At 63.8% G+C, this 57,671-nt stretch carries 46 protein-coding genes and 2 pseudogenes (2 of these 48 running past the window's edge); 34 read left to right on the top strand and 14 right to left on the bottom strand.

The genetic code is table 11. From position 1 onward, the window contains the following. Positions 1-33: the end of a nitrate reductase gene (locus tag ACVJGD_RS43925; protein WP_456639909.1), read on the top strand. Its footprint begins 2,667 nt before the window's first position; the window shows 33 of its 2,700 coding nt (coding positions 2,668-2,700); its start codon lies beyond the left edge, outside the window; its stop codon occupies positions 31-33. A gap of 327 nt (positions 34-360) precedes the next feature. After that, complete coding sequence (locus ACVJGD_RS43930) at positions 361-1,263, top strand: SMP-30/gluconolactonase/LRE family protein (RefSeq protein ID WP_456639910.1); 903 nt, start codon at positions 361-363, stop codon at positions 1,261-1,263. Positions 1,264-1,405: 142 nt separating this feature from the next. Here ACVJGD_RS43930 and ACVJGD_RS43935 read toward each other — a convergent pair whose 3' ends face one another. Then, positions 1,406-2,335 carry a response regulator gene (locus ACVJGD_RS43935; RefSeq protein ID WP_456639911.1) on the bottom strand — a complete coding sequence of 310 codons (930 nt, stop codon included), beginning with the start codon at positions 2,333-2,335 and terminating at the stop codon, positions 1,406-1,408. Further along, on the bottom strand, positions 2,325-5,693 hold the full coding sequence (locus ACVJGD_RS43940) for a hybrid sensor histidine kinase/response regulator (RefSeq protein ID WP_456639912.1): 3,369 nt from the start codon (positions 5,691-5,693) through the stop codon (positions 2,325-2,327). Before ACVJGD_RS43940 ends, ACVJGD_RS43935 begins: the two co-directional genes overlap by 11 nt. Before the next feature lie 186 nt (positions 5,694-5,879). On the opposite strand from ACVJGD_RS43940, the gene urtA reads away from it, so the two are divergent. From urtA to ACVJGD_RS43975, 7 genes are all read left to right on the top strand, one after another. Next, positions 5,880-7,142, top strand: coding sequence for an urea ABC transporter substrate-binding protein (gene urtA / locus ACVJGD_RS43945; RefSeq protein WP_456639913.1), 1,263 nt, complete (start codon positions 5,880-5,882; stop codon positions 7,140-7,142). A gap of 114 nt (positions 7,143-7,256) precedes the next feature. Beyond that, entirely contained in the window at positions 7,257-8,183 is a 927-nt protein-coding gene (gene urtB, locus ACVJGD_RS43950) for an urea ABC transporter permease subunit UrtB (protein WP_456639914.1), read from the top strand. Positions 8,184-8,202: 19 nt separating this feature from the next. Next, positions 8,203-9,342, top strand: coding sequence for an urea ABC transporter permease subunit UrtC (urtC, locus tag ACVJGD_RS43955; protein WP_456639915.1), 1,140 nt, complete (start codon positions 8,203-8,205; stop codon positions 9,340-9,342). Between the two features lie 10 nt (positions 9,343-9,352). Continuing rightward, complete coding sequence (gene urtD, locus ACVJGD_RS43960; RefSeq protein WP_454630536.1) at positions 9,353-10,108, top strand: urea ABC transporter ATP-binding protein UrtD; 756 nt, start codon at positions 9,353-9,355, stop codon at positions 10,106-10,108. A gap of 200 nt (positions 10,109-10,308) precedes the next feature. Further along, the gene (gene urtE, locus ACVJGD_RS43965; protein WP_456639916.1) at positions 10,309-10,998 is read left to right on the top strand and encodes an urea ABC transporter ATP-binding subunit UrtE; all 690 of its coding nucleotides are present in this window, start codon (positions 10,309-10,311) and stop codon (positions 10,996-10,998) included. A gap of 28 nt (positions 10,999-11,026) precedes the next feature. Beyond that, positions 11,027-12,256 carry a formamidase gene (fmdA, locus tag ACVJGD_RS43970; RefSeq protein ID WP_456639917.1) on the top strand — a complete coding sequence of 410 codons (1,230 nt, stop codon included), beginning with the start codon at positions 11,027-11,029 and terminating at the stop codon, positions 12,254-12,256. A 268-nt stretch (positions 12,257-12,524) separates the two neighbouring features. Next, the gene (locus ACVJGD_RS43975; protein WP_208820804.1) at positions 12,525-12,866 is read left to right on the top strand and encodes an FmdB family zinc ribbon protein; all 342 of its coding nucleotides are present in this window, start codon (positions 12,525-12,527) and stop codon (positions 12,864-12,866) included. 483 nt (positions 12,867-13,349) lie between these two features. Here ACVJGD_RS43975 and ACVJGD_RS43980 read toward each other — a convergent pair whose 3' ends face one another. Genes ACVJGD_RS43980 through ACVJGD_RS43990 form a run of 3 tightly spaced genes read right to left on the bottom strand, consistent with a single transcriptional unit; the run spans position 13,350 to position 17,118 of the window. Further along, positions 13,350-14,597 carry a c-type cytochrome gene (locus tag ACVJGD_RS43980; protein WP_456639918.1) on the bottom strand — a complete coding sequence of 416 codons (1,248 nt, stop codon included), beginning with the start codon at positions 14,595-14,597 and terminating at the stop codon, positions 13,350-13,352. After that, complete coding sequence (locus ACVJGD_RS43985) at positions 14,590-16,368, bottom strand: GMC family oxidoreductase (RefSeq protein WP_456639919.1); 1,779 nt, start codon at positions 16,366-16,368, stop codon at positions 14,590-14,592. Before ACVJGD_RS43985 ends, ACVJGD_RS43980 begins: the two co-directional genes overlap by 8 nt. 3 nt (positions 16,369-16,371) lie before the next feature. Beyond that, positions 16,372-17,118 (bottom strand): gluconate 2-dehydrogenase subunit 3 family protein, encoded by a 747-nt coding sequence (locus tag ACVJGD_RS43990; protein WP_456639920.1) that lies wholly within the window; start codon positions 17,116-17,118, stop codon positions 16,372-16,374. Positions 17,119-17,553: 435 nt separating this feature from the next. Between ACVJGD_RS43990 and ACVJGD_RS43995 the strand changes: the two genes are divergently transcribed. Beyond that, positions 17,554-18,408 (top strand): DUF2066 domain-containing protein, encoded by an 855-nt coding sequence (locus ACVJGD_RS43995; RefSeq protein ID WP_456639921.1) that lies wholly within the window; start codon positions 17,554-17,556, stop codon positions 18,406-18,408. A gap of 16 nt (positions 18,409-18,424) precedes the next feature. On the opposite strand, the gene ACVJGD_RS44000 is transcribed toward ACVJGD_RS43995, so the two are convergent. Then, positions 18,425-19,510: a substrate-binding domain-containing protein gene (locus tag ACVJGD_RS44000; protein WP_456639922.1), complete on the bottom strand. Its 1,086-nt coding sequence runs from the start codon at positions 19,508-19,510 to the stop codon at positions 18,425-18,427. Between the two features lie 113 nt (positions 19,511-19,623). Between ACVJGD_RS44000 and ACVJGD_RS44005 the strand changes: the two genes are divergently transcribed. The 3 genes from ACVJGD_RS44005 to ACVJGD_RS44015 all read left to right on the top strand — a co-directional run bounded on the left by ACVJGD_RS44005 (position 19,624) and on the right by ACVJGD_RS44015 (position 23,211). Continuing rightward, positions 19,624-21,108 carry an aldehyde dehydrogenase family protein gene (locus tag ACVJGD_RS44005; RefSeq protein WP_456640578.1) on the top strand — a complete coding sequence of 495 codons (1,485 nt, stop codon included), beginning with the start codon at positions 19,624-19,626 and terminating at the stop codon, positions 21,106-21,108. A 111-nt stretch (positions 21,109-21,219) separates the two neighbouring features. Continuing rightward, positions 21,220-22,059 carry an aldo/keto reductase gene (locus ACVJGD_RS44010; RefSeq protein WP_456639923.1) on the top strand — a complete coding sequence of 280 codons (840 nt, stop codon included), beginning with the start codon at positions 21,220-21,222 and terminating at the stop codon, positions 22,057-22,059. A gap of 207 nt (positions 22,060-22,266) precedes the next feature. Continuing rightward, entirely contained in the window at positions 22,267-23,211 is a 945-nt protein-coding gene (locus ACVJGD_RS44015; protein ID WP_456640579.1) for a DMT family transporter, read from the top strand. A gap of 292 nt (positions 23,212-23,503) precedes the next feature. On the opposite strand, the gene ppk2 is transcribed toward ACVJGD_RS44015, so the two are convergent. Beyond that, positions 23,504-24,424 (bottom strand): polyphosphate kinase 2, encoded by a 921-nt coding sequence (gene ppk2, locus ACVJGD_RS44020; protein WP_456639924.1) that lies wholly within the window; start codon positions 24,422-24,424, stop codon positions 23,504-23,506. Between the two features lie 309 nt (positions 24,425-24,733). On the opposite strand from ppk2, the gene ACVJGD_RS44025 reads away from it, so the two are divergent. Then, positions 24,734-25,903, top strand: a complete 1,170-nt coding sequence (locus ACVJGD_RS44025) for a fumarylacetoacetate hydrolase family protein (RefSeq protein WP_456639925.1) — start codon at positions 24,734-24,736, stop codon at positions 25,901-25,903. 1,114 nt (positions 25,904-27,017) lie between these two features. Here the strand turns inward: ACVJGD_RS44025 and ACVJGD_RS44030 are convergent. Continuing rightward, positions 27,018-27,479 carry an Lrp/AsnC family transcriptional regulator gene (locus ACVJGD_RS44030; RefSeq protein WP_028165031.1) on the bottom strand — a complete coding sequence of 154 codons (462 nt, stop codon included), beginning with the start codon at positions 27,477-27,479 and terminating at the stop codon, positions 27,018-27,020. A gap of 138 nt (positions 27,480-27,617) precedes the next feature. Here ACVJGD_RS44030 and ACVJGD_RS44035 point away from each other — a divergent pair, with 138 nt between their 5' ends. Then, complete coding sequence (locus ACVJGD_RS44035) at positions 27,618-29,984, top strand: transketolase (RefSeq protein WP_456639926.1); 2,367 nt, start codon at positions 27,618-27,620, stop codon at positions 29,982-29,984. Positions 29,985-30,177: 193 nt separating this feature from the next. Next, the gene (locus ACVJGD_RS44040) at positions 30,178-31,608 is read left to right on the top strand and encodes an aldehyde dehydrogenase family protein (protein WP_456639927.1); all 1,431 of its coding nucleotides are present in this window, start codon (positions 30,178-30,180) and stop codon (positions 31,606-31,608) included. Positions 31,609-31,717: 109 nt separating this feature from the next. Here ACVJGD_RS44040 and ACVJGD_RS44045 read toward each other — a convergent pair whose 3' ends face one another. After that, positions 31,718-32,680 (bottom strand): SMP-30/gluconolactonase/LRE family protein, encoded by a 963-nt coding sequence (locus ACVJGD_RS44045; protein ID WP_456639928.1) that lies wholly within the window; start codon positions 32,678-32,680, stop codon positions 31,718-31,720. A gap of 103 nt (positions 32,681-32,783) precedes the next feature. Between ACVJGD_RS44045 and ACVJGD_RS44050 the strand changes: the two are divergent. Continuing rightward, positions 32,784-33,603: pseudogene (locus ACVJGD_RS44050) on the top strand (NAD-dependent epimerase/dehydratase family protein). 64 nt (positions 33,604-33,667) lie between these two features. Beyond that, positions 33,668-35,371 carry an IlvD/Edd family dehydratase gene (locus ACVJGD_RS44055; protein ID WP_456639929.1) on the top strand — a complete coding sequence of 568 codons (1,704 nt, stop codon included), beginning with the start codon at positions 33,668-33,670 and terminating at the stop codon, positions 35,369-35,371. Between the two features lie 12 nt (positions 35,372-35,383). On the opposite strand, the gene ACVJGD_RS44060 is transcribed toward ACVJGD_RS44055, so the two are convergent. Beyond that, positions 35,384-36,178, bottom strand: coding sequence for an enoyl-CoA hydratase/isomerase family protein (locus tag ACVJGD_RS44060; protein WP_456639930.1), 795 nt, complete (start codon positions 36,176-36,178; stop codon positions 35,384-35,386). 261 nt (positions 36,179-36,439) lie between these two features. Between ACVJGD_RS44060 and ACVJGD_RS44065 the strand changes: the two genes are divergently transcribed. Further along, positions 36,440-37,660: an NAD(P)/FAD-dependent oxidoreductase gene (locus ACVJGD_RS44065; protein ID WP_456639931.1), complete on the top strand. Its 1,221-nt coding sequence runs from the start codon at positions 36,440-36,442 to the stop codon at positions 37,658-37,660. Positions 37,661-37,739: 79 nt separating this feature from the next. Next, complete coding sequence (locus tag ACVJGD_RS44070; RefSeq protein ID WP_456632918.1) at positions 37,740-38,915, top strand: IS110 family RNA-guided transposase; 1,176 nt, start codon at positions 37,740-37,742, stop codon at positions 38,913-38,915. 416 nt (positions 38,916-39,331) lie between these two features. Here the strand turns inward: ACVJGD_RS44070 and rbsK are convergent, their stop codons facing one another. Together rbsK and ACVJGD_RS44080 are read right to left on the bottom strand one after the other, a co-directional pair. Continuing rightward, entirely contained in the window at positions 39,332-40,243 is a 912-nt protein-coding gene (rbsK, locus tag ACVJGD_RS44075; RefSeq protein WP_456639932.1) for a ribokinase, read from the bottom strand. A gap of 29 nt (positions 40,244-40,272) precedes the next feature. Then, positions 40,273-41,166 carry a sugar kinase gene (locus ACVJGD_RS44080; RefSeq protein ID WP_456639933.1) on the bottom strand — a complete coding sequence of 298 codons (894 nt, stop codon included), beginning with the start codon at positions 41,164-41,166 and terminating at the stop codon, positions 40,273-40,275. 215 nt (positions 41,167-41,381) lie between these two features. Between ACVJGD_RS44080 and ACVJGD_RS44085 the strand changes: the two genes are divergently transcribed. The 10 genes and pseudogenes from ACVJGD_RS44085 to ACVJGD_RS44130 all read left to right on the top strand — a co-directional run bounded on the left by ACVJGD_RS44085 (position 41,382) and on the right by ACVJGD_RS44130 (position 52,490). Beyond that, a complete protein-coding gene (locus tag ACVJGD_RS44085; RefSeq protein ID WP_456639934.1) occupies positions 41,382-42,641 on the top strand; it encodes a Glu/Leu/Phe/Val family dehydrogenase in 1,260 nt (419 codons plus the stop codon). After that, the gene (locus ACVJGD_RS44090; protein WP_456639935.1) at positions 42,638-43,489 is read left to right on the top strand and encodes a VOC family protein; all 852 of its coding nucleotides are present in this window, start codon (positions 42,638-42,640) and stop codon (positions 43,487-43,489) included. The genes ACVJGD_RS44085 and ACVJGD_RS44090 overlap by 4 nt, the downstream gene beginning before the upstream one ends. Positions 43,490-43,780: 291 nt before the next feature. Continuing rightward, positions 43,781-44,521, top strand: coding sequence for a TetR/AcrR family transcriptional regulator (locus ACVJGD_RS44095; protein WP_456639936.1), 741 nt, complete (start codon positions 43,781-43,783; stop codon positions 44,519-44,521). A gap of 212 nt (positions 44,522-44,733) precedes the next feature. Further along, a complete protein-coding gene (locus ACVJGD_RS44100) occupies positions 44,734-45,543 on the top strand; it encodes an ABC transporter permease (RefSeq protein ID WP_456639937.1) in 810 nt (269 codons plus the stop codon). Positions 45,544-45,673: 130 nt separating this feature from the next. Continuing rightward, a complete protein-coding gene (locus ACVJGD_RS44105; RefSeq protein WP_456639938.1) occupies positions 45,674-46,669 on the top strand; it encodes an ABC transporter substrate-binding protein in 996 nt (331 codons plus the stop codon). Between the two features lie 130 nt (positions 46,670-46,799). Then, the gene (locus ACVJGD_RS44110; protein ID WP_456639939.1) at positions 46,800-47,645 is read left to right on the top strand and encodes an ABC transporter ATP-binding protein; all 846 of its coding nucleotides are present in this window, start codon (positions 46,800-46,802) and stop codon (positions 47,643-47,645) included. Between the two features lie 228 nt (positions 47,646-47,873). After that, positions 47,874-49,274 (top strand): hypothetical protein, encoded by a 1,401-nt coding sequence (locus tag ACVJGD_RS44115; protein ID WP_456639940.1) that lies wholly within the window; start codon positions 47,874-47,876, stop codon positions 49,272-49,274. Then, on the top strand, positions 49,271-50,422 hold the full coding sequence (locus ACVJGD_RS44120; RefSeq protein WP_456639941.1) for a Gfo/Idh/MocA family protein: 1,152 nt from the start codon (positions 49,271-49,273) through the stop codon (positions 50,420-50,422). Before ACVJGD_RS44115 ends, ACVJGD_RS44120 begins: the two co-directional genes overlap by 4 nt. A gap of 10 nt (positions 50,423-50,432) precedes the next feature. Continuing rightward, a pseudogene (locus tag ACVJGD_RS44125) lies at positions 50,433-51,627 on the top strand (dihydrodipicolinate synthase family protein). Continuing rightward, entirely contained in the window at positions 51,627-52,490 is an 864-nt protein-coding gene (locus ACVJGD_RS44130; protein ID WP_456639942.1) for a sugar phosphate isomerase/epimerase family protein, read from the top strand. Before ACVJGD_RS44125 ends, ACVJGD_RS44130 begins: the two are co-directional and overlap by 1 nt. Positions 52,491-52,521: 31 nt before the next feature. On the opposite strand, the gene ACVJGD_RS44135 is transcribed toward ACVJGD_RS44130, so the two are convergent. Then, positions 52,522-54,063 carry a Spy/CpxP family protein refolding chaperone gene (locus ACVJGD_RS44135; RefSeq protein WP_456639943.1) on the bottom strand — a complete coding sequence of 514 codons (1,542 nt, stop codon included), beginning with the start codon at positions 54,061-54,063 and terminating at the stop codon, positions 52,522-52,524. A gap of 227 nt (positions 54,064-54,290) precedes the next feature. Between ACVJGD_RS44135 and ACVJGD_RS44140 the strand changes: the two genes are divergently transcribed. After that, a complete protein-coding gene (locus ACVJGD_RS44140) occupies positions 54,291-54,611 on the top strand; it encodes a hypothetical protein (protein WP_456639944.1) in 321 nt (106 codons plus the stop codon). A 164-nt stretch (positions 54,612-54,775) separates the two neighbouring features. Here ACVJGD_RS44140 and ACVJGD_RS44145 read toward each other — a convergent pair whose 3' ends face one another. Beyond that, entirely contained in the window at positions 54,776-55,999 is a 1,224-nt protein-coding gene (locus ACVJGD_RS44145) for a cytochrome P450 (RefSeq protein ID WP_456639945.1), read from the bottom strand. 103 nt (positions 56,000-56,102) lie between these two features. Between ACVJGD_RS44145 and ACVJGD_RS44150 the strand changes: the two genes are divergently transcribed. From ACVJGD_RS44150 to ACVJGD_RS44160, 3 genes are all read left to right on the top strand, one after another. After that, complete coding sequence (locus ACVJGD_RS44150; protein WP_456639946.1) at positions 56,103-56,648, top strand: phosphonopyruvate decarboxylase; 546 nt, start codon at positions 56,103-56,105, stop codon at positions 56,646-56,648. Then, positions 56,645-57,235, top strand: coding sequence for a thiamine pyrophosphate-dependent enzyme (locus ACVJGD_RS44155; protein ID WP_456639947.1), 591 nt, complete (start codon positions 56,645-56,647; stop codon positions 57,233-57,235). The genes ACVJGD_RS44150 and ACVJGD_RS44155 overlap by 4 nt, the downstream gene beginning before the upstream one ends. A 196-nt stretch (positions 57,236-57,431) precedes the next feature. After that, on the top strand, positions 57,432-57,671 hold the 5' end (the start) of the coding sequence (locus ACVJGD_RS44160; protein ID WP_456639948.1) for a TetR/AcrR family transcriptional regulator. The gene runs 462 nt beyond the window's last position; 240 of the gene's 702 nt are visible here — the first part of the coding sequence; the start codon lies at positions 57,432-57,434; its stop codon lies beyond the right edge, outside the window.

Consider the following 57,671-nt stretch of genomic DNA (forward strand, 5'->3'; position numbering starts at 1 on the left):
GATGAGCCGCCCCGCCTGACAGCAACGAACTGAGTAGCCAACCCCTCATGGTGAGGAGCGCGTAGCGCGTCTCGAACCATGAGGCCCCGATCTCGCCCGCGGCCCATCCTTCGAGACGCCGCTGCGCGGCTCCTCAGGATGAGGTCGGAAAACGGGGTTGGCAGGCTATCCCTCATGGTGAGGAGCGCGTAGCGCGTCTCGAACCATGAGGCCCCGCTGGCGCCCGCGGCCCATCCTTCGAGACGACCGCTGCGCGGTCTCCTCAGGATGAGGTCTGAGTGCGATGCAGGTGTGAGGGGAGACACCGGTGCGCAGGTCCTCTATGGTGCCGCCCGTTCCGTCAACGGGTGAACCAAGAAAATGATGTACCTGGAAACGCCGCCAAAACTGATCGAGACCACGATCTTCTCCGCCATGCCGGACGAATTCCGGCGTGGGCAGTCGACCGAATGGGCCGATGCCAATCGCCCGGGTCAACCAACCGATTGCTTCATCGAAGGCCCGTCCTTCGATGCCGACGGCAATCTCTACATCGTCGACATTCCCTTCGGCCGCATCTTCAAGATTTCGCCAGACAAGAAATGGTCGCTTGCCGTCGAATATCAGGGATGGCCGAACGGGTTGAAGATCGATTCCAGGGGGCGGATCTTCGTCGCCGATTACCGGCACGGCATCATGGAGTTTGATACGCGAGCAGGGCGGATGTATCAGGTGCTGACCTCGCGCAATTCGGAGTCGTTCCGCGGCTGTAACGATCTGCACATCGCCACGAGCGGCGACATCTATTTCACCGACCAGGGCCAGACCGGCCTGCACGATCCGAGCGGACGGGTCTATCGCCTGCGCGCGAGCGGCCAGCTCGACTGCCTGATCCATACCGGCGTCAGCCCCAACGGGCTGGTGCTCGATCCGCACGAGGCGGTGCTGTTCGTCGCGATGACGCGCGACAACGCGGTGTGGCGCGCGCCGTTCATGAGGGACGGCAGCGTGTCGAAGGTCGGCCGCTTCTGCTCGATGTTCGGCCCCGGCGGTCCGGACGGGATCACGATGGACAAGGCCGGCCGTCTGTTCGTCGCCCATGTCTCGCTCGGCCACGTCTTCGTGTTCGCGCCGTCAGGCGAACTGATCGCCCGCATCAAGTCCTGCGCCGGGAATGCCGTCACCAACGTCGCAATCGGCGGCGAGAACCGCGACCGGCTCTACATCACGGAGTCCGCGACGGGCAGCGTTCTCGTGGCTGATATCAGTGTACTCGATCGTTGATACACCCGGGCTGCATCCTTCGAGACGCCGCTGTGCGGCTCCTCAGGATGAGGTCTGACAAAGGACAATGCTGTTAGACCCTCATGGTGAGGAGCGCGCAGCGCGTCTCGAACCATGAGGCCGGGACAGCGACAAGAGCGCCTCACGACTTCCTGTTCTTCGCATTCACCGCGATCGCCGCCGCGGCGGTGCGGTTCTCCACCCCGAGCTTGGAATAGATCTGCTCCAGGTGCTTGTCGACCGTGCGTGGGCTGAGGCCAAGGATCTGCGCGATGTCGCGGTTGGTCTTGCCCTTGGAGAGCCATGACAGCACCTCGCCCTCGCGCGTGGTGAGGCCGAGCTCGCTGGAGAACTCCGCGGGCATGTCGGCGCTGGTGTCTTTGGCGAGCCGCAGCAGGAATTCGTTGGTGCCAAGCTTGCCCATATATTGCAGCCGCAATTGCTCGTTGCCGGGAAACGACGCCATGGTCGTGGTCTTCGCGGCTGTCTTGCCGTTCTGCGCCTGCGCCAGCCATTGCGGGATCGGCTCAGGCAGCACGACGTCGTCATCGCCGTCTGCCGCCAGCGTGTCCGAGAGCAGCTTTTGCGCCTGTGGCGTCGCCCACAGGATCTTGCCGTGGTCGTTGACCGCGAGCAGGTAGCGGCCGGAGACGTCGAGTGCGGCGCGCGCGCTCTGCGTCAGCCGCGCATTGGCAAGATGGACGCGGATGCGCGCCAGCATTTCCTCCACCACGATCGGCTTCGTCACATAGTCCACGCCGCCGGCCTCCAATCCGCGCACGATGTGCTCGGTCTCGGCGAGACCCGTCATGAAGATGATCGGCACATTGTCGAGCCCGGCATCGCGCTTCAGCCGGCGGCAGGTCTCGAAGCCGTCGATGCCGGGCATGACGGCGTCGAGCAGCACGATGTCAGGCGTGATCTGGTCGACGATCCGCATCGCGGACGCGCCGTCGAGCGCCACCATCACCGTCATGCCGGCGCCGTCGAGCGCGTCGGTCAGGAGCCGCAGCGTCTCCGGCGAGTCGTCGACGACGAGCGCGACATCGCGCTTTTTGCTTTCAATGGTCATAACTGTACAGCGTCTTCAGGGTCGCCATGTACTGGTCGAGGTCGAAGCGATCGACCAGCGAGCGCATCTGTGAGACGAAATCCGCATGCTCGGGAAATTCAGTTCCGATCTCATCGAGCTTGAGCTGGATCGCCCTGATGTAGCCCAGTTGCCCGAGGCCGATCAGTTCCTCGATATATTTTACCGGCGGCCGCGAGCCGCTCTCCGGCCGCCACTGCGGCGCGGGCACCTCGTCGGCATCGTGCTGCCATTCGAGCTTGAGCAGCAGGCGGATGGTCTCTAACAGGCGCGGAATATCGATCGGCTTCATCAGGTAGCCGTCATGGAACGGTTGCGCGAGCGGGGCACCATGCGCCTCCAGCGCGCTCGCCGAGATCATCAGGATGCGCGCCTGGTGATGGCCGGTCGAGCGCAGCGCCTCCGCCACGGTCCAGCCGTCCATGCCCGGCATGGAGATGTCGAGCAGGAACAGGTCAGGCCGGCAGTGCTGCGCGAGCGCCAGACAGCCGGGACCATCGGGCGCGCTGAGCAGGATGAAGCCGAGCGGCGCGAGCACTTCGCGCAGCAGGTCGCGATGCGTCGGATCGTCGTCGGTGATCAGGATCGTCTTGCGCGGTCCATGATAGCCATAGACCGGCGCATCGCTCGGCGCGCTCCGCCGCGGGTTGGTGACCTCGGACAGCAATATCTTGACGCGGAACGTGCTGCCGTTGCCGACGGTGCTGATCACCTTGATGTCGCCGCCCATCACGCCCGCCAGCAGCCGGCTGATGGTCAGGCCAAGGCCGGTGCCGGTCTGCGGCTGGGATACGCCGAGCGCGCCGCGCTCAAACGGCGCGAAGATGCGCTCGAGATCGTCAGGCTGGATGCCGGGGCCGGTGTCGATCACCTCGAATTCGGCGACCGGGCTGCGATAGTGCACCACGAATTGCACGTGGCCGGCTTGCGTGAACTTGATCGCGTTCGACAGCAGGTTGATCAGGATCTGCCGCAGCCGCTTCTCGTCGGCATAGACCACGACCGGCAGCACGGCCGGCCGCTTGAACACGAAGTCGATGCCTTTCGCGGCCGCCTGCAGGCGGAACATGCCGACGAGCTGGTCTAGGAAGTCGTTGAGGCGGACCTCGTCGCGCGAGAGATACAGCCGGCCGGCCTCGATCTTGGAAATATCGAGGATGCCGTCGATCAGTCCGGAGAGATGGTCGGCGCTGCGGCGGACCACGCGCACCTGTTCGCGCGGGCGCGTGTTCAGGCTGTTGTCCTGCTCCAGCAGTTGCGCATAGCCGGAGATCGCGTTCAGCGGCGAGCGCAATTCGTGGCTCAGGCCGACGACATAGCGGCTCTTGGCGAGATTGGCGGATTCGGCGACTTCCTTGGCGCGCTGCAGTTCGGCGTCGGTGCGCTTGTGGGCGTCGATCTCCTGGATCAGCAGCGCGGTCTGCCGCCTGGTCTCTTCCTCCGCCGCGCGCCGGCTCTGCTGCGCCAGCACGAACAGCCAAGCGACCACGCCGATGATGATGGTCAGCGCGAAGAAGACTTTCCACAGCACGTCCGACAACAGGTCGCCGGCTTGCACGGTCGCCGAGGTCTGCAGATAGATCAGGCCGAGCACCAGCCCGACCAGGCCCGCGGAGACCGCGAACACGCCGAGATAATGCCCGAGCTGCGAATTGATGCGGGCATAGATCGGCTGCGGCAGCAATTTGCCCAGCGTCTCCGACACCTGCGCCTGGATCCGCGCATGCGGCTTGCACAGGTCATGGCAGCGCGCGTCGAGCGAGCAGCACAGGGAGCAGATCGGGCCGGCATAGGCAGGGCAGGCGGCCATGTCTTCAGGTTCAAAGCAATGCTCGCAGATGCAACACTGGATCTGCTCGAGGTTCTGCCAGCTCCGCTTCGGCTTGCGCGCAATGTAGTATTTGCCGCCCGTTCCCCAGGCGATCAGGGGAGCCGCAACAAAGGCCACCGCGAGCGCGACGAAGGCGGAGAGTGCTTTCGCTGTCGGACCGAACACGCCGTAGAAGGCGCTGATCGAGACGATGGTCGCGATCAGCATTGCCCCGACGCCGACCGGATTGATGTCGCAGAGATGCGCGCGCTTGAACTCGATGTGCTGCGGGCGCAAGCCGAGCGGCTTGTTGATGACGAGATCGGCGACCAGCGCACCGACCCAGGCGATCGCGACGTTGGAATAGAGCGCGAGCGTCTGTTCCAGCGCCTTGTAGACGCCGATCTCCATCAACAGCAGCGCGACGATCACGTTGAAGACCAGCCAGACCACGCGGCCGGGATGGCTGTGGGTGAGGCGGGAGAAGAAGTTCGACCACGCGATCGAGCCGGCATAGGCGTTGGTGACGTTGATCTTCACCTGCGACAGGATCACGAACGTTCCCGTCAGCGCCAGCGCCAGATCCGGCTGCGACAGCACATAACGATAGGCTTCCAGATACATGTTCGCAGGCTCGGCGGCGTGCTCGGTGGAGACGCCGTGGCTCAGTGCGAAGAAGGCGAGGAACGATCCCGCCAGCAGCTTCAGCGCGCCCAGCACGATCCAGCCCGGCCCTGCGCTGAGCAGCGCGATCCACCACGCCCGCCGCGAGGTGCGCCGGTCGCGCGGCAGGAAGCGGAGGAAGTCGACCTGCTCGCCGATCTGCGCCACCAGCGAGAACACGACCGACGCGGCGGTGCCGAACAGCAGAAGATCGATCTGGCCGGACGGGTCGCCATGCTCGCCGGCGAAGTTGCGCCACTCGATGAAGGACCGCGGATGGGCATAGGCGATCGCGGCAAAGGGCAGGATGTGCAGCACGATCCACAGCGGCTGCGTCCACAATTGGAAGCGGCTGATCAGGGTGATGCCGTAGACCACCAGCGGGATGATCACGACGGCTGAGATGAGATAGCCGATCGGCCGTGGGATGCCGAAGCACATTTCGAGCGCGGTCGCCAGGATCACCGCCTCGATCGCAAAGAAGATGAAGGTGAAGGAGGCGTAGATCAGCGAGGTGATGGTGGAGCCGATATAGCCGAAGCCGGCGCCGCGGGTGAGCAGGTCGATGTCGATCCCGAACTTGGCGGCGTTATAGGCGATCGGCAGCCCGCAGCAGAAGATGATGGCGCTGACCACGAGGATGGCGGCGGTCGCGTTCATCGCGCCATAGTTCAGCGTGATGGTGCCGCCGATCGCTTCCAATGCCAGGAACGAGATCGCACCGAGCGCGGTGTTGGCGACTCGGGCGGCAGACCAGCGGCGCGCGCTCTTGGCTGTGAAGCGCAGCGCGTAATCTTCCAGCGTCTGGTTGGCAACCCACTGATTATACTGGCGCCTGACGCGGTCTATGCGCTGCCGCCCTGCCAATTCCCCACCTCCTGAGCCGACGGCGATCTCGCCCGGTAGTCCCGCTCGGTCCGCTCGCAAATCCCGTACCAGAACCTACGTCGCTATTTTGCGGTGCAGTATACGCAATCTTGCGTATCAGTGCGCTGCACAAAACTGGGCAATCCTCGCCTGACCAATAGGCGTTCTCGAACCAGTGGGGTGCTCATGTCAGACGAACAGAAACCGGGCCTGCGGTCGCCGCTTCGGCGCAAGCTACTGATGGGAATGGCGGCGCTGCCGGCCATCTCGATGCTTCCACGCGCCGCGTTCGCGGAGGCGCCGACAACCTCCGCGGTCAACACCACCGGGCTCGCCGTCACCGACAGCGAAGTGACCGTCGGCATCCTGCACTCCGTCACCGGCACCATGGCGATCTCGGAGACCGGATCGGTCGAAGCGGAAAAACTGGCAATCGAGCAGATCAATGCCGCCGGCGGCGTGCTCGGCCGCAAGATCAAGTTCATCCAGGAGGACGGCGCCAGCGACTGGCCGACCTTCGCCGAGAAGGCCAAGAAGCTCCTTGTCAACGACAAATGCGCTGCCGTGATGGGCTGCTGGACTTCCGCCTCGCGCAAGGCGGTGCTGCCGGTGTTCGAGCAGTATAACGGCATGCTCTACTATCCGACCTTCTACGAAGGCCTCGAGCAGTCCAAGAACGTGATCTATACCGGCCAGGAGGCGACGCAGCAGATCATCGCCGGCCTCGACTGGGTCAACAAGACCAAGGGTGCAAAGACCTTCTACCTGCTCGGCTCCGACTACATCTGGCCGCGCACCTCCAACAAGATCGCGCGCAAGCACATCGAGGGCCATCTGCAGAGCGCCAAGGTCGTCGGCGAGGAATACTTCCCGCTCGGCCACACCCAGTTCAACTCGGTCATCAACAAGATCAAGCTGACAAAACCCGACGTGATCTACGCCATCATCGTCGGCGGCTCCAACGTTGCCTTCTATAAGCAGCTCAAGGCGGCCGGCATCGACCTCTCCAAGCAGACGCTGCTGACGATCTCGGTCACCGAAGACGAGATCGACGGCATCGGCGGTGAGAACATCGCGGGCGCCTATGCCTGCATGAAATATTTCCAGTCGCTCGACAATCCCAACAACAAGGCCTTCGTCACAGCCTTCAAGAAGATGTGGGGCGAGAAGACCGTGATCGGCGACGTCACGCAGGCCGCCTATCTCGGCCCGTGGCTGTGGAAGCTGACCGTGGAGAAGGCCGGCTCCTTCGACATCGACAAGGTCGCGGCGGCATCTCCAGGCGTCGAGTTCAAGGGCGCGCCGGAAGGCTATGTCCGCATCCACGAGAACCATCACCTCTGGTCGAAGACGCGCGTCGGCCGCGCCAAGGCGGACGGTCAGTATGAATTGATCTACGAGACCGCCGATCTCGTCGAGCCCGATCCGTTCCCGAAGGGCTACCAGTGAGGACACGCCTCGGCTGAGGCCGCTTCTCAACTCTCATGACATCGGCGTGGGCCGTGGCCCGCGCCATCCAAGACGCACGCGCCACGCGCAGGCGCAGACTGCAGAGGACGGATCATGTTCGGTGACTATTCGCTTAGCGATCTCGGCGCCATCTTCGCCATGCAAGGCTTTGCCGGGCTGATCCTGTTCTCGGTCTATGTGCTGATGGCGCTGGGGCTCGCCATCATCTTCGGCCAGATGGGCGTCATCAACATGGCCCATGGCGAGTTCATGATCCTGGGCGCCTACGTCACCTGGATGACATCGAGCGCCTTCCAGCAATATCTGCCCTCGCTGTTTCCCGGCTATTTCTTCATCGCGATGTCGCTGGCGTTCATCGCCTCTGGCGCGCTCGGCATGCTGGTCGAATGGGCGCTGATACGCCATCTCTACAAGCGCCCGCTGGATACGCTGCTCGCGACCTGGGGGCTGAGCCTGATCCTGCAGCAGGCCTATCGCTCGGTATTCGGCGCGCGCGAGGTCGGCGTCGAACTGCCGGAATGGATGATGGGCTCCTGGCAGGCGACGGACGCGATCCAGATCCCGATCAACGGCATGTTCGTGATGGGGCTCACCGTGCTCATCACCATTGTGGTCGCCTATGTGCTGTTCTGGTCGCGCTGGGGCCGGCAGGTCCGCGCCGTCGTGCAGAACCGTGTGATGGCGGGCGCAGTCGGCATCAACACCGAGAAGGTCGACCGCTACACCTTCGGCCTCGGCTGCGGCATCGCCGGCATCGCAGGTTCTGCCTTCACCATGATCGGCTCCACCGGTCCGACCGCCGGCCAACTCTACATCGTCGATACCTTCCTGGTCGTTGTGTTCGGCGGCGCCGCTTCGCTGGTCGGCACCATCGCGTCCGCCTTCACCATCTCGCAGGCGCAGTCGACGATGGAGTTCTTCCTGTCAGGCTCGATGGCGAAGGTGCTGACGCTGCTTGCAATCGTCGCGATCCTGATGATGCGGCCGCAGGGACTGTTTGCACTCAAGGTCCGCAAATAAGAACAAGCAGGCAAAGGTCATGATCATCAACTCGCGCTTTTTCAATCGCTCCGAGCTGATCGGCTTCCTCGCGCTCGCGCTACTCCTCTTCGTCATCCTGCCGCTGTCGCTCGATATCTTCCGTCTCAACCTGGTCGCAAAATATCTCACCTATGCCTTCGTCGGGATCGGGCTGGTGCTGTGCTGGGGCTATGGCGGCATCCTGAGCCTCGGGCAGGGCGTGTTCTTCGGCCTCGGCGGCTATTGCATGGCGATGTACCTGAAGCTGGAGGCCTCCAGCGTCGAGAATACCAAGATCCAGTCGACGCCGGGCATTCCCGATTTCATGGACTGGAACCAGCTCACGCAGCTTCCCTTCTTCTGGAAGCCGTTCCACAGCTTTCCGATCACGCTGATCGCCATCATCCTGGTGCCGGGCATCTTCGCTTTCATCATCGGCGCGGCGATGTTCAAGCGGCGCGTCGGCGGCGTCTACTTCGCCATCATCACCCAGGCGATCGCCGCGATCATGACCATCCTGATCGTCGGCCAGCAGGGCTACACCGGCGGCATCAACGGGATCACCGATCTGCGCACGCTGCACGGCTGGGACATCCGCACCGACCACGCCAAGTTCATCCTCTATTTCGTCGAGGTCGTGCTGCTGTTCGCCTGCATCGTCGCGGCGCAGTTCATCCGGCTGACCAAGCTCGGCCGCATCCTGGTGGCGATGCGCGAGCAGGAGGACCGCGTCCGCTTCTCCGGCTACAGCGTTGCCAATTTCAAGATCTTCGCCTTCTGCGCTGCAGCGATCTTCGCGGCGATCGGCGGCGCCATGTTCACACTCGAGGTCGGCTTCATGTCGCCATCTTTCGTCGGCATCGTGCCGTCGATCGAGATGGTGATCTACACCGCGGTCGGCGGCCGGATGTCGATCTTTGGCGCGGTCTGGGGTTCGCTGCTGGTCAATTTCGCCAAGACCAGCCTGTCCGAATCCTTCCCGCAGCTCTGGCTGTTCGGCTTAGGCGCGCTCTTCATCGCGGTCGTACTGGCATTCCCGAACGGGCTCTCCGGCATCTGGCAGGATCATGTGCAGCCGCACATCGACCGCTTGCTGGCTGCGCGGAAATCCAAACCCGGCAACGGCTACTCCGTCGCCGACGGCGCACCTGCGGAGTAGGGGAGAGGTCATGCTCATCGGTCATCAGCCCAAGGATTTCCTGCTCGCGGTCTCCGGCCTCACCGTTTCCTTCGACGGCTTCAAGGCAGTCAACGATCTCTCCTTCTATGTCGAGGACAACGAGATCCGTGTCATCATCGGCCCCAACGGCGCCGGCAAGACCACCGTGCTCGACCTGATCTGCGGCAAGACCAAAGCCACCTCAGGCTCGATCCAGTTCCGCGGCCAGGAGCTGACGAAATTGCGCGAGAACGAGATCGTGCAGGCCGGCGTCGGCCGCAAATTCCAGACGCCGTCGGTGTTCGAGGACTTAACCGTGTTCGAGAACCTCGAAATCTCCTTCCCGCGCGGCCGCACCGTGTTCGGCTCGCTCACCTTCCAGCGCGACGCCACGGTGAAAGAGCGCGTCGAGGAAGTCGCCGAGATGATCTTCCTGAAGGATCGCCTCGATACCTATGCGGATCAATTGAGCCACGGCCAGAAGCAATGGCTCGAGATCGGCATGCTGCTGATCCAGGATCCGGACCTCCTGATGCTCGATGAGCCCGTCGCCGGCATGAGCGTCTCCGAGCGCGCCAAGACCGCCGAACTGCTCAACCGCATCATCAAGGGCCGCTCGGTGCTGGTGATCGAACACGACATGAAATTCGTCGAGGACATCGCCCACAAGGTCACCGTGCTGCATCAAGGCCAGATCCTGTCCGAGGGGACGATGGAGCACGTCAAGAACGACCCGAAGGTCATCGAAGTCTATCTGGGCCACTGAGTATAATGACGTTTAGCACAGCCGCCGCCACGCGCACCGTACACCTCTCCCAAGCGGGGAGAGGTCGGATCGCATCGCCAGATGCGATCCGGGTGAGGGGGGACGCTCTCTCGTGGGACCGGATCCCCTCACCCGGCGCTGCGCGCCGACCTCTCCCTGTGGGAGAGGTAAAGAAACGCACCGCGCTCTAGGAGACGATCATGCTCGCAATCTCCGATCTTCACGTCGCCTATGGCCAGAGCGAGGTGCTGCACGGCCTCAACGTCTCCGTCGCGGCCAACGAGATCGTGGCCATCATGGGCCGCAACGGCATGGGCAAGACCACGCTGATGAAGTCGCTGATGGGCATCCTGCCCACCAAAAGCGGCTCGGTGACCATGGACGGCACCTCACTCAACAAGCTCGAAAGCTATGAGCGCGTGGCCAAGGGCCTGGCCTATGTGCCGCAGGGCCGCATGATCTTCTCCACCATGACGGTGAGAGAGAACATCGAGACCGGCCTGGTCGTGCACGGCGAATCCGAGGTGCCCGGTGACATATACGAGCTGTTCCCGGTGCTGCTGGAGATGAAGAGCCGCCGCGGCGGCAATCTGTCCGGCGGCCAGCAGCAGCAGCTCGCGATCGCCCGCGCGCTCGCGACCAAACCGAAAGTGCTGCTCTTGGACGAGCCGACCGAAGGCATCCAGCCCTCGATCATCAAGGAGATGGCGCGCACCTTGAAGCGCATCCGCGACGAGCGGGGATTATCGATCGTCGTCTCCGAGCAGGTGCTGAGCTTCGCGCTCGATATCGCCGACCGCGTGCTCGTCATCGAGAACGGCGAGATCGTGCGCGACGATCCACGCGACAGCGTCGATGCCGCGCAGATCTCGAAATATCTGTCCGTCTAACCAAGGCTAGTAAAAAGGGGAGCTTTTGATGCCAGAGACACTCATCAAGGTCGATCTCACCAAATCGGCTTATGACAACGACATGGTGCATAACCGCTGGCACCCGGACATCCCGATCGTGGCGTGGGTCAATCCCGGCGACGACTTCATCATCGAGACCTACGACTGGACCGGCGGCTTCATCAAGAACAATGATTCCGCCGACGACGTGCGCGACATCGACCTGTCGATCGTGCATTTTCTGTCCGGCCCGATCGGCGTCAAGGGCGCCGAGCCCGGCGACCTCCTGGTCGTCGATCTGCTCGATGTCGGTCCGCTCAAGGAGAGCCTGTGGGGCTTCAATGGCTTCTTCTCCAAGCAGAACGGCGGCGGCTTCCTCACCGATCATTTCCCGCTGGCGCAGAAGTCGATCTGGGACATCAAGGGTCTCTACACCTCGTCACGCCACGTGCCGGGCGTGAACTTTGCCGGTCTGATCCATCCCGGCCTGATCGGCTGCCTGCCCGACCCGAAGATGCTCGCGACCTGGAACGCGCGCGAGGCCGAGTTGATCGCGACCAATCCGACCCGCGTCCCCGGGCTTGCCAACCCGCCGTTCGCGCCGACCGCGCATGGCGGCCGCGCCAAGGGCGATGTGAAAGCCAAGATCGGCGCCGAAGGCGCTCGCACCGTGCCGCCGCGCGAGCACGGCGGCAACTGCGACATCAAGGATCTCTCGCGCGGCTCGAAGATCTACTTCCCGGTCTATGTGCCCGGCGGCGGCCTGTCGATGGGCGATCTGCACTTCAGCCAGGGCGATGGCGAGATCACCTTCTGCGGCGCGATCGAGATGGCCGGCTGGCTGCACATCAAGGTCGACGTCATCAAGGACGGGGTGGCAAAATACGGCATCAAGAATCCGATCTTCAAGCCGTCGCCGATCACGCCGAACTACAAGGACTTCCTGATCTTCGAAGGCATCTCGGTCGACGAGGCCGGCAAGCAGTATTACCTCGACGTCCATATCGCCTATCGCCAGGCCTGCCTGAACGCGATCGAATATTTGAAGAAGTTCGGCTATTCCGGCGCGCAGGCCTATTCGATCCTGGGCACCGCGCCGTGCCAGGGCCACATCTCCGGCGTCGTCGACGTGCCCAACGCCTGCGCCACGCTATGGCTGCCGACGGAGATTTTTGACTTCGACGTGATGCCCTCGTCGGCCGGTCCGATCAAGCACATCAAGGGCGACATCCAGATGCCGATCTCGCCGGACAAGTAGCTCCCTGCGCGACGGGTGCGGGACGGCGCGTATTGGCCGTCCCGCACCCGCCCCGAGTTTTTCAAGCCTGATCGCGCTAGAGCAATCGCCGATCAGATCGAAAGGTAGCCCCGGTGAAGCTGCGCTCCCTCTCCCGCTTGCGGGGGAGGGCTGGGGTGGGGGGCCTCCACATCGGGATTCCCCGAGTGGAGAGAGCCCTCTCCCGGCCTCTCCCGCAAGCGGGAGAGGTGAAGATTTAGCCTGATCGGATCATGCGCGAGGAGGAAAAATGCCTGTCTACGAATATCTCTGCAACGAATGCGGTCCGTTCAAGGACATGCGGCCGATGTCCGAATGCGACCTGCCGCAAGGCTGCCCGCAATGCGAAGCGGAATCGCCACGCGTCATCCTGACGGCGCCGAGCTTCTTCTGCATGCCTTCCGACAAGCGCAAGGCCCACGCCGTCAACGAGCGCAGCGCGCACGCGCCGAAAACACTCGACCAGTACAAGGCCTCACACGGCCCCGGCTGCGGCTGCTGCTCCGGCAAGAAGCCGGCACGCCTGATGACCAAGAGCAAGACCGGCGCCAAGGGTTTTCCAACGGCGCGTCCCTGGATGATCAGCCATTAGAGCATGATTGGATCGGGTCGAATCGTATCCGCGATGGATGCTGCACTCCCTCTCCCGCTTGCGGGCAGGGCTATCGCATATGAAAATAGAACTTGGTGGGCGGTCCCTTCGCGGCCCATCCTTCGAGACGCCGCTGCGCGGCTCCTCAGGATGAGGTCTGATTTCGCGGCGGAATCTTAGACCCTCATGGTGAGGAGCGCCGCTTGCGGCGCGTCTCGAACCATGAGGCCCGCCTCGTTCACGGCCACCAAACAGCCATATGCGATAGCCCTGCGCTTGCGGGGGAGGGCCGGGGTGGGGGTGCCTCCGCGATGGGACCATCCGTGGGGAGAGAGCCCTCACCCGGCGCTGCGCGCCGACCTCTCCCGCAAGCGGGAGAGGTGAAGTGAACTCGCCGCCGATTCAACCAAATCGCATCACGCCATAGAGGCCGTGCTGGCGCGTGCACTCCTGCCGCGCGGCATCGGCATTCTTATCCTGACCTCAGTCTCCGCGCGCTGCGGTCTCGGTCCGAACGCGGCTGACGTCCTTTGCCTCAATCGGCGGCGCAGCCCCGCCCCAGGAGTTCCTGATGTAATTGAGGACGTCCGCGACCTCGGTGTCGTCGAGTTGCCAACCATAGGACGGCATACCGGGCGATGTCGGTTCGCGAGCGGTCGCCACGCTTCGGGCGCCGCGCAATACTATTCGTATCGCCGTCGTTGGATCGTTCGATCTGGCGCCGGAGGCATCGGCGATCGCAGGAAAAAGATTTGCAACGCCGCGGCCATCGAGCGCGTGGCACGCGGAGCACTGGTCGCGATAGATCGCGCTGCCCGAGATCATCGTCGCGGAGTTCTTTGGCAACGGCGCTACACTTTCCGTTTTCCCTGGCAGGGACTTGAGATACGTCGCGATCGCCTTGGTGTCCTCGTCCGTCATATGCGACGTCGACAATGACACGGCTTCCGCCATCGGCCCGGTTGCGGCCGTGATCCGGTTGTGGCCTGTCTTCAGATAGGTGGCGATATCTTCGACAGTCCAGTTCCCCAAACCAGTGCGTTTATCATTCGTGATATTGGGCGCAAACCAACCCTGAAGATATGATCCCTGCAGGTATTGATCGGTCTTGTCACCACCCAGAAAGGTCTTGGGGGTGTGGCAAGCCGCGCAATGGGCAGGACCCTCGACGAGATACGCGCCTCGATTCCACTCGGCAGATTTGGACGGATCGCGTTTGAATTCGGACCGATCGAAATAAAGAGCATTCCACAGACGCATGGCGGAGCGGATGTTGAAGGGGAAGGGCAGGCTCGTGGGCGAGACCTTGTTTCGGACCGGCTCGATGCTGCCGAGATAGGCACGTATCGCCAGCACGTCGTCTCGCGATAGCTTGGCATAGGCGGTGTATGGCATCGCCGGATAGAGGAATCCTCCGTGCCGCCCGATACCCTTTCTGACAGCGCTGTCGAAAGCCTCGTCACTCCATGCACCAATGCCCGTCTCGAGATCCGGCGTGAGGTTGGCTGAAACGATATTGCCGAACGGTGTTTCGATCGCTCGGCCGCCCGCGAAAGCTTTGCCGCCGGGAATCGTGTGGCAACTGATACAGTCGGAAGCCGTCGCGAGGTAGCGGCCGCGTTCGATTTGCGCGAATTCCTGCAGGTCCGGTTCGCCAGCGAACGCCGGCGAACCGGTGAGCAGGGAAAGCAGAATGGCAGCCAGAAAGACAGGCTTGCGGGAGTTAGGCATCGACCAGCCTCCCCGGATTCTTGAGATACTTGCCGCGGATGGCGGCCGCCGCCCAGTAGGCCAGTGCTCCGACCGTCAATGTGGGATTGTAGCCGGCGTTCTGCGGAAAGGCGCTTGCGCCGAGCACGAACAGGTTCGGCACGTCCCAGCTCTGCAGATATCTATTGATGACGCTGGTGTTCGGATCGGCGCCCATGACAGCGCCGCCGTTGAGGTGCGTCGTCTGGTAAGTGGTGATGTCGTAGGGCCCCTTGCGATACTGCACGGCAAGCTTCTCGGCGCCCATCGCCCTGATGATGTCGGCGAACTTGTCGGTCAGGAATTTGTTCTGCTTGATCTCGTTCTCCTTGAGATCCATCGTGATCCGCATCAGCGGTCGCCCGAAACGGTCGGTATAGGTGGGATCGAGGTCGAGATAGACGTCTCGATATGAATAGAAGCTGCCGTGCACGCCGGTGCCGGGCTTCACCGTGCTGAGGTAGTTGTCCTTGACCGCCTTCTTCCAGTCCGCGCCCCACTTGGGCGTACCAGGCGGCACCAGCGTGCTTTCGATCGGCCGGGCGCCGGTCTGCACCTGCCCCATATAACCGCCGCCGACGAAGCCATGGGGTCCGTGGTCGAAATTGTCGCCGTTGAACTCGTCGATACACATTCCGATCGAACCCGATCCGATGAACGGGTTGAAGTTGAACTTCTTGTTGTCGAAGAAGCCGTTCACCGTCGAGATCGTCTGATGCGTGTAGTTGCGTCCGACCACGCCGGTATTGGCAACCGGGTCGTATGGCTTTCCAATTCTGGAATGCAGAAGCAGTTGAACATTGAACAGTGCAAACGCCGACAGGATGACGAGATCGGCTTGCTGCTCCCATTCCTCTCCACTGGAGTCGACGAACGTCACGCCCGTCGCGTGCGTTCCGGATCGGTCGAGGTTGATCCTGATCACCTCGGAATTGTCGCGCGCCGTGAAGTTCGGTTTGCGGATCAGGTAAGGGATCAATGTCGTTTGCGGACTGGCCTTGGAATAGTTGCTGCAGCCGAACCACTCGCAGAACCCGCAATAGGTGCATGGCCCGAGGCGCAATCCGAGGGGATTCGTGTAGGCTTGAGAGAGGTTTCCGGATGGCTGCGGGAACGGCTTATAGCCCAACTCGCGCGCCGCTTTCCCGAACAGCGTGTGGCTGAAGGGCTGGGCTTGCGGCGGCGTTGGATAGGGCCGCGAGCGCGGCCCTTCGAACGGATTGCCGCCTTCCAGGATATTACCTTTCAGGTTTCCCGCCTGGCCCGACGTTCCACAAAGATACTCGAAGCGATCGTAATGCGGCTCGAGTTCGTCGTAGGTGATGCCCCAGTCCTGGATGGTCATATCGGCGGGCAGAAAAGACGCGCCATAGCGCTCCGTGAGGTGTGTCTTCAAGACGAAATCAGACGGCAGGAATCGCCACATCTCGGCGTTCCAATGTGTGCCGCCACCGCCAACGCCGTTGGGCGGCATGAAAGCTCCCCAACTTCGTATCGGCAGAGCCGTCTGGCTCATCGTGTTCCGGAATGTGAACGTGAGCTGGTCGGGTCTTAAGAAAAGCTCATGACGAATGCGATAGCGCAATTCATCCTGCATGTAGGTCGGTGGAAAGTCGGTCGGTGCATCCCGCCACGGGCCGCGTTCTATCGCGATGACGTCGAGCCCCTCGTCGGTAAGCTCGTTGGCCATGACGGCGCCAGTCCAGCCGAAACCAATGATCACAACGTCCTTTTTCGGGAGTCTGCGCGCCATCTCTCACCTCGTCCATTGAGCGCTGCCGGTGATGCCGACGGGCGGCAATGGAAAGCGCTCGTTATGCCGGCTGACCCAATCCAGGTAATTGTAACGCGCGCCGGGATAGCCGATCATCTTCCATGCGATCATGTCGCGATTGCCGCCGTAAATCGGGTCCGCGAAGAATCCCATCTGTACATCCTTGACGGCTTGCTCGAAGAACGACTTGCCATCGACGCCTTCCAGCTTGAACCCGCCCAACTCCAGTCCCTTGAGGACCTCGTCCTTGTCGTCGCCGGGCAGGTCTGCAAACGGCTTTCCGCCGTATGTCGCCTTGCAGGCGCGATCAAGCGCGGCGAGAGCGTCGCGATAGGCTTGCGCCGGTCCCTTGTCCGATTGAGGTCCCTGACTCCTGGTGCCGACCTGGAAGGGAGGACGGACGTAGAGACCCTCCTGCCTGCCGTAAGGCCCCGCCAACTGGCGGTCGACGAATACGGCGCAGCCGGCATCCTTGCCGCCCGGTGTCTCCGCATCAGGCGGAATGATGCAGTCAGCCAGCGCTTCCATGGCCCGCCCCTCGTCTCCAGTGAAAAACTCCCACGGCCCGAGCTTTGCTCGCGAAGGCGGTTCTCCTGCGTTCGGCATCCAGGGCAGTTGCCCGGCGATGGTAGCAGCGCGCACGCGCGTCGCACCGAACAGCAACATCGCAGTGCCCGCAAGAAATTCCCTGCGCCGAATGACCAGCCGAGTTGGGTTGGATGATCTCATCTTCGTTTCCTCTTCGATCCAACGCACAGTGATTTCGCTCCACGGTGCCGCGGGCATTTCCTGTTGGCGGGGCTGTTATGACGTAGGGGTCTCTAGCTTCGGACCAAACATCGATGGAAGTGAAATCCCTGCGATTTTGAAATGAAGAATATTCATCGGCGAAACCAACCGGCGCTGCGCGAGGATTCGGTCATCCGGCTTCGCGTCTGCCAAAAGCGCGACACTGACGCCGACCAGCGTTCCAAGGTCGTGGAACCCGGAGCGGCCGGCAGGAAACGCCCGATGCGCGCGATATTGCACTGCGCAATGCACCCATCGCGCTTTCGAGCCTCCGACCTCTCGACATTGTTAGAAGGTTTAAGCAGTACTTTTGATCGCGGGGCCAAGCGAACAACGCCTGATCCTCGTTGACCCCGGACCATCAGGAGGATGAGCGTGCTTGCTCGGCATCTGACCAGGCGATGTCCAGATGTGGTCGCTGTCATCATCAAGGCATCGCTGATTGTTGCTTTGGCGAACTGGTCCAGCACATTTGCAGCCGCGGCCGAGACTCTCTATCGCGCACAGACCATCGTCACTGGACAAGGCGAAGCCAATCGCTTCGTCGGCTTCGCCACTTGTCTCGAAGACGTTCTCGTCAAGGTTTCCGGAGCTCTCAAGCTCGAGAGCGATCCTCGACTAGACGCATACAAATCGCGCTCGGCTGATTTCGTCAGCGCCTATAGCTACCACGACCAGATGGCTGGCAGACCGAAGCGCGATGAGCAGGGCACCCGCGATCGGCCGTACGATTTGATCGTTGATTTCGATGACAAGAAGATCAACGACGTTCTTGACTCGCTCGGCGTCGAGCCCTGGCTTTCGCGCCGCCCGATCCTTGGCGCTTTTGTCCAGATGGAGCAAGGCTCAAGACGATATATCGCCACATCGGATGCAAAGCAGTCCGACCTGCAACGTGACTCACTCCTCGCCGCGGCCTCAAAGCGGGGCATGATGATCGTGCTGCCTGACGTCGCGGCGTTGGCGAAAGCGAACATCAATGCCGCAGAGCTGTTGACGACACCATCCTCGACATTGGCGTCTGTGGCGGCCGAACGGGGTGGCGAGGTCGTCTTGGTTGGACGGCTAAAGTGGGAGGATTCGGATCTCGGGTGGGCGACGGAGTGGCGGATGGACTGGAACGGCCGGACCTACCGATGGCAGCTCCGCGGCGTCACGTTCGATGAAGCGTTCCGCCGCGGCATCGGCGGGGCAGCTCAAATCCTCTCAGGCAACGGCGAACCGGGATAGGCAACTGGGTTGTGCGTCAGCGATCGCTGTGCATCCGTTCCAGGAAATCCTTCACGCCGCTGACCTTGCCGGTTTCGGAGGCAACGTAGCCGGGCAGGGCGTCGATGGCCTTGTGGAAAGCGCCGCCCTTCATGATCTCGAGCACGCGCCGCATCGGTTCGGTTTCGAGGAATGCGCGCTTGCAGACAAAGAAATAGTCCTCCGTGAGCAGCCGGATGAAGTCGAGCCCGAATTGACGCGCCGCCGCCTCCACGCCGAAGCTCGCATCCGCCATGCCGCTGGCGACATAGGCGGCAACGGCGGCATGCGTGAATTCGATCTGCTGCGCGCCGTTGATCCTGCTTTCCGGAATCCGGTGCAGCGCCAGGAGCTGATCGAAGAGCTGCCTTGTGCCTGAATCGTGATCGCGGTTGACGAAGCGCGCCTTGCGATCGACCAGATCCTTCAGTGAGCTGATCTTGAGCGGATTGCCGCGCTTGACCATCAGTCCCATTTCGCGCGTGACAAAACTGATCACGCGGTGCTCGCGCGGATCGAGCCACTCGCGGCAGGCCTTGATGCCTTGAGGGCGCAATTCGCCGCGCGGCAGATGCACGCCGGAGAGATCGCAGGCGCCCTGCGCCAGCGAGACCAGCGAGTTCTGGTTGCTGACATAGCGAAGGTCGACGCCCATGCCGGTCTCGCGATCGAGGAATTCACGCAGCTTTGACACCGCAAAGCCGTGGCTGGCATGGACGCGGATCACCGAGGGACGCTGATGCAGGAACGGCTTGATCTCTGTGACCAGCTCCTGCGCGAGGTTTTCCAGTTGCGGGCCGAGCCGCGCCTGCATCCGCTCGCCGGCCCAGACCAGCTTCTCGCCGAACGGCGTCAACTTCGAGCCCTTGCCGCGCTGGGTCTCCACCAGCGGCACGCCGAAGAACTCCGACCATTGGTCGATCAGGTTCCAGACATGGCGGTAGGAGAGATGCGCGTCAGTGGCCGCGCTGGAGATTTTCCCGGTTTTGCGGATCTGGTTGAGGATGCCGAGCATCACCACCGCGGTCTGCGGGCTGCCTTCGCGGTGAAATCGCCAGATGGTTTCGATCTCGATCTGCAGCATCGGTGTATCTTATGAAATGAAGTTCATATTCTTGGCATCCATAGGCAGAACATATCATATTTACTGCGGACGATCTGCTCCTAGGTTTGGTATACCAACCAGGAGGAAATATGATGTCGATTGCATATGACTATACGCGGGAGGCGCCCAGCCGTTCTGCCGTCCGGGAGGAGTTGCTGCTGATCGACGGCGCCCGCGTCCCGGCCATCTCGGGCCGTACATTCAAGTCCCTCAACCCGGCGACCGAAGACGTGATCGCGACGATCGCCGAAGGCGGAGCGGCGGATGTCGACCGCGCGGTTGCCGCCGCGCGCCGCGCGTTTGAGGGACCATGGCGCACCATGCGCGCCGCCGAGCGTGGCCACATCCTGCTGAAATGGGCCGAGCTGTTGAAGCAGCATGCCGACGAGATCGTCGAGCTCGAAAGCCTCGATGCCGGCAAGCCGATCGCGGCTGTGCTGCGGCAGGATTTTCCGGCGGCGATCGATACGCTCATCTATTACGCCGGATGGGCCGACAAGATCGGCGGCGACGTGGTGACCACCCGCGATGATGCGCTGACCTACACCGTCCGCGAGCCGGTCGGCGTGGTCGCTGCGATCGTGCCCTGGAATTTTCCGCTGATGATCGGCATGTGGAAGCTCGCGCCGGCGCTGGCGTGCGGCTGCACCGTCGTGATGAAGCCGGCCGAGCTGACCCCGCTGTCGGCGCTCCGCATCGGCGAGCTCGCGCTCGAAGCCGGTCTTCCGCGCGGCGTGCTCAACATCGTGCCGGGGCCCGGCCGCATTGCCGGCGAGGCGCTGGTCAATCATCCTGATGTCGACAAGGTCACGTTCACGGGCTCGCCCGGTGTGGGACGCGGCATCATGCGCGGCGCCGCCGGCAATTTCAAACGCGTGTCGCTGGAGCTCGGCGGCAAGTCGGCCAACGTCATCTTCGAGGACGCGAACCTCGATGCCGCAGCGAAGGCCGCGGCCGCCGGCATCTTCTTCAACGCCGGACAGGTCTGCTCGGCCGGTTCGCGCGTGCTGGTGCAGGAGAGCGTCTATGACGAGGTGGTCGAGCGGCTGGCCGCACGCGCGAGCGCATTGCGCATCGGCGATCCCCAGGACCGTGCCACTGCGCTCGGACCTGTCATCTCCGAGAAGCAGATGCGGACCATCCTCGATTACGTCGAGATCGGCAAGAACGAGGGTGCGCTGCTGGTGACCGGCGGCGAGCATGTCGGCGATCGCGGCTATTTCATCAGCCCCGCCGTGTTCGCCAACGTGAAGCACGAGATGCGGATCTCGCAGGAGGAGATCTTTGGCCCCGTCGTCAGCGTGATCAAGTTCAAGGATGAAGCCGATGCGCTGAGGATCGCCAACGGCACGGCCTACAGCCTCGCCGCCGGCGTCTGGAGCAGCGACATCGGCCGCGTGCAGCGCTTCGCGAAGCGCGCGCGGGCCGGCACGGTGTGGATCAACACCTATGGCTATACGGACGTGCGGCTGCCCTGGGGCGGCGAGCGCGATTCAGGTCTCGGCCGCGAGCACGGCACCGCCGCGATCGACAATTTCACCGAGCCCAAGGCCGTCTGGATGAACCTCAACGTCTGAGGGCATGAGAGGTTGGTGAGCGCGGCCGAAGGTCTCCGCTTCCGCCGCGACATCGTCATCGGTTTCGTCTAAGGTCCGCACCCCGCGGCTCCCCTGACGAACGAGGCGATCATGCGCAGCAAAAAATTCAGCCATCATGGCCCCGACGTCTCCGTGATCGGGCAGGGCACCTGGTATCTCGACCGCGGCGACCGTAAGGCGGCGGTCGCGGCGCTGCGCCGTGGCATCGAGCTCGGCATGACCCACATCGACACCGCGGAGATGTATGGCGACGCCGAACTCGTGATCGCGGACGCCATCGAAGGCCGGCGCGATGAATTGTTCCTGGTCTCGAAGGTGCTGCCCAGCAATGCCTCGCGCCGCGGCACCATCGCCGCCTGCGAGCGCTCGCTGAAGCGGCTGAAGACCGATCGGCTCGACTGCTATCTCCTGCACTGGCGCGGATCCTACCCGCTGGAGGACACCGTCGCGGCGTTTGAGGAGCTGGCCGCTTCCGGGAAAATACGGTCCTGGGGCGTCAGCAATTTCGACGCCGATGATCTTGCCGAGATCCTGGAAGTTTCTGACGAGGGCAGGATCGCCTGCAACCAGGTGCTCTATCACTTGCAGGAGCGCGCGATCGAGCACGCCGTGATCCCCTGGTGCGAAAAGCATGGCGTTGCCGTCGTCGCCTACTCGCCATTCGGCCACAATGATTTTCCCTCGCCACGGAGCAAGGGCGGCGAGGTGCTGCAGAAGATCGCCGAAGCGCACAACGCCACGCCGCGCCAGATCGCGCTGGCCTTCCTCACCCGCGCGGCCTCTGTGTTCGCGATCCCCAAGGCATCGAGCGCGGAGCACGCCGCCGCGAACGCGGTGGCCGGCGACCTCGTGCTCAGCGCCAGCGAGATCGAAGCTTTGGACAAGGCTTTTCCGCGCGGCCCGAAACCGCGCTCGCTGCCGATGCTCTAACCAACGCGTCACGATTCTTAACAAAGTGTTGCAACCGCTGGGGCGTGCTGCGCGCGTACATTCGCGCATATCGGAGTCCTGTTTTCAGCCCTTGTGGTTGCGCTCCAATTGGAGTTTTTTGGCAGCTCGCCAGATTCGCTGGATATTGCCTTCGAGATTGCCGTGACTCCGCCCCCCGCCGCAGCCGCCAGGCTGGACAGCGCTATATTGCCATTGCCTGCAAAGAAATCTTCCTCCCGCAAGGCGCCCGCGCGCGCCGACCGGCCGTTCAAGGGCATCGCCCTGATCCTGCTGTCGACGGTTTTCCTCGGCACCTCCGACGTCACCTCGAAATATCTGTCGGCCACGCTGCCCTCGATCGAGATCGCCTGGATCCGCTTCTTCGTGTTCGCGCTGATCATGTCGCCGGCGATGCTGCCGGGCTCGCCGCTCTTTGCGCTGCGGACTGGCCGGGTCGGCCTGCAGTTTCTCCGTGGCGCAGCGCTGCTCGGTTCGTCGCTGTTCTTCATCTCCGGCCTGCGCTTCCTCCCGATCGCGGAAGCTTCCGCCACCGGCTTCGTGTCACCACTGTTCGTCACGGCGCTGTCGATCGTTTTCCTGGGCGAGAAGGTCGGCTTGCGGCGCTGGATCGCGACCGCGCTCGGCCTCATCGGCGTCCTCATCATCCTGCGTCCCGGCACCAGCGCGTTCCACGTCGCAGCCTTCTTCCCGCTGCTGTCGGCCTTTTGCTGGGCCTCGACCTTGATCATGACGCGCATGATCAGCGGCCGCGATGCCGCGATCACCACCATGACCTATTCCGCGATCACGGGCCTCGCCATTATGAGCGTCATGGTGCCGTTCGCCTGGGTCACGCCGACTTGGCACGACATCATGTTCGGCATCCTGGTCGGCGTGGCGTCGACCGCGGGCCAGTGGATCGTGGTGCTGGCCTTCCGCTACGCCGATGCCTCGGTGCTGGCGCCGTTCTCCTACACGCAGTTGCTGTGGGTCAGTCTGCTCGGCTTCTTCGTCTTCGGCGAGGTGCCGAGCATCTGGACCGTGATCGGCGCCGCCTTCATCGTCGCCTCCGGCCTTTACACCGCCCACCGCGAGCGCGTCCGTCAGTCGCAGCTATTGACCGTGCCCGGCGAACCTTCGCCGAACGCCTGAGCCTCCGGCCTCCCGTCATTGCGACGAACCGTAGGGTGAGCAAAGCGCAGCGTTCCCACCCTGTTGCCCCTCATGGTGAGGAGCGCGCAGCGCGTCTCGAACCATGAGGCCCCCGCCGGCGGCCTCGCCCTTCGAGACGGTCGCTCTGCGACCTCCTCAGGGTGAGGGGATGAGTTGGAGTGCGCGGCAAGCGTAGCGTAAGCAAAGACGCGTCTCGCGCCGTGTCGACCATCAAGGACTCCGCTTGCGAGGGTGGGCGCGCTGCGCTTTGCCCACCCTACGAAGCCATCCGCTAAAACCGCGCCGGAACGTACATCTCCGGCGGGATCGGGCCGCGGTGATAGTCGGGATTGCGGACGCGCGGCGGCAGCACGACCGGGATGTGCTGCACCGGCCCATACGGAATCTGTGTCAACAGATGCGAGATGCAGTTCAGCCGGGCGCGCTTCTTGTCCACGGCATCGACGATCCACCACGGCGAGTCGGGCAGGTGGGTGTACTCCAGCATCGTCTCCTTGGCCTTGGTGTACTGCTCCCATCGCGACCGCGCCTCGACGTCCATCGGGCTCAGCTTCCATTGCTTCAGCGGATCCTGGATCCGCATCGTGAAGCGGAATTGCTGCTCGTCGTCGGTGATCGAGAACCAGTATTTGATCAGGATGGTGCCGGAGCGGATCAGCATCCGCTCGAACTCCGGCACCGATTTGAAGAACTCCTGGTACTGCTCGTCGGTGCAGAAGCCCATCACGCGCTCGACGCCGGCGCGGTTGTACCAACTGCGGTCGAACAGCACGATCTCGCCGCCGGCGGGCAGATGCGCGACATAGCGCTGGAAGTACCATTGCGTCCGCTCGCGCTCGCTGGGCGCCGGCAGCGCCGCAACGCGGCAGACGCGCGGGTTGAGGCGCTGGGTGATGCGCTTGATCACGCCGCCCTTGCCGGCGGAGTCGCGGCCCTCGAACAGGATCACGACCTTCTTCCTCTCGTGCTGCACCCAGTCCTGCAGCTTCACGAGCTCGCCCTGCAGCCGCAATAGCTCGCTGAAATAGAGCTTGCGATCGAGCGCCGGCAGGCCGGCCCGCGCGGCGTCGTCGAGATCGTCCAGCCGCGTGTCGTCGAGTTCCAGCTCGAGCTCTTCGTCGAGATTGTCGGCGATTTCCTGGTTGATGCGCTCGCGCAGGGCGGCTTCGTCGATCGGAGTGGATGTGGTCATGAAGTGCTGTCTCTCTCGTCTGTTCACAGGCGGGTGTGGACTGGCGGAATTGACGCTGCTTCTGTGACATCGGGATGACGAGCGTCTCACACTGGCGTCGCAGGCGTGCTAATAAGCGCCGCTATTGCCCGTCATGCCCCGCGAAGGCGGGGCATCCAGTAAACGCGGGTGCTTGTGGTTTGGCCGAGAGGCTGGAGTTTACTGGATCGTCCGCCTGCGCGGACGATGACGGCGGAGTGGAGGCGGCGGCTGGGGAAGCCTCAGCCGTTGTTGCTGGCCAACAATGAAAAGGGATGGGAGATAGCCCAAATGATCACGCTGACCGCTAAGGACATCCTGCCGGAGGACGGCACCAACGGCACGCTGGTCGGCCGCGTCTGGTTGCCGCAGCTTCAAGGTCCGGCCGTGGTCGCGATCCGCGGCGACGGCGTGTTCGATGTGACCGCGCGCTTTCCGACCGTCAGCGCGCTGTGCGAGGAGAGCGATCCGGCCGCCGCGCTGCGCGCCGTCAAGGGTGAGCCGCTCGGCGATCTCGACAGCATCGTGGCCAACACGCCGCCGGACCGCCGCGATCGGCAAAAGCCCTGGCTGCTCGCGCCGCTCGATTTGCAGGTGCTGAAGGCCGCAGGCGTCACCTTTGCCATTTCGATGCTGGAGCGCGTCATCGAGGAGCGTGCACGCGGCAATCCGGCGTCCGCCGAAGCGATCCGCAAAGAGGTGGTGCGGCTGGTCGGCGACGACTTCTCCAGGCTCAAACCTGGATCGGAGGAGGCGATGCGGCTGAAGCAGGTGCTGATCGAGCAGCAGGCCTGGAGCCAGTATCTCGAGGTCGGCATCGGCCCCGACGCCGAGGTCTTCACCAAGGCGCCGGTGTTGTCCTCGGTCGGCGCCGGCATGGATGCCGGCCTGCATCCGAAATCGACCTGGAACAATCCGGAGCCGGAGGTCGTGCTCGTCGTCTCGAGCGGCGGCAACATCGTCGGCGCAACGCTCGGCAACGACGTCAATTTGCGCGATTTCGAGGGCCGCTCGGCGCTGCTGCTCTCCAAGGCCAAGGACAACAACGCCTCCTGTGCCGTCGGCCCGCTGCTCCGCCTGTTCGACCGCAGTTTTTCGCTCGATAATGTGCGCAACATGGATGTCGGCCTGACCGTGAAGGGCTCGGATGGTTTCGTTCTCGAGGGCCATTCGTCGATCAGCAAGATCAGTCGCGATCCCACCGACCTCGTGGCGCAGACCATCGGGCCGGTCCATCAATACCCCGACGGCTTTGCGCTGTTCCTCGGCACCATGTTCGCGCCGGTGAAAGACCGCGACGCGCCCGGCCAGGGCTTCACCCACAAGCGCGACGACATCGTCACGATTGCAGCACCCGAGCTCGGCAAGCTCGTCAACCGCATGCGCTCAAGCGACGAATGCGAACCGTGGACGTTCGGCATCTCGGCATTGATGAAGAGCCTCGCCGTTCGTGGTTCGTAGGTGGTTGGCGAAGCGTAACCCACCAATCGCGTGCCAAAACTCACCGCCGTCATTCCGGGGCGCGCGTAGCGCGAGCCCGGAATCCATTCGTCCAGTTGCGCAAGCGGCGAAATAGATTCCGGGCTCATCGCTTCGCGATGCCCCGGAATGACAGTGTGTGTTGTGGCGCGAGCTATGCAAAAAATGCCCGTCGGGCAAATCACCAAAAGTCTGTCGAGCCCTCGCGCGAAAAATATTCCGCTTCCGTCGTCGGGCAAATCAGCACTATGACTCCGCGCGTCTCACGGCGGATGAGGGGCGGCTCGCGATCGTCACGAACGTTGCGGTGAGATGCGGTGGACGTGATGGGTGTGACTGACGAGCACGCACATCACGGACGGCGAAGTCGTGTGGTCCTGGCGCCCCGACGCTGGCGCTAAGTCTTGCGGAGATGATCCGTGAGGCGACGGTGGCAAGAAAGCCCGGTCACCGGGGAGAGCGCGAAGGAAACCGTAACACCATCGCGCAGGGAAAGCCGGAGTTGCTTCGGTTGACCTGTGGCCCTACCCCCGTGCTTTTTGTTGCACGGGGCCCACGGGTGCAACCGGCACCCGGCTTTCCCTGCGCCCTCTGATATCGAAGAGGGTGGAACGGACGCAAAGCTCGGGCGCAATGCGCCGCGAGAACGCAGACTCACATCCTCACGCTGTTTGACATTTGAATCCGAATCCCACCCCACGTCGTCCCGGGCTTGCGCGCCGCGGCGAAGCCCCTTGGCGTAGCCGGGCCCCGGGACCCATAACCACAGGCCGTTGTCGTGTGCTACGCTGCAGCCACTTGCTCGCGCCACAACACCTCTCTGTGGTTATGGGTCCCTGCTTTCGCAGCGACGACGGCGGTGCGAGACCCACCAGTGACGAAACAGCAACGACAGAAAAGACACGCGCTCAACTCTTTCCCCTCACCCTGAGGAGGCCGCGTAGCGGCCGTCTCGAAGGGCGAGGCCACCGGCGGGGCCTCATGGTTCTCCCGGCGATGCGAAGCATCGTCCGGAGACGCGCGCGTTTGCGCGCTCCTCACCATGAGGGTCTAGCACCGCCCCCACAGTCATCGCGAGACGCGACACACCCCGGCCTCACACCGGCAGTGCGATCGAGTACTTCACCTGGCTCAGCGCAAAGCTCGACTCGATCGAGGCGATGCCGTCGAGCCGCGTCAGCTTGTTCTTCAGGAAGGCTTCATAGGAGGAGAGGTCGGCGGCGACGACGCGCAGGAGATAGTCGCGATTGCCGGTCATCAGATAGCATTCCAGCACCTCGTCCCATTTCGAGATCGCGCGCGCGAAGCGGTTGAGGTCTTCCTCCTTCTGCCGCGCCAGCTTGATCGAGATGAAGACGCTGACATGCAATCCCAGCGCCTTCTGGTCGACGGTCGCGATGTAGCGCGTGATCACGCCGCGCTCCTCCAGCAGTTTCACACGGCGGTGACACGGCGAGACCGACAGGCCGACCTTGTCGGCCAGTTCCTGCATGGTCATGCGGCTGTCGGTCTGCAGCAGGCTGAGGATCTTGCGGTCGATGGCGTCTAGCGCTGGCATTGGGATGGACTCGCAGTTTGGAAGCGGGACGTGGGAATTTATCCCAATCCTGGGCGGTATGTCGCAAGGATTTGAGATTTTTGCCGATGGCTCCCCCGCTAAAATCAGCGCATATTGAATTGCGCCCGGAGCATGGTCATGGGAATTGCGCCTGAACGCCTGGAGCTGTTGTCCGCCTTGGCGCGGAAAGTGCTCTGGCTGTCGTCATGGACGATCCATCACGCCAACCATATCCGGCCTAACGCGGATGGGCTGAAGGTCGGCGGCCACCAGGCATCGTCAGCCTCGCTCGCCAACATCATGTCGGCGCTCTATTTCTCGGTGCTGCGCCCGCAGGATCGCGTCGCGGTGAAGCCGCATGCGAGCCCGGTGTTCCATGCGATCCAGTATCTGTTCGGGCATCAGAGCCGCGAGAAGCTGGAGAATTTCCGCGGCTACAAGGGCGCGCAGTCCTATCCGTCGCGCACCAAGGACGCCGACGACGTCGACTTCTCCACCGGCTCGGTCGGGCTCGGTGTGGCGCAGACGCTATTCGCGTCGCTGGTGCAGGATTACGTCAAGTCGCATGGCTGGATGAAGGACCGGCCCGAGGGCCGCATGATCGCGCTGGTCGGCGACGCCGAGATGGACGAGGGCAACATCTTCGAGGCGCTGCTCGAAGGGTGGAAGCACGGGCTGCGCAACACCTGGTGGGTGGTCGACTACAACAGGCAGTCGCTCGATGCCGTCGTGCGTGAAGGATTGTGGGCCAAGTTCGAAACCATGTTCCGCAATTTCGGCTGGGACGTGGTGATCGTCAAATACGGCAAGCTGATGCTTGAGGCTTTTGCCGAGCCGGGCGGCGAGGCGTTGAAGCGCTGGATCGATAATTGCCCGAACCAGATGTATGCCGCGCTCTGCTTCCAGGGCGGCGCCGCCTTCCGCAAGCATCTGCGGGACGACATCGGCGACCAAGGACAGGTCTCTGCCCTGATCGACCGCCGCAGCGACGAGGAACTGCTGGCGCTGATGTCCAATCTCGGCGGCCATGACATGGCGAGCATGATCGAGGCGTTCGAGGCGATCGACCATGATCGCCCCGTCTGCTTCATCGCCTACACCATCAAGGGCGTCGGTCTGCCGTTCCAGGGCCACAAGGACAACCATGCCGGCCTGATGACGGTCGCGCAGATGGAGAAGTGGCGCACCAGCCAGAACATCCGTCCGGGCCACGAGTGGGAGAAGTTCGAAGGCCTGTCGCAGGATCCTGCCGCGCTCGAAGCGTTCCTCGCGCAAGCGCTGTTCAACCGCGAGGGTCGGCGCCGGCTGGAAGCGCCCGCGATTGAGGTGCCACCGCAGCTCGCCTTCAAGCCGTCGGCGCAGATGTCGACGCAGCAGGGCTTTGGCCTCGTGCTGAACGAGATCGCGCGCGGCGACAGCGCGCTCGCCGCGCGCATCGTCACCGTGTCGCCCGACGTCACGGTCTCGACCAATCTCGGCGCCTGGGTCAACCGCCGCGGCCTGTTCGCCAAGGCGGAGAACCACGATCTGTTCCGGCAGGAGAAGATCCCCTCCGCCTATACCTGGGAATATTCGCCGAAGGGCCAGCATTTCGAGCTCGGCATAGCCGAGATGAACCTGTTCATCCTGCTCTCGGCGCTCGGGCTCTCGCACCAGATCAACGGCGAGCGGCTGCTGCCGGTCGGCACCCTCTATGATCCCTTCATCGAGCGCGGCCTCGATGCCTTGAACTATGCCTGCTACCAGGATGCACGCTTCATGGTGGCGGCGACGCCATCGGGCGTGACGCTGGCGCCCGAAGGCGGCGCGCATCAATCGATCAAGACGCCGCTGATCGGCATCGGCCAGGATGGGCTCGCCGCATTCGAGCCTGCGTTCGTCGACGAACTCGCCGTGATCATGGCTTTCGGCTTCCAGCACATGCAGCGCGAGGGCGCCGATGGCGGCTCGGTCTATCTGCGGCTGTCGACCCGCACCATCGAGCAGCCGCAGCGCATCATCTCGCCGGAATTGCAGCGCGACATCACCGACGGCGCCTATTGGCTGCGGCGGCCGGGGCCGAACTGCGATATCGTGGTTGCCTATACCGGCGCGGTCGCGCCGGAGGCGATCGAGGCGGTTGGCTTCATCGGCGAGAGCCATCGCGATGTCGGCCTGCTCGCGATCACCTCCGCCGACCGGCTGCATGCGGGATGGACCGCCGCACGGAATTTGCGCCGCGACCGGCGCGGCGTGCAGCATCTCAGCCATGTCGAAAAGCTGCTCTCAGCCCTGCACCGCGACTGCGGTCTCGTCACCGTGCTCGACGGCCATCCGGCCTCGCTCGGTTGGCTGGGGAGCGTGCGCGGCCATCGCGTCGAGGCGCTGGGGGTGGAGCATTTCGGCCAGACCGGCTCGATCGGCGATCTCTACCGTCACCACGGCATCGACGCCAACGCCATCATCGATGCCGCCGAAGCGGTTACCGTCGGCGCCCCGGTGCGGCACCGCAAAATGGCGGTGTGAGGCAGGAGGACGGAGAGGGGGAGGGAGCGACAGCGGGCCGTCTTGCCACCACCTCGAGGCTGATCTTATATCCGGTATCCGCCGCATCGCGGCGCACCGCATATGGCGGGTTCAACTGATCAAGCTTTCGTGCAAGGATGCCTGCCGAACGCTTCCGTTCTGTTCTCCATACGCCCCGTACAAGAGGTTTTCGATGGTCAACCGCCTGCAATTCTATATCGACGGCGCCTGGGTCGATCCCGTCGTCAAGAAGTCCACCCCCGTCATCAATCCGGCAACCGAAGAGGCGATGTATGAAGTGGCGCTCGGCTCCAAGGCCGACGTCGACAAGGCGGTGGCTGCCGCCAAGCGCGCCTTCGAGACCTATTCGCAGACCAGCCGCGAGGAGCGCGTCGCGCTGCTGACCAAGATCGTCGAGGTCTACAAGCGCCGCATGAAGGAAATCGGCGCCGCCGTCTCTGACGAGATGGGCGCCCCATTGCCGATGGCGGAGAAGCTGCAGGCCGGCGCCGGCCTCGGCCACCTCATGAACACTTTAGAAGTACTCAAGAAGTATGAGTTCGAGGAAACCATGGGCACCGCCGTGATCATCCGCGAGCCGGTCGGCGTCATCGGCATGATCACGCCCTGGAACTGGCCGCTGAACCAGATCGCCTGCAAGGTCGCGCCTGCGCTCGCGGCCGGCTGCACCATGATCCTGAAGCCGTCCGAGTTCACGCCGACCTCGGCGCTGATCTTCGCCGAGATCCTCGATGAAGCCGGCGTGCCGAAGGGCGTGTTCAACTTGATCAACGGTCTCGGTCCGGAAGTCGGCGCTGCGATGAGCGAGCATCCGGATATCGACATGATCTCGTTCACCGGCTCGACCCGCGCCGGCGTTGATGTCGCCAAGCGCGCCGCGCCGACCGTGAAGCGCGTCAGCCAGGAACTCGGCGGCAAATCGCCGAACGTCATCCTCGACGACGCCGACCTCGTGAAGGCGGTGACCGGCGGCGTGATGCACATGTTCAACAATTCCGGCCAGTCCTGCAACGCGCCGTCGCGGATGATCGTGCCGCTGTCGAAGATGAAGGAAGTGGCTGCCATCGCCAAAGGCGTCGCCGACAAGACCAAGGCCGGCGATCCCCGCGCCGACGGCACCACCATCGGCCCAGTCGTCAACCGCGGCCAGTGGGACAAGATCCAGGCGCTGATCAAGAAGGGCATCGACGAAGGTGCCACGCTGGTCGCCGGCGGCCCGGGCCTGCCCGAGGGCGTCAACAAGGGCTTCTACGTCCGCCCGACCATCTTCGCCGACGTCACCAACGAGATGACGATCGCCCGCGAGGAGATCTTCGGGCCGGTGCTGACCATCATCGGCGCCAAGGACGAGGATGACGCCGTGCGAATCGCCAATGACACGCCCTATGGTCTTGCGGGCTACGTCTCCGCCGGCACGGTGGAGCGTGCGCGCAAGGTCGGTCGCCAGATCCGCGCCGGCAACGTCAACCTGCAGGGCGTGCCCAACGAACGTACCGCGCCGTTCGGCGGCTACAAGCAGTCCGGCAATGGCCGCGAATGGGGCAAGTTCGGCCTGGAAGAATATCTCGAGGTGAAGGCCGTCGCCGGCTTCAACGCGGCGTAACGGCTGCAGGCTCGTAGGGTGGGCAAAGGCGCGTAAGCGCCGTGCCCACCATCGAGCACTCAACAAGTACGGTGGGCACGCTTCGCTTTGCCCACCCTACATTTCGTCACTATCCCCCGAGCGCGCCTTGCGTGTTCACGTAGAGCGCATAGATCGACTGGCTGGCGGCCATGAACAGGCGGTTGCGCTTCAAGCCGCCGAAGCAGAGGTTGGCGCAGCGCTCAGGCAAAGCGATACGGCCGATCATGACGCCGTCGGGCGCGAAGACGACGACGCCGTCGAGTTCGGGATCGCCCATGCCCCAGCCGCACCAGAGGTTGCCGTCGACGTCGCAGCGCATGCCGTCGGGCGTGCCCGGGCCGGCATCGACGAAGACCCGCTTGTTCGAAATCTTGTCGCCGCCGGGCGCGACGTCATAGGCAAGGATCTTACGGTTCGGCACCCCGCGGGATTCCACGATGTAGAGGATCTTTTCATCCGGCGAAAAGCACAGCCCGTTCGGCCCCAAGACGCCCTCGGCGACGATGGTCGCTTTGCCGGTCTCGCCGTCGATGCGGTACACGTTGGCGTCGATCTCGGGCTCGGCCTTGTAGCCTTCGTAATTGCCGAGCAGGCCGAAGATGGGATCCGTGAACCAGATCGAGCCGTCGGACTTCACGACAACGTCATTGGGCGAGTTCAGCCGTTTGCCGTTGAAGGAGTCCATCAAGACCGTGATCGATCCGTCGTACTCGGTGCGCACCACGCGGCGGCCGCCGTGCTCGCAGGTGACCAGCCGACCCTGCCGGTCGCGGGTGTTGCCATTGGCGAAGTTGGAGGGCTTTCGGAAAATGCTGACCGCGCCGGTTTCCTCTTCCCATTTGATGATGCGCTGGTTGGGGATATCGCTGCACAGGAGATAACGCCCGTCACCGAACCAGACCGGGCCCTCGGCCCAGCGCAGCCCGGTGGTCAGCCGTTCCACCGCCGAGAGTTTGAGCGAGTATTTCTCAAAGCGCGGATCGAGCGCATGGATTGCGGGATCGGGATAAAACGTCGCCGGACGCCAGCCGGCGGAATGCGTATCGGACATTTGCTGTTCTCGTTGTGATGTTTCCTCGCGCCTTGTTTTGCTATCATTGTCAGACACCGACCGCAAATCGGCGGCAACAACGAGGGAAGAAACGAGGAAAGAAATGCCACGCATCCTGATGACCGGCGCGGCCGGCGGTATCGGCACCAGCCTGCGCAAGCTGCTGCCGCCGATCTATCCCGACCTCGTGCTGAGCGATCTCAAGACGCCTGCCGATCTCGGAGCCAACGAGACGTTCAAGCCCGCCGATCTCGCCGACCTCACGCAGGTCGAAGCGATCTGCGAGGGCGTCGACGGCATCCTGCATTTCGGCGGCTATTCGGTCGAGGGCCCCTGGGATTCCAATCCTGCAGTCCAATATCATCGGCTGCTACAATCTGTTCGAGGCCGCGCGCAAGAAGGGCGTGAAGCGCGTGATCTTCGCCTCCTCGAACCATGCCGTCGGCTTCTATCCGCGCCATCATCGCATCGGCACCGATGTGACGGCACGTCCCGACAGCCGCTACGGCGTCAGCAAGGTGTTTGGTGAAGCGGTCGGCGCGCTCTATGCCGACAAGCATGGACTGAAGGTGACGTGCCTGCGGATCGGCAATTTCGGAGACAGGCCGCTGGATCATCGCCGGCTCTCGATCTGGCTGAAGCCGGAGGACCTGGTGCAGCTCTGCCGTATCGGGCTCGAGCATCCCGATGTCCATTTCGAGATTTTTTACGGCGCATCCTATAACGAGCGCTCCTGGTGGGACAATCACCGCGCCTACGATCTCGGATACCGCCCGACCGGCCGCGCGGAAGAGTTCCGCGAGCACGCGATGGCCGAGCAGGCCAAACTGCCACCCGATCCGGTCGGCGACTTCTACCAGGGTGGCGCGTTCTGCGGCATGGAGTTCGACGGTGACAAGGGCCGGATCATCGACTGGAAGTAATGTGCGTTGACAACATCTGCCGCACTCCTTTAGTGCCCGCAAACAAGATGAGAGGACGAAGACAATGGCTGAAGGACTGCGCAAGGGGCTGACGAGCTATGGCGACGCCGGGTTCTCGCTGTTTCTGCGCAAGGCCTTTATCAAGGCGATGGGCTATTCGGACGACGCGCTCGACCGCCCGATCGTCGGCATCACCAACACCTATAGCGACTACAATCCCTGCCACGGCAACGTCCCGCAGATCCTCGAGGCGGTGAAGCGCGGCGTGATGTTGTCAGGCGCGATGCCGTTCGTGTTCCCGACGATCTCGATCGCCGAAAGCTTTGCGCATCCGACCTCGATGTATCTGCGCAATCTGATGGCGATGGATACCGAGGAGATGATCCGCGCCCAGCCGATGGACGCGGTCGTCGTCATCGGCGGCTGCGACAAGACGCTTCCGGCGCAGATCATGGCCGCCGTCAGCGCCGACCTGCCGACAGTGGTCATTCCGGTCGGGCCGATGGTGGTCGGCCACCACAAGGGCGAGGTGTTAGGGGCCTGCACCGATTGCCGGCGGCTGTGGGGGAAATATCGCGCGGGCGAGATCGACGACGACGAGATCGAGGCGGTCAACGGCCGGCTCGCGCCATCGGTCGGCACCTGCATGGTGATGGGCACAGCCTCCACCATGGCCTGCGTCACCGAGGCGCTCGGCCTGTCGCTGCCGATGAGCGCGACGATCCCGGCGCCGCACGCCGAGCGCTTTCGCTCGGCGGAAGCAAGCGGCAGGGTCGCGGCCGCGATGGCAAAGGCCAAGGGGCCGAAGCCGAGCGAGATCCTCAACCCGGCTTCGTTTCGTAACGCACAGGTCGTGATGCAGGCGATCGGCGGTTCGACCAACGGTCTCATCCACCTGACCGCAATCGCCCATCGCTCACCGCACAAGATCGATCTCGAAGCGTTCGACAAGCTCGGCCGCGAGGTGCCGGTGCTGGTCGACCTGAAGCCGTCGGGCGAGCACTACATGGAGCATTTCCACCACGCCGGCGGCGTGCCGAAGCTGATGGCGCAGCTCGGTGATCTCATCGATCTCGATGCGAAGACCATCACCGGGCAGACGCTGCGCGAGGTCGTCGCGGCGGCCGAGGAGGTGCCGGGGCAGGATGCGATCCGCCCGCGCGACAATCCGATCAAGGCCGAAGGGGCGATGGCGATCCTGCACGGCAATCTGGCGCCGCGCGGCGCCGTCATCAAGCAATCCGCGGCGAGCCCGAAGCTGCTACAGCATACCGGGCGCGCTGTCGTGTTCGAATCCGTCGAAGACATGACGCGACGTGTCGATGATCCCGAGTTGGATGTCACCGCCGACGACGTGCTGGTGCTGCGCAATGCCGGTCCCAAAGGTGCACCCGGCATGCCCGAAGCGGGGTATCTGCCGATCCCGAGGAAGCTTGCGCGTGCTGGTGTAAAGGACATGGTGCGGATTTCGGATGCGCGCATGAGCGGCACGGCATTCGGCACCATCGTGCTGCACATCACCCCTGAATCGGCCGTCGGCGGTCCGCTGGCGCTCGTGAAGAACGGCGACATGATCCGGCTCGATGTCGCAAAGCGCCGCATCGATCTTCTGGTCGACGAGGCCGAACTGCAGAAGCGCCGCGCGGCGCTGCCGCCGCGGGCTACGCCTGACTGGGCCAGGCGCGGCTATGCGCACCTCTTCAACGAGACCATCCTGCAGGCCGACGAAGGCTGCGATTTTGATTTCATGCGTGTTGGCGGCAAGTGATGGAGTCTGGTCCTATTTCGACTTGCTGGTGAATTTCTTCACGGCGATGCGGAATTCTTCCGATTGCATGCAGTCGATGATGGCGTCGCGCTCGGCGTCGAGTTGTGCCTGGATCGGCGTCGTTGGCGCGCGGTGGATCAGGGCCTTTGTCGCGCCAAGTCCAGCCGGCGCAGTCTGCGCGAGTCTGAGCGCAAACTCGCGCGTCGCGGCTTTCAGCTCGAGTGCCGGAACGACCTTCGCGACGAGGCCCCATTCGTAGGCCTGCGCCGCCGAAAAACTGTCCTCCGCCAGAAAGATCTGCAGCGCTCGGCGTGGCCCGACGCTCGCAGCAAGGCCGACCGTGCCGCCGCCATCGGGCGAGACGCCGATCTTGGCATAGGCAGGCGTGAAGCGAGCGTCTTCGGCCGCGATGCAGAGGTCGGCAACGAAGGCGAGCGAAAGGCCGGCGCCGGCGGCCGAACCTTGCACGCTCGCCAGCACAAGCTTGGGCATCCGCCGGAGCGTCGCGATGAAGGCGTGGTAGTGCTTGAGCATCTCGCCGACCACCGACTTGACGTTGTCCGCTTCGACCGCCGCGCCAATGGTCTGCAGATCGCCGCCGGCGCAGAAGGCGCGGCCGGCGCCTTCGATGACGAGCACGCGGACATGATCATTCGCCTCGACCTCGGCACCGAGCCGCTCGAGCTTCTTTGCAATCGACAGGTCGATCGCGTTGAAGGCCCCCGGCCGGTTGAGCGTGATCGTGGCAATCGCGCCGTCGATGTTGAGCAGCGCCGGTTCGGTCGCAGTGGCGTCGGGTGTCGGCATGGGGGCCTCCGGTCAGGACGGTTGGCAGGCATTTAAGTCGGAGAGGGGAGGGGTGACAATCCCGCCCGTCGCAAAATGGCGCCTTATTTCGATTCTCGGCCGGAAACGCTCTTGCATCGCGGCAAAGCATGAGGCCAAATGGAGGCAGCCATCGTCTGAGACGCGGACACGAGCGCCGCGAGGACGAGGCGAGCAAGCCACATCAGCGGAGAGAGGAAACGGCATGGGTTGCTCCTGTGCGTCTGCCAACGGACTGTCGCGATGACGGCGGGACCGGTGATCATCGTCGGCGCGGGACATGCCGGCTTCCAGCTTGCTGCGTCCTTGCGGCAGGACGGCTTTGCCGAGCGCATCGCGCTCATCAACGACGAAGGCCATCTGCCCTATCAGCGGCCGCCTTTGTCGAAGGCTTACCTCAAGGGAACCGGCGGGCCGGAGACGCTGATGTTCCGGCCGGGAAGATTCTATCTCGACCACAGCATCGAGTTGATCACTGATCGGTCCGTGTCAATCGACCGTGCTGCGCGGAAAATCACGCTCCATTCCGGCGCGTCGCTCGATTACGGGCACCTGGTGCTTGCGACCGGCGCGCGCAACCGGCTGCTCGATATCCCCAATGCCAATCTCGAAGCGGTGCGCTACCTGCGTACCCTGGACGAGAGCGAGGCGCTGCGGCATCTGCTCAAGCCCGGCCTGCGTGTCGTTGTGATCGGCGCCGGCTTCATCGGGCTGGAGTTCGCCGCCACGGCCCGCGCGAAGGGGCTCGAGGTCGACGTGGTCGAATTGGCGGGGCGCGTCATGGCGCGTGCGGTGACGGCGGAAATCTCCGACTATTTCCAATCGCGGCACACGGCTGCAGGCATCCGCATCCATCTTGGCGTTCAGGTTACGAGCATCGAGGCCGACAGTGCCAGGGTGACCGGCGTCAGTCTCGGCGACGGCCGGCATATTCCTGCCGATCTCGTCGTGGTCGGTGTCGGCGTGCTGCCGAATGTCGAAATCGCTGCGGAGGCAGGCCTGCCGGTCGCGTCGGGGATCATCGTCGACGAGCACCTGCTCACCGCCGATCCGAACATTTCGGCGATTGGCGATTGCGCGCTCTACAAGAGCGAGCGGTTCGGCGGCTCGCTGCGGCTGGAGTCGGTGCAGAACGCGACCGACCATGCGCGCTGCGTCGCCGCGCGGCTCACGGGCCATGCCAAGGCCTACGATGGACTGCCGTGGTTCTGGAGCGACCAGGGGCCTGACAAATTACAGATGGCGGGCCTGACAACCGGCTATGATCGTGTCGTGGTGCGCGGCGATCGCGAGCAGGGCCAGTTCTCGGCCTTCTGCTACCGCGACGGCCACCTCGTCGGCATCGAATCCGTCAACCGCGCCGGCGATCACATGTTCGGCCGGAGATTGCTCGGCGCCAATCGCTCGATCACACCGGAGCAGGCGGCCGATCTGTCGTTCGATCTGAAGAGCGCATTAACGTGAATTCGTAGATTCCATGGGGCGGTGAGCGCGCCCTTTCCGGTAGGTTTGGGTTTCCACACTCGAACCATCGGAGAGTCTGATGCAAGCATTGACCAAGAACACGCCCACCGCCGGGCATTGTGGCACGATTTTCGTTGCGATCGAACTGAGTCAGAAGACGTGGCTGGTGACGCTGCACAGTCCGGATCGGGACCGGATATCGCGCCACAAGCTGGAAGGCGGCGATCACGCCGGGCTGCTGGCGCTGATCGAGCAGGTCAAGGCCCGGGCGACTGCGAAGCTTGGAGCGGCGCCGCGGGTGGTGAGCTGCTACGAGGCTGGCTATGACGGCTTCTGGCTGCACCGGCTGCTCGCGGCGGCTGGGATCACCAACTTCATCTTCGACCCGGCGAGCATCGCGGTGGAGCAACGGGCGCGGCGGGCGAAGACAGACCGGATCGATGGCGAGCTTCTGCTGCGCACCTTGATGGCTCATTTGCGAGGCGAGCCGCGGGTGGTGCGGATCGTCCGGGTGCCGAGCGTGGCCGAGGAGGACGCCCGGCGCGCCAGCCGCGAACGCGAACGACTGGTGAAGGAGCAGACGGGGCACACCAACCGGATCAAGGCGCTGCTGCGCCTGTTGGGCATGGCGGCCGGCACCTTGCGACGACGGACCTGGCTCGCCTGGCTGGAGCAGCAGCGGGACTGGCAAGGGCAGCCGCTGCCGCCGCAGCTTCTGGCCGAAGTGAAGCGCGAGCATGCCCGGCTGATGCTGGTGCGCGACCAGCTCAAGGCGCTGGAGCAGGCCCAAGTCGCTACAGAAGTCGCGGCAGAAGTCGCGGCGGAAGCCGCCGCGGCGCCGGCGCCGATGGCGAAGCGACGGGATCAGTTGCAGCAGCTCAAGGCGCTCGGCCCGGCGTTTGCCGCGACGCTGGTGAACGAGGTGTTCTACAAGGACTTCCGCAACCGGCGCGAGGTCGCCAGCTATTGCGGATTGGCGCCCAGTCCCTGGCAAAGCGGCAGCATCGATCGCGAGCAGGGGATCAGCAAGGCCGGCAACCGGCGCGCCCGCCACAAGACGATCGAACTGGCCTGGCTCTGGCTGCGCCATCAGCCGGACAGCGCGCTCAGCCGCTGGTTCCGCACCCGCACCGAAAACGCCGGCAAGCGCGCCAAGCGCATCGCCATCGTCGCGCTGGCGCGCAAGCTGATCGTGGCGCTGTGGCGCTATCTCACCACCGGCCTTGTTCCGGAGCAGGCCGTGATGAAGGCCTAGCACCGGACCACGCCACCAGGGCGAGGCGGCTCCGCGCCGCGCGCCCCGTACAGGATGGATGATGACCGTGCCACCCAGGGGCCCAACCAGGCCGCTTTGTAGATGGGTCTCATCCTCTTGGCTTCCTCGCCGCAAGCATGCGGAATGTGGGTACGGATCAGCCGATCCGACCGGATATGAGGTGATGCAGTGAGCTGCAGAAATCTTCGGAAGCCAATCCTCGCCCGGGGCCCGGTCGTCGCGCTGCGCTACGCATGGCTCCGCGCGCCGCCCTCTCACTGCAAAAACCCAACCCGCACCGGTTCAAGAGCCTTGACTCACAAAGCCCCATATGAGGGTGGGCAAAGGCGCGCCAGCGCCGTGCCCACCATTTCTCACTCCGCAAGCAATGGTGGGCACGCTTCGCTTTGCCCACCCTACGCGCCCACCACGTGCATCACCTCCGCTGCGGTCGGCATCGAGGGGGCGGCGCCCATTCGCTGCACGCAGATGGACGCCGCGGCATTGGCGTAACCCAGCGCGTCGCGAAGGCTGCTTCCGCCGGCGAGTTGCGATGCCAGGGCGCCGACGAAGCAATCGCCGGCGCCGGTGGTGTCGATCGCCTTGACCTCACGCCCCGGTACCATCAACGGCTCGTCTGCCGCCAGCGCCAGCGCGCCGCGCTTGCCGAGCGTGACGCAGATGATCCTGTCTCTTCCGACCAATGAACGGGCCGCTTCGGTGAAGCGGTGGTGGCTGTCGCTGTCGCGCAGCTCGCGCCCCGTCAGCAAGCCGAGCTCGGTCTCGTTGAGGACGAGGATATCGACGAGGTCGAGCAGTTCGCTGTCGAATTTCATGGCCGGTGCGGGATTGAGGACCGTGGTGGCGCCGGCGGCGCGGGCGCGCTTGAAGAAGGCGGTGATGGTCGTCTGCGGGATTTCGAACTGGCTCACCGCAACGTCGCCCTTTGCCAACAGGGGCATCGCGACGTCGTTGGCATCGACCAGCGCATTGGCGCCGGGCACCACGACGATGGTGTTGTCAGCATCCGCGACAGTGATGATCGCGGTGCCCGTGTGCGCTTCGGCTGTGTCCTTGACGAAGCTGAGGTCGATGCCTTGGGCTGCGAGAAACGTTCGCAACTGCTCTCCGAAAGCGTCCTTGCCGACCCGGCCGATCAGCGTCGTTGGTGCGCCTTGCTTGGCGGCGGCGACCGCCTGGTTGGCGCCTTTGCCGCCGGGGAAATAGAGCACGGCACTGCCCGCGACGGTTTCGCCGACGCGCGGGTGGCGTTCGGCGGTCGCGACCACATCCATGTTGATGCTGCCTGCGACGAAAACCCGCCCCATGCTGAAGAGCGCTCCCTTATGTGCTGACGTTACGCGCTTACTTGGAACTCCTGCTTCACTGTCTCGATGTCGGCAAGCGAGGGCAGGCCTGCCTCGTTGCCGAGCTTCTGGATCTTGTAGGTCGAGGCGGCGCGTGCAAATTCGAAATGATCGTTCCAGGCTTTGCCGGGGTGCGCGAGATAGGAATAGATGTAGGCGCCGTGGAAGACGTCGCCGGCGCCGTTGGTGTCGATCACGCGCTCGCGCGGAATCGGCAGCGCAGGCATGGTGCGGACCACGCCGGCTTCGTCATACCACAATAGGCCCTTCTCACCCTGCGTGACGCCGCCAACCCGGCAGCCGCGCCCCTTGAGATAATCGAGCATCTTTTCCGGCGTCAGGTCCATCTGTTCGCAGAGGCGCTCGGCGACGATCGCGACGTCGATATATTCGAGCAGCTCATGAGTGTTGGTGCGCAGGCCGCCGCCGTCGAGCGAGGTCAGGATGCCGTCTTCGCGGCAGAGCTTTGCATAATGAATGGCAGCGTCCGGCTGGTGACCATCGATGTGCAGCGCGCGGCAGCCCTTCAGGTTCAGAAGCGGGAAGGGATGGATGTGCTCGTCGTCGCGGCAGCGGACGATGGCGCGCTTGCCGTCCTTCGGCATGATGAAGGACAGCGACGAGGAGTTGACCTTGCGTGGGTGGACGGAGATCCCATACTTCGCGGCCATGTCCCAGAACATCCGCCCCAGCCAGTCATTGGCCATCGTGGCGATCAGATCCGGCACGATGCCAAGCTTGGCGCAGCAAAATGCCGCAGTGACGGCATTGCCACCGAAGGACACCGCATAGGCGTCGGCCACATGTTTCTCGTCGCCGGTCGGCACGTGGTCGGTGATGAAGGTGACGTCGATATAGGTCTGTCCGATGAAGAGAGCCTGCATTCGTTTTCCGTCGTGGGTGATGGGTGGTCCCGGCGGCAGCTTCAGCTTAGCACTGGATATAATGTGCGTTCGCTGAAATTATTCGCAACCATGCCGTCTTTGCGGCTTGAGATGGCCAAGTCGGGGGACTACCACCGGTTTTCGGTTTTGCCAGCATGCCGTTCGATAACGGGCGGCGGCTGTCCTGAGTTCCTGGTTGTGAAAGGGGGCGGACGATGACCGTATATTCCGGGCCGGTGTTCGAGATGGCGGCGAACCAGTTCAATGTGATCGCCAACCACCTCGAAATCCCCATGGACGAGCGCGAGCGGCTGCTGATGCCGAAGCGGTCCGTCACCGTGTCCTGCCCGATCCACCGCGACGACGGCACGGTGGCCGTGTTCGAAGGCTATCGCGTCCAGCACCACCTCACGATGGGCCCGACCAAGGGCGGCACCCGCTTTGCGCCCTCCGTCGACATCGGCGAGGTCGCCGCGCTCGCGATCTGGATGAGCTGGAAATGCGCCCTTGTCGGTCTGCCCTATGGCGGTGCCAAGGGCGGGGTCAATGTCGATGTGACCCAGATATCCAAGCGCGAACTGGAATCGCTGTCGCGGCGCTACATGCAGGAGATGATCCCCTTCGTCGGCCCGCACACCGACGTGATGGCGCCGGACATGGGCACCAATGAGCAGGTGATGGCCTGGTTCATGGACACCTATTCGATGTACCAGGGCCAGACCGTGACCGAGATCGTCACCGGCAAGCCGGTCTCTTCCGGCGGCACGCTCGGCCGGCGCGAGGCGACCGGGCGCGGCGTCGCCTATCTCGCAAGGCGCGTGCTGAAGGAGCTTGCGATCAACCCCTCCGGCGCCACCGCCGTGGTTCAGGGCTTCGGCAACGTCGGCTCCTATGCCGCTTCGGAGTTGCATCACTACGGGCTCAAGATAACAGCGGTCTCCGACCATACCGGTGCGCTATACGACGAGAAGGGTCTCGACATCCCCGCGCTGATGCACCATGCGCAGGTGCATGGCAGCATCGCCGGCTTCTCCAACGAACTGCACTTCGATCCCGCCGAGGTGCTGACGCTGCCCTGCGACGTGCTGGTGCCGGCGGCGATGGAGCGCGTGATCGACGCTCGCATCGCCAGCAAGCTCAGGTGTCGCGTGCTGGCGGAAGGCGCCAACGGTCCGACCACGCCGGAGGCCGATCTTGTCCTCGAGAAGCGCCGCAATGAAATCTTCCTCATTCCCGACATCCTCTGCAATTCCGGCGGCGTGGTGGTCAGCTACTTCGAATGGGTGCAGGATCTGCAGCAACTGTTCTGGGAAGAGGAGGAGGTGATGCGGCGCGAATACCAGATCCTCGACCGCGCATTCGAGACGATGCTGAAGCGCGCGAAGGCCGACGGTATCCCGCATCGCACCGCGGCGATGGCGATCGGCGTGGAGAAGGTCCGCGCAGCCAAGAACACGCGGGGTCTGTTCCCATGATCACTGCGCTCGACCATGTCGTCGTCCTCACCGGCGATATCGAGGCGGCGACGGCGGCCTACGAGACGCTGTTCGCGCGCTCGCCGGCGTGGAAGAACGTCGGCGACGGCGCCGAACGGGTATTGTTCACGCTCGACAACACGTCGCTGGAATTGATGGCGCCGAGCGGCGAGGGTGAGAACGCGGGCCGCATCCGCGCCGTGCTGGCATCACAGGGCGAGGGGCTCGCGAGCCTGTGCTTCCGTACCAATGACATCGAAAAGATGCACCGCCGGCTGGAGCGGCTGACGCTGCGGCCGGAGCCGGTCTCGGAGGTGGAAAGCCAGGACGAGATTTCCGGCGCCACGCTGTGGTGGAAGCGCACCCGCGCCGCCACCGATGCGACGCGCGGCGTGCGGATGTTCTTTCTCGAGCGGGAGAAGGAGCGCCCGCTCTCGGTCCGCACCCAGCCAGCAGGTATCACCGCGATGGATCATGTGGTCGTCGCGACCGCCGATCCCGAACGCGCTGCCGCGCTGTATGGCGCCCGTCTCGGCCTCGATATGGCGCTGGACCGCTCTCATCCCGATTGGGGCCGGCTGATGTTCTTCCGCTGCGGCGATTTGATCGTCGAGGTCGCGCACAAGCCCGGCAAGGCGGAAGCCGATGCACCGGACCGCCTGCGCGGCATCTGCTGGCGCGTCACCGATATCGAGGCCACGCATGCGCGGCTCGTTGCCGCCGGCGTCGACGTCTCGGAGATCCGCACCGGCCGCAAGCCGGGCACGCGCGTGATGACCGTCCGCACTGGCACCTGCAGCGTGCCGACGCTGCTGGTGCAGCCGTCGCCGCCGAAGGTGACGGAATGATCACGTGGTCTTACGAACGCTGATGTTCGACCCTCATCCTGAGGAGCGCGGAACGCGCGTCTCCGGACGATGCTGCGCATCGCCGGGAGAAGGATGAGGCCCCGCTGGTGGCCTCGCCCTTCGAGACGACCGCTGCGCGGTCTCCTCAGGGTGAGGGGACAGATTCGAGTCGGCGGCTCTCTCATCATTCTCGGTGTCGTCCCGGCGATGGCGGGATCCATAACTGAGATTCATTCTCAAACGCTCTCGGCCGTGCTACATCCATTGTTCCGACTGAATTGAGCGATCCGATTGGCCAAGACAAAGCGAATTCTGAAGTGGCAACGTGACCCTGAGGGGATGCGGCTGCGCATCCTTGAAGCGGCGAAGGAGGAGTTTGCCGCCCATGGGCTCGCCGGCGCCCGCGTCGACAGCATCGCCAAGAAGGCCGGCGCCAACAAGCGCATGCTCTATTACCACGTCGGCAACAAGGAAGACCTCTATCTCGAGGTGCTCGAAGGCGCCTACGAGAAGATCCGCGCCGAGGAACGCGGGCTCGATCTCGAGCATCTCGAGCCGCCCGAGGCGATCGCACGGCTGATCGATTTCACCTGGAACTATTTCATCCGCAATCCGGAATTCCTGGCGCTGCTGAATACCGAGAACCTTGCGAAAGCGCGGCATTTGAAGCGTTCGACCAAGGTGAAATCGATGCATTCGCCGTTCGTCGAGATGATCCGCACGGTGGTGAGGCGCGGCGTGGAGAGCGGCGATTTCCGCGCCGCGGTCGATCCTGTGCAACTCTACATCTCGATCGCCGCGCTCGCCTTCTTCTATCTCTCCAACAGCGCGACACTGAGCGTGATCTTCGGCCGCGATCTGTTGTCGAAGGACGCGCGCGATGAACGGCTGGAGCACATGATCGCGCTGGTGCTGGCGGCGCTGACGGGAAAGTCGATTGCGGCGTTCGGCAAGAGCAAGGCGCCGAAGCTGCAGATGACCGCGCAACAGGCTGCACGCCTCGTCGTCCCGGGCTTGAGCCGGGACCCATAACCACCGGTCTTAGTCGAAGGCGTGCATCGGCCGCCGCGCGTGAGCCGATAGCGCAACGCGGTATGGGTCCCGGCTCAAGGCCGGGACGAGAGTGAACTTTCGCAAGTGCGAGCATTTCTGTGGCGATTTTGCCGCGCGGAATCGGGCTGGACAGTATTTATCCAACGGGTTAATTTCAGATCCGAGAAACAATCCAAGCAGGGAAGCGGAACGTGGCGGAGAGCAAGGAAGCGGGCGGCCTGTCGAGGCTGCTGAATGCGGCGTGGGTGCGCCCATTTCTGTTCCTGGTGTTCATCGTGGTGGCGTGGGACCTCGCCATCCGCCTGTTCCAGATTCCCGCCTACCAGATCCCGGCGCCGGGCGACGTCGTTGCCGTGTTGCGGACGGACTGGCCGGAACTGCTGCGACAGTCGTGGCCGACGACTTATGCGACGATCTGCGGCTTCCTGTTGTCGGCGGTGTTCGGCATTCCCGTCGCGATGCTGATCGCGGGATCGAAGACGGTAGAGAGCTATGTCTATCCGCTCTTGGTGTTCTCGCAATCGGTCCCGAAGATCGCGATCGCGCCGCTGTTCGTGGTCTGGTTCGGATTCGGCATCATCCCGAAGGTGATTTCGGCGTTCCTGCTCGGCTTCTTCCCAGTGGTGGTCTCGGCGGTGCAGGGATTCAAATCCGTTGATCCCGACATGGTCGATCTCGCGCGCGCCATGCAGGGCAGCCGTTTCCAGGTGTTCCGCGCCGTCAATTTGCCGCATGCGATGCCGGCGATCTTTTCCGGATTGAAGGTGTCCGTGACGCTCGCGGTGGTCGGCGCCGTCGTCGGCGAGTTCGTCGGCTCCAATTCCGGCATCGGCTATGTGATGCAGCGCTCGATTGGAACCTTTGATCTGCCGACGATGTTCGCAGCGCTGGTGATCCTGGCGTTGCTCGGCGTTATCCTGTTTTGGATCGTCGACCGTATCGAACGCCTCGTCATTCCCTGGCATGTCAGCCAGCGCGAGGACATTATTTTCGCTTCGTGAGTTATCCTGAAAGACAACAACATAAGGTTTGCCGTCATTGCGAGCGAAGCGAAGCAATCCATGGCGCCGCAAGTGGAAGGATGGATTGCTTCGCTTCGCTCGCAATGACGGGGAGAGGGAGGAGAACAAGATGCGATTGATAGCTGTAGTCTTGGCGACGTTGACCTGGACCGTAATATCGGTGCTTCCGGCATCGGCTGCCGACAAGGTGGTGTTGATGCTCAACTGGTATGTCTATGGTGAGCACGCGCCGTTCTATTACGGCAAGGCCAAGGGTATCTATGCCGCCGAGGGCATCGACCTCGAGATCCAGGAAGGCCGTGGCTCGGCTGCGACCACCCAGGCGGTGGCCGCCAAGACCGCCAATTTCGGCTATGTCGACATTCCCACCATGATGCGCGCTGCGGTGAAGGGCGCGCCCGTCATCGCAACCGGCGTGCTCTTGCAGACCAGCCCGATGTCGGCGATGGGCTTCGTCGACAAGAACATCCGGAAGCCGGAGGACATCAAGGGCAAGACGGTTGCGATCACGCCGGCGGATTCCATGACGCAGATCTGGCCGCTGTTCCTGAAGAAGACCGGCCTGAAGGAGAGCGATTTCCAGACGGTCGCCGGCGATGCGCAGACCAAGCTGAACGCCGTCATCAACGGCCAGGCTGATCTCTTGCTCGGCTACGTCATGGACCAGTCGATGAAGATCAAGGACGCCACCGGCAAGGACGTCTATCCGATCAAGTTCGCCGACTACGGCATCCATCTGGTCTCGTCGGGCATCATCGCCAACAGCGACTATGTGAAAGCGAACGCCGATCTCGTCCGCCGCTTCATGTCGGCGACGACCAAGGCGGTGGAGGCCGCCGAGAAGGAGCCGAAGGCAGCGGCGCAGTCGATCCTCGATGCCAACCCCAAGGGCGGCAAGATCGACACCCTGACGCAGGGCTTTGAACTCACGATCCCGCTCTATCGCACGAATGAAACCAAGACCAAGCGGCCGTTCCAGGTCACCGACCAGAACATGACGGATTCGGTCAATCTGATGGTCGAATATGGCGGGCTCGATGCCAAGGCCAAGGACAATCCGAAGGCCTTCTACACCAACGACTACCTGCCGAAGGGCGACTCGTGAAAGCTTATCTCGACGTCATTGCGAGGAGCGAAAGCGACGAAGCAATCCATCTATCCGTTATGCCGCACGATGGATTGCTTCGCTTCGCTCGCAATGACGGGCTTCATATGGCTTGGATGGATCTGACTTCATGAAACCGGCGACACAGAGCCATGTGGATCAACCGGGCGCGCATCTGCGCCTGGTCTCCGGCCGTGCCGCCGGAGAGACATCGGGCATCAAGCTGTCCGGAGTCTCCAAGACCTATCGCTCGCGCGACGGCGACGTGCCGTCGCTGCGGCCGCTCGACTTCCACATCAATCAAGGCGAGTTCTTCGTCGTGGTCGGCCCGTCCGGCTGCGGCAAGTCGACCTTGCTGAAGATGATTTCCGGCCTGCTGCCGCCGACGACGGGAGAGATCCTGGTCGAGGGCGAGCAGGTGACCAAGCCGCACGGCAATGTCGGCATCGTGTTCCAGAACGCGCTGCTGTTGCCGTGGCGGAATATCCTCTCCAACGTGATGCTGCCGATCGACATGAAGAAGCTGTCGCGGGAGAAGTACCTGCCGCGCGCGAAAGAGCTTCTGAAGCTGGTCGGCCTCGAAGGCTTCGAGAAGAAGCTGCCGTGGCAGCTCTCCGGCGGCATGCAGCAGCGGGCCTCGATCTGCCGCGCGCTGGTGCATGATCCCAAGATCATGCTGATGGACGAGCCGTTCGGCGCGCTGGACGCGATGACGCGCGAGCGCATGAATGTCGAACTGATGCGGATCCAGCGCGAGACCGGCAAGACGGTGCTCTTGATCACGCACTCGATCCCCGAGGCCGTCTTCCTCGCCGACCGCGTGCTGGTCATGACCGAGCGTCCCGGCGCGATTGCAGCAATCTATGACGTGCCGCTGCCGCGCCCGCGCTCGCTGGATGCGATGTCTGATCCAGTGTTCACCGAACTGGTGCAGCGTATCCGCAAGCATTTCTTCACCCAAGGATCGCTGGACTGAAGCATGCAGAGACTGGGTCACGCTAGCGCGGCGTCCGCCGTCGACCTCTCCCCAGCGGGGAGAGGTCGGATCGCATCGTCAGATGCGATCCGGGTGAGGGGGCTTGCTCTCTCGTGGGACCTGAACCCCCTCACCCGGCGCTACGCGCCGACCTCTCCCCGCCGGGGAGAGGTGAGGCAAGTCGCACCGTCTCGATCAAAGAACGACCAGCTGTAAAGACAAGCGTCGATGCCGCCTCGTCTCATTGTCCGAGATATCGCCCTGTTCGAACGCCCGGTCAGCTTTGCCCGGCCGTTCCGCTTCGGCGCGGTCGTGGTGAATGCGACGCCGCAGGCGTTCGTGCGGGTCGAGATCGAGGTCGAGGGGAAGGGGCGGGCGCAAGGTGCGAGCGCCGAGTTCCTGGTGCCGAAATGGTTCGACAAGCGGCCGGAGCTTACGCCGGAAGAGACGGTGCAGGAGCTCCGGCGGTCGCTATTGATCGCGCGCGAATTCTATCTCGCGCATTCGGACTTCGAGACGGCGTTCGGACTGCATGCGGCGTGCATTGGCGCGCAGGTCGAGGCCTGCGCGAGAGAAGACATTCCTCCGCTGGCGGCGGCCTATGGGCCGGCGGAAATCGACAAGGCAATCCTGGATGCGCTGTTGCGCGCCGTCGGCGTCAGCTTCTTCGACGGCATGGCGCAGAACATTGCGGGCGTCGATGCGCGGCTGTCGCACGATCTGGAGGACGGTGAAATCGCGACGTTCCTTGCAGAGCGCAAGCGGCTCGATCGCGTCGCGATCCGGCACACCGTCGGCCTCGACGACAGGGTCGAAGGCGAGGGCGGCGTTGCCGACGCAAAGGAGAACGCCGGCGCGCGCTATTTCAAGCTCAAGCTCAACGGCGATCCCGAGCACGATGCGGCGCGGCTGATCCGGATCGGCAACGAGCTGGCAACGCTGCCGCATGACTACAAGGTCACGCTCGATGCCAACGAGCAATATGCCGATCTTGCGGCGCTCGGCGCGCTGATTGATCGCCTCGACCACGATAGCGCATTGCAACCGATCGCCGCAAAGCTGCTCTATATCGAGCAGCCGATGCCACGCGACATCACAAGACAGTCGGCGTTAGGCACGCTGGCGCGCGCTTTCATCATCGACGAGGCGGATGATTCCTACGATGCGTTCCCTGCGGCGCGGGCGCTCGGCTATCGCGGCATCTCCTCGAAATCCTGCAAGGGACTCTACAAGTCGATCGTCAACGCAACGCGCGCGGCCAAATGGAGTGCGGATGGCGAAGCGTTTTTTGTCAGCGGCGAGGACCTGACCTGCCAGGCGGGACTCGCGGTGCAGCAGGACCTCGCGCTCGGCGCGCTGATCGGCGTCACCCACGCCGAGCGCAACGGGCATCACTATGTCGACGGCTTTGCCGAGACGCCTGCCGTGGAGGCCGAGGCATTCCTCTCGGCGCATCCTGATCTCTACGTCCGCGACGGCGACAAAGTACGCCTCGCCATCCATGACGGCGATCTGTTGACGGGATCGCTGACGACGCCGGGCTTTGCCACTTCTGTCCATCCGGACTGGTCCACGATGATGCCGCTCGAGCGGCCAACGACAAGAATTCTGCAGGAGCAAGCACTATGACCACCAAACGTCTCGGCCTGATCATGAACGGCGTCACAGGCCGGATGGGGCTCAACCAGCATCTGATCCGCTCGATCGTCGCGATCCGCAACCAGGGCGGCGTGCTGTTGTCGAACGGCGACCGCATCATGCCGGATCCGATCCTGGTCGGCCGCGACGCCGAGAAGGTCGGCGCGCTGGCCCAGCGCTTCGAGATCGCGCGCGTTACCACCGACCTCGACAAGGCGCTGGCTGATCCCGACGACACCGTGTTCTTCGATGCCGCAACCACGCAGGCGCGGCCCTCGCTGCTGGCCAAGGCGATCAACGCCGGCAAGCATGTCTATTGCGAGAAGCCGATCGCGACCAATCTGGAAGAGGCGGTTGCGGTCGTGAAACTCGCCAACGCCAAGGGCCTGAAGCACGGCACGGTGCAGGACAAGCTGTTCCTGCCGGGCCTGAAGAAGCTCGCCTTCCTGCGCGACTCCGGCTTCTTCGGCCGCATGCTCTCGGTGCGCGGCGAGTTCGGCTATTGGGTGTTCGAGGGCGGCTGGCAGGAAGCGCAGCGGCCGTCCTGGAACTATCGCAGCGAGGACGGCGGCGGTATCATCCTCGACATGGTCTGCCACTGGCGCTACGTGCTCGACAGCCTCTTCGGCGAGGTTCAGAGCATCTCCTGCCTCGGTTCGACCGATATTCCCGAGCGCTATGACGAAAAGGGCAAGGCCTACAAGGCGACCGCCGATGATTCCGCCTATGCGACCTTCCAGCTCAAGGGCGGCGTGATCGCGCACATCAACATGAGCTGGGTGACGCGGGTCTATCGCGACGATCTCGTCACCTTCCAGGTCGACGGTACCCACGGCTCGGCCGTGGCGGGGCTGACCGACTGCGTGATCCAGGCGCGCCAGGCGACGCCGCGGCCGGTGTGGAATCCGGACGAGAAGCGGCTGCACGATTTCTATGCCGACTGGCAGAAGCTGCCTGACAATGTCTCTTACGACAACGGCTTCAAGGAGCAGTGGGAGATGTTCATCCGCCACGTCTGCGAGGGCGCGCCTTACAAATACACGCTGCTCGAAGGCGCCAAGGGCGTGCAGCTCGCCGAATGCGCGCTTCTGAGCTGGAAGGAGCGGCGCTGGATCGACGTCGAACCGATCAGGCTGTGAGGACAGGATCATGAACAAGCTCGTCCCGCCGATGTCTTCGCTCTCGTTGAAGCTGCCGACCGCAGGCGGCGACCTCGAGACCTATCGTCTTGCGGCGTCGCGGGGCCTTTCCCGCCAAGCTCGAGGGGACGCTCAACCGCATCGCGTTCTCGGCGGCGCATGTCGTGGCCGATCCGCGTGCCGATGTCGATCCGTGGCTCACCGCCGCGGTCGACTGGGACAGGACGATCGCGTTCCGCGAACATGTCTGGGACCTCGGACTCGGCGTCGCGGAGGCGATGGACACGGCGCAGCGCGGCATGGGGCTCGACTGGACCACCTCGCTGGAATTGATCCGGCGCTCGGTGAGCGCGGCGAAGGCCAAGGGCAATGCACTGGTGTTTTCCGGCGCCGGCACCGATCACCTCGCGGTGGAGAACGCCAGGACATTGGACGACGTGATCCGCGCCTATGAGGAACAGATCGCCGCGATAGAGAAGGTCGGCGGCCGCATCATCCTGATGTGCTCGCGCGCGCTGGCGAAGCTCGGGCGCAGCGCGGACGGCTACGTCAGGGTCTACGACCGCGTGTTGTCGCAGGTTCGCGAGCCCGTGATCATCCACTGGCTCGGCGACATGTTCGATCCGGCGCTAAGTGGATATTGGGGAACGTCCGACCTCGACAAGGCGATGGACACGGCGGTTGCGATCATCAACGCTCATGCTGCCAAGGTCGACGGTGTCAAGGTGTCGCTGCTCGACAAGCAGCGCGAGATCGATATGCGCCGGCGGCTCGATCAGCGCGTCAAGATGTATACCGGCGACGACTTCAACTATGCCGAACTGATTGCGGGCGACGAGCAGGGCTTCTCGCACGCGCTGCTCGGCATCTTCGATGCGATCGCGCCGGCGGCATCCTATGCGCTGTCGCGGCTGGCCGCGGGCGACGAAGCCGGGTTCCACGACGTGCTGGGGCCGACAGTGCTGCTGTCGCGCCACATCTTCAAGGCGCCGACGCGGTTCTACAAGACCGGCATCGTGTTCATGGCCTATCTCAACGGCCACCAGGATCACTTCACCATGGTCGGCGGGCAGGAGAGCGCACGCTCGACGCTGCATCTCGCCGAGTTGTTCCGCTTGGCTGATGCGGCCGGCCTGCTCGCCAATCCGGAATTGGCGACGAGGCGGATGAAGACGGTACTGGCAACGCGCGGCGTTGAGTCCTGATGCGCGATTTTTCTTCCGATCACCGCTGGCTGTCGCTGAATACGGCGACGGTCCGCAAGCAGGGCAATCTGGTCGAGATCATCGAGGCCTGCGCGCGCCACGGCATCCGCGCCATCGACCCCTGGCGCGACCAGGTCGCATCGATCGGCCTCGATCGCGCTGTGCGCGCAGTGCGCGACGCCGGGCTCGAATTGTCAGGCTATTGCCGCGGCGGCATGTTCGTCGCGGATGCAGCGCATCGGAATGAGGCGCGCGACGACAATCGCCGCGCCGTCGACGAGGCCGCGGCGCTCGGCGCGTCCTGCATCGTGCTTGTGGTCGGTGGCCTGCCGCAATATTCGCGGCCGGGCAGCGCGGCCTCGAAGGACATCATGGCAGCGCGTACGCAGGTGCATGACGGCATCGCCGAGATGCTGGACTATGCGAGAGAGGCAAAGCTGCCGCTCGCGATCGAGCCGCTGCACCCGTCCTATGCCGGCGACCGCGCCTGCGTGAACACGACAAAGCACGCGCTCGACATCTGCGATGCGCTGGACCCGGAGCGCAGCGGCATGCTGGGCGTCGCGCTCGATGTCTATCACATCTGGTGGGATCCGGAATTGATGGGACAAATCGCGCGCGCCGGCAGAGATCGCCTGCTCGCCTTCCACGTCTGCGACTGGCTGGTGCCGACCAAGGACATCCTCAACGACCGCGGCATGATGGGCGACGGCGTGATCGACATCAAATCCGTACGCGCAGCAGTGGAAGCGCAAGGCTTTGCCGGCTATTCGGAGATTGAAATCTTCTCCAACGACTGGTGGAGCCGCCCGATGGATGAGGTTTTGCGGATCTGCATCGAGCGGCACCGGACCGCGGTTTAGGGTCGGCACTCAAGGCTCCCTGAAAGCGTGGTCACTGGCCTGCAGTCTGCGGCAGCGTATTGAAGCGTGCCTTCTGCTCGCTGCTCAGCGTGCCATAGAACTCGTCCAATGCGGCTTGCACCCAATCGGCTGCCTCCAGCATGGCCTCGAGCCGCTTCTCCATCGCCTCGAGCCGTCCGACCGGCGTCAGTGGCACCTCGTCCGGGCAGGCAGCCTGCAGCCCTGCCACCGCTTTCTTCGTCGCGTTGCTCAAGCGGTCGAGCGCTTCCTTTTGCTTGCCCGCAGGGCGTATCACCGCTTCGATGCGTTCGATCGGCATCTGCGTCAGGCTGGATTTCGGATCGCCGCAGGCCTCGGACGCTTCCCGCTGCGGCTGCTGTTGCGAACGATCGCCGACATTGGGACCGAGCGCATTGAAGCGCGCCTTTTGCTCGTCGCTCAGCGAGTCATAGAACCTCTCCAGCGCCGGCCGCACGATCCTCACCGCCTCGAGCGTGGCGCGGACGCGGTTCGTCATCGCCCGCAAGCGGCCGGGCGGCGTCAGTGCGTAGGAATCGACGCAGGATTGCTTGAACACGTCGGCAGCCTTTGCCGACGCGGCCTTCAATTCATCGAGCAGAGCGCGCTGCTCGGGTGTCGGCTGTACGGCCCCCGTGATCTCGGCGATCGGCCAGGCGGTCACGCCCTTGTCCGGAGCTTCGCACACTTGCCGCAAAGCCTGCAGGTTCGCGCTCGGGCGTTGGCGGCCTCGGTAACCGGTGATCGCCTCGCCGGGATCCGGATATCGGGCGTAGGCGGAATACGGACTGTCGGCACCCCAGAATACGGTGTCGACGAAGTCGTCGTAAGCGTAAGCCCAATAGCCGGGCTCGTAGGCATAGGGCCAGAAGGTGTAGTTGAAGATGTCGGAATAGGCATAGGGCCAGAACACCGGGCCAAGCCAGGCAACAAACACCGCGTGCTTGCCGCGCCGCCAGGCATGGCGGGGCGCCCAGGCCTGCTCCCGGGCTGCGAGCGCCGCTTGGGCTTGCAGAGCATCATTGCTGCGGAAGTGCGCGGCAAATCGTCCGCGTGCTGCAGCCTCAAGGGCCGCAGCAGCGGCGGGTCGCTCGGCGGAAGGTGGCGGTGTCAGCCGCTGCAGCCGCGCCTGATCACGTTGCTGAACAAGCTGCTCGCGCTGCAGCAGGCGGTTCTGGGTCTGCAGCAACCGCTCCTGCGCGCGTTGCGCCCGCGCGCCTTCCGGCTTTTGCGACTGCAATTGCTGCACGCGCTGCTGCAGGCGATCGATGCGGCTTTGGCGCTCTGCGGTCTGGCGCGAGAGCAGGTCCCGCTGCCGCTCCTCAGCAGAGGCGGGCCGTTCGGCCGAAGGCTGCGGTGCCAGCCGCTGCAGCCGCGCCTGATCACGTTGCTGCATAAGCTGCTCGCGCTGGATCTGGCGGTTCTGTGTCTGCAGCAACCGCTCTTGCGCGCGTTGCGCCCGCGCGCCTTCCGGCTTTTGCGACTGCAATTGCTGCACGCGCTGCTGCAGGCGATCGATGCGGGTCTGGCGCTCTGCGCTCTGGCGCGAAAGCATCTCACGCCGCCGTTCCTGCACCATCTGCTGTTGCTTTTGGATTCGCTGCTCACGCTGCTGCGCACGCGTTTCGATCTGCTCCTGTGGCGACGGCCGGGCGCCCACAGCGGGCGATGGGGTCGGGCGCGGCGGTGCGGCGATGTCGGGCCCGTGACGCCCTGCCGTGGCCGGACGCTGCGGTGGCGCAGCCGGGCCACGATGGATGTCGGGTCGGCGGATCTCAGGTCGTGGCCCGGCTACGCGTGGTGCGGCCGCGCGCGGAGGTGCGGCAATATGCGGCGCCGGACGCGGTGCCATGGCCGGCCGCTGTGGCGGGGGAGCGGCACGGATCGCCGGTGCGGCCGGCCGCGCCATTGCCGGAGGTCGCGCCATTGCCGGGGGTGGTACGGGGCGGGCCATGGCGGGTGGCGCAGGGCGCGCCATTGCCGGGGGTGGTCCTGCTGGTCGGGCTGCTGGCGCAGCCCCGCCACCGCGGAAAGCCTTGGTCCCCTGGGCGAACGAGCCGCCGCTCCAAGCGATTGCGGAGACACCAAGCAGGAACGCTGTAAGGCGAAGGCCGTGCGGAAGCATGATGGCAGCTCCCTCCTACTGGCTCTCGTCGCCCGCAAATATCAACGCGCAAGCGCGGACATCGTTCGTTTCTCGCTTATATGGCCCGCATCGATTTTGCAATGCAAGGTGACAGAAGGGCTGCAGCCCAGCGGATCAGCCGCTACGCATTGACCGTGCACGGCACGTTCAAAAATCCGCGGAAGCGGACGCGGCCGCCGCGTGTCGGCTCGCCGGCGAGGGCGTAATTCGGGAAGCGGGCCAGGAAGCGCGAGATCGCGATTGCGCCTTCGAGCCGCGCCAGCGCCATGCCGGCGCATTGGTGGGCGCCGGTGCCGAAGGCGAGGTGACGGTTTGGCGTGCGGGCGATGTCGAAACGTTCGGGGTCCGGAAATTGCGCGGGATCGCGGTTGGCGGCGCCGATGCACAGCGTCACCGGCGTGCCCGCTTGCATCTTGATGCCACCGAGCTCGACCTCTTCCACGATCATGCGGTTGCCGAGCTGGTTCGAGCTCTCATAGCGCAGCATCTCCTCGACCGCGGTCTTGATCAGGTCGGGCTGCGTAATCAGCCGCTGCTTTTCATCGGGATAGTGCAGCAGCGTCACCAGGCCGTTGCCGATCAGATTGGTCGTGGTCTCGTGGCCGGCATTGAGCAGGAAGATGCAATTGTGCAGCAGTTCCTTCTCGGTCAGCCGCTCGCCATTGTCCTCGCCCTGGATCAGGCGCGTCAGCACGTCGCGTTCGGGATTGCCGGGCTTGGCGCGCCGCCGCTCGACCAGCGTCTCGAGATAGGCGAGGAAGTCGTTCACGGCCTTGTTGCCGCGCGCAAACTGTTCGGCCGAGATCACCGGCTCGAGCGCGCCCAGGATCGCCAGCGACCAGTCGCGCAGCGGGCCGCGCTCGTCGTGGGGTACGTCGAGCAGGTTGCCGATCACCTCGACGGGAATCGCAGAGGCGAAATCCTCGATCAGCTCGACCTTGCCCTTGGCGGCGATCGCATCGAGAAGGCCGTCGATCAGGCGGATCAGATCAGGCTCCATCGACGCGATTGCGCGCGGCGACAGCGCACCCATGATCAGGCGCCGCACGCGGGTGTGCGCCGGCGGGTCGTTGAAGACGAGGCTCGTGGTGTGATGCTCGTAGAGAAGAGAGTCGCCGTATTTCGGCAGGAACTCCCTGTGCTTGTCGGAGGAGAACGCCTTGGTGCTCTTGTAGGCGGTGACGAGGTCGTCGTAGCGGGTCAGGAAATAGGAGCCGTTCGGCAGCCGCTTGACCGGCGCGTTATCCCGCAGTGCACGATAGGTTGGGTAAGGATTGGCATAGAACTCCGGCGTCAGCCGTTCGAGGTCGAAACTCTCCGCCAGCTCTCGTGCGTTTCCTGTCATGCTGCCATTCTCTTTTTGAGAACTGATATGCCGTTTTTGTTCTTCCGGAAAGTGCCGCCCGCTTTACAGTTCGCGTGCCTCGCTTATTGCTTCGGAAACGCCCATGCATGCCCGCACTGAAACTGCCTCCGACAGCCAGCCTGCCTGGCCGGAGGAGATTTTCTCGACATTGCAGCGCTTCGATGTCCGCCAAGTGCCTTACGTGCCCGACGCCGGACATTCGCAACTGATCGAGCGCGTGCTCGGCTCCGCCACCATGCGCGGCATTCCGCTGACGACGGAGGAGGAGGGCATCGCGCTGTTGCTCGGCGCCTGGGCCGGCGGCCAGCGCGGCGTGCTCTTGATGCAGTCGAGCGGCGTCGGCAACTGCATCAACATGCTGTCGCTGACGCAAGTGTTCCGCTTCCCGTTCCTGACGCTGGTGACGATGCGCGGCGAATGGGGTGAGTTCAATCCGTGGCAGGTGCCGATGGGATCGAACACGCAGGCCGCCTTTGAGCTCTGCGGCGTCAAGGTGTTGCGTGCGACGCACCCTGAAGAGGTGCGCGAGGTTGTCGAAGCCGGTGCGGGGCAGGCCTATAACGCTGCTACGCCGACCGCCGTGCTGCTGTCGCAGCGGCTGATCGGGGCAAAGGTGTTCGTGAAATGAGCAAGGCAAATCTTCTGGACCGCCGCGCGGTCGTTTCCCACCTTCTAAAGGATCGCAATGGCGCGATCGCGGTCGGCGGCCTCGGCGCCTCGACCTATGACATCGCCGCGGCGGGCGATGATGACCGCAATTTCTATCTCTGGGGCGCCATGGGCGGCGCGGTCATGATCGGGCTTGGGCTCGCGCTGGCGCAGCCCGAGCTGCCGGTGGTTGTCATCACCGGCGACGGCGAGATGCTGATGGGGCTCGGGAGCCTCGCCACCGTCGGCGTGCAGAAGCCTGCCAACCTCTCCATCGTCGTGCTCGACAACGAAGCCTATGGCGAGACCGGCGGACAGGTCAGCCATACTGCCGCTTCGGTGGACCTGGTCGGCGTCGCCAAGGCCTGCGGCATCGCCGACAGTCGCGCGATCACCACCATGGCCGAGGTCGAGGCCTTCGCGGTGTCGCTGAAGGAACCGCGCCACGGCCCGCGCTTCGCCAATGTCAAGATCGACGGCGCCAATCTGGAGCGGGTGTTGTCGAATCGCGACGGAACCTTCATCGTCAACCGCCTGCGCGGCTCGCTAGGCTACCAGCCGATTTAGGTTCCCTTCGGGGGTAAAGGAACGCCGGCACTCGGCGACACCGATCTTGCCGATTTTCGTCAGGTGTGACATCTGGATATCCCTCTGACCCTACAAGACCTTATCGGGTGTTTGGGGCATGGCCCAACCTTAAGTTCTGTTTTTGCACTGCCGTAAATTCTTGACATTCTTTAAGGTGAGTGATTACTCACGCCGCATGTCTACCCTGCGCATGACCAGTGACTTGCGGCGGCAGTTGATCCTGAGCGCCGCCAAGCGATGCTTCGCCCGCCATGGCTTTGCCGGCACCACGACCAAGAGCGTGGCGGCCGCCGCTTCCATTTCGGAAGGGCTGTTGTTCAAGCACTTCCCGTCCAAGGCGGCGCTCTACGCCGAAATCCTCGCCGAGGAATGCGAAGCCGATCCCGATCTCGCGCACCTGCTCGGGCAGGAGCCG

The sequence above is a fragment of the Bradyrhizobium sp. USDA 10063 genome (assembly GCF_054063735.1).

Excerpts from the sequence above, each read along its gene's own strand:
- ACVJGD_RS43930 (WP_456639910.1), top strand. The coding sequence starts at position 361 with ATGATGTACCTGGAAACGCCGCCAAAACTGATCGAGACCACGATCTTC.
- ACVJGD_RS43935 (WP_456639911.1), bottom strand. The coding sequence starts at position 2,335 with ATGACCATTGAAAGCAAAAAGCGCGATGTCGCGCTCGTCGTCGACGAC.
- urtA (WP_456639913.1), top strand. The coding sequence starts at position 5,880 with ATGTCAGACGAACAGAAACCGGGCCTGCGGTCGCCGCTTCGGCGCAAG.
- urtB (WP_456639914.1), top strand. The coding sequence starts at position 7,257 with ATGTTCGGTGACTATTCGCTTAGCGATCTCGGCGCCATCTTCGCCATG.
- urtC (WP_456639915.1), top strand. The coding sequence starts at position 8,203 with ATGATCATCAACTCGCGCTTTTTCAATCGCTCCGAGCTGATCGGCTTC.
- urtD (WP_454630536.1), top strand. The coding sequence starts at position 9,353 with ATGCTCATCGGTCATCAGCCCAAGGATTTCCTGCTCGCGGTCTCCGGC.
- urtE (WP_456639916.1), top strand. The coding sequence starts at position 10,309 with ATGCTCGCAATCTCCGATCTTCACGTCGCCTATGGCCAGAGCGAGGTG.
- fmdA (WP_456639917.1), top strand. The coding sequence starts at position 11,027 with ATGCCAGAGACACTCATCAAGGTCGATCTCACCAAATCGGCTTATGAC.
- ACVJGD_RS43975 (WP_208820804.1), top strand. The coding sequence starts at position 12,525 with ATGCCTGTCTACGAATATCTCTGCAACGAATGCGGTCCGTTCAAGGAC.
- ACVJGD_RS43980 (WP_456639918.1), bottom strand. The coding sequence starts at position 14,597 with ATGCCTAACTCCCGCAAGCCTGTCTTTCTGGCTGCCATTCTGCTTTCC.
- ACVJGD_RS43985 (WP_456639919.1), bottom strand. The coding sequence starts at position 16,368 with ATGGCGCGCAGACTCCCGAAAAAGGACGTTGTGATCATTGGTTTCGGC.
- ACVJGD_RS43990 (WP_456639920.1), bottom strand. The coding sequence starts at position 17,118 with ATGAGATCATCCAACCCAACTCGGCTGGTCATTCGGCGCAGGGAATTT.
- ACVJGD_RS44000 (WP_456639922.1), bottom strand. The coding sequence starts at position 19,510 with ATGCTGCAGATCGAGATCGAAACCATCTGGCGATTTCACCGCGAAGGC.
- ACVJGD_RS44005 (WP_456640578.1), top strand. The coding sequence starts at position 19,624 with ATGTCGATTGCATATGACTATACGCGGGAGGCGCCCAGCCGTTCTGCC.
- ACVJGD_RS44010 (WP_456639923.1), top strand. The coding sequence starts at position 21,220 with ATGCGCAGCAAAAAATTCAGCCATCATGGCCCCGACGTCTCCGTGATC.
- ppk2 (WP_456639924.1), bottom strand. The coding sequence starts at position 24,424 with ATGACCACATCCACTCCGATCGACGAAGCCGCCCTGCGCGAGCGCATC.
- ACVJGD_RS44025 (WP_456639925.1), top strand. The coding sequence starts at position 24,734 with ATGATCACGCTGACCGCTAAGGACATCCTGCCGGAGGACGGCACCAAC.
- ACVJGD_RS44030 (WP_028165031.1), bottom strand. The coding sequence starts at position 27,479 with ATGCCAGCGCTAGACGCCATCGACCGCAAGATCCTCAGCCTGCTGCAG.
- ACVJGD_RS44035 (WP_456639926.1), top strand. The coding sequence starts at position 27,618 with ATGGGAATTGCGCCTGAACGCCTGGAGCTGTTGTCCGCCTTGGCGCGG.
- ACVJGD_RS44040 (WP_456639927.1), top strand. The coding sequence starts at position 30,178 with ATGGTCAACCGCCTGCAATTCTATATCGACGGCGCCTGGGTCGATCCC.
- ACVJGD_RS44045 (WP_456639928.1), bottom strand. The coding sequence starts at position 32,680 with ATGTCCGATACGCATTCCGCCGGCTGGCGTCCGGCGACGTTTTATCCC.
- ACVJGD_RS44055 (WP_456639929.1), top strand. The coding sequence starts at position 33,668 with ATGGCTGAAGGACTGCGCAAGGGGCTGACGAGCTATGGCGACGCCGGG.
- ACVJGD_RS44060 (WP_456639930.1), bottom strand. The coding sequence starts at position 36,178 with ATGCCGACACCCGACGCCACTGCGACCGAACCGGCGCTGCTCAACATC.
- ACVJGD_RS44065 (WP_456639931.1), top strand. The coding sequence starts at position 36,440 with ATGACGGCGGGACCGGTGATCATCGTCGGCGCGGGACATGCCGGCTTC.
- ACVJGD_RS44070 (WP_456632918.1), top strand. The coding sequence starts at position 37,740 with ATGCAAGCATTGACCAAGAACACGCCCACCGCCGGGCATTGTGGCACG.
- rbsK (WP_456639932.1), bottom strand. The coding sequence starts at position 40,243 with ATGGGGCGGGTTTTCGTCGCAGGCAGCATCAACATGGATGTGGTCGCG.
- ACVJGD_RS44080 (WP_456639933.1), bottom strand. The coding sequence starts at position 41,166 with ATGCAGGCTCTCTTCATCGGACAGACCTATATCGACGTCACCTTCATC.
- ACVJGD_RS44085 (WP_456639934.1), top strand. The coding sequence starts at position 41,382 with ATGACCGTATATTCCGGGCCGGTGTTCGAGATGGCGGCGAACCAGTTC.
- ACVJGD_RS44090 (WP_456639935.1), top strand. The coding sequence starts at position 42,638 with ATGATCACTGCGCTCGACCATGTCGTCGTCCTCACCGGCGATATCGAG.
- ACVJGD_RS44105 (WP_456639938.1), top strand. The coding sequence starts at position 45,674 with ATGCGATTGATAGCTGTAGTCTTGGCGACGTTGACCTGGACCGTAATA.
- ACVJGD_RS44110 (WP_456639939.1), top strand. The coding sequence starts at position 46,800 with ATGAAACCGGCGACACAGAGCCATGTGGATCAACCGGGCGCGCATCTG.
- ACVJGD_RS44115 (WP_456639940.1), top strand. The coding sequence starts at position 47,874 with ATGCCGCCTCGTCTCATTGTCCGAGATATCGCCCTGTTCGAACGCCCG.
- ACVJGD_RS44120 (WP_456639941.1), top strand. The coding sequence starts at position 49,271 with ATGACCACCAAACGTCTCGGCCTGATCATGAACGGCGTCACAGGCCGG.
- ACVJGD_RS44130 (WP_456639942.1), top strand. The coding sequence starts at position 51,627 with ATGCGCGATTTTTCTTCCGATCACCGCTGGCTGTCGCTGAATACGGCG.
- ACVJGD_RS44135 (WP_456639943.1), bottom strand. The coding sequence starts at position 54,063 with ATGCTTTCGCGCCAGAGCGCAGAGCGCCAGACCCGCATCGATCGCCTG.
- ACVJGD_RS44145 (WP_456639945.1), bottom strand. The coding sequence starts at position 55,999 with ATGACAGGAAACGCACGAGAGCTGGCGGAGAGTTTCGACCTCGAACGG.
- ACVJGD_RS44150 (WP_456639946.1), top strand. The coding sequence starts at position 56,103 with ATGCATGCCCGCACTGAAACTGCCTCCGACAGCCAGCCTGCCTGGCCG.
- ACVJGD_RS44155 (WP_456639947.1), top strand. The coding sequence starts at position 56,645 with ATGAGCAAGGCAAATCTTCTGGACCGCCGCGCGGTCGTTTCCCACCTT.